Source organism: Sphingobacterium sp. ML3W (genome assembly GCF_000747525.1).
Lineage (GTDB): Bacteria > Bacteroidota > Bacteroidia > Sphingobacteriales > Sphingobacteriaceae > Sphingobacterium.
Window position 1 is genome coordinate 3,457,316 of the sequence record NZ_CP009278.1, and the last position, 57,671, is coordinate 3,514,986.

46 protein-coding genes (2 of these 46 running past the window's edge) are annotated in these 57,671 nt (G+C 36.1%); 17 read left to right on the forward strand and 29 right to left on the reverse strand.

Going from position 1 to position 57,671, the window contains the following annotated elements:
* Together KO02_RS14865 and KO02_RS14870 are read left to right on the forward strand one after the other, a co-directional pair.
* Window positions 1-64, forward strand: the 3' portion of a protein-coding gene (locus KO02_RS14865) for a Crp/Fnr family transcriptional regulator (RefSeq protein ID WP_038699509.1). 518 nt of this gene lie to the left of the window's left edge; the window shows 64 of its 582 coding nt (coding positions 519-582); its start codon lies beyond the left edge, outside the window; it ends in the stop codon at window positions 62-64.
* A gap of 129 nt (window positions 65-193) precedes the next feature.
* Window positions 194-787 carry a YceI family protein gene (locus KO02_RS14870; protein WP_235212266.1) on the forward strand — a complete coding sequence of 198 codons (594 nt, stop codon included), beginning with the start codon at window positions 194-196 and terminating at the stop codon, window positions 785-787.
* Window positions 788-849: 62 nt separating this feature from the next.
* Here KO02_RS14870 and KO02_RS14875 read toward each other — a convergent pair whose 3' ends face one another.
* From KO02_RS14875 to KO02_RS14890, 4 genes are all read right to left on the reverse strand, one after another.
* Window positions 850-1,635, reverse strand: a complete 786-nt coding sequence (locus KO02_RS14875; RefSeq protein WP_038699511.1) for an SDR family oxidoreductase — start codon at window positions 1,633-1,635, stop codon at window positions 850-852.
* 33 nt (window positions 1,636-1,668) lie between these two features.
* Window positions 1,669-3,324, reverse strand: a complete 1,656-nt coding sequence (locus KO02_RS14880; protein WP_051959956.1) for an ABC1 kinase family protein — start codon at window positions 3,322-3,324, stop codon at window positions 1,669-1,671.
* A 110-nt stretch (window positions 3,325-3,434) separates the two neighbouring features.
* Window positions 3,435-4,076, reverse strand: a complete 642-nt coding sequence (locus tag KO02_RS14885; RefSeq protein WP_038699513.1) for a hypothetical protein — start codon at window positions 4,074-4,076, stop codon at window positions 3,435-3,437.
* The gene (locus tag KO02_RS14890) at window positions 4,066-4,569 is read right to left on the reverse strand and encodes an RNA polymerase sigma factor (RefSeq protein WP_038699515.1); all 504 of its coding nucleotides are present in this window, start codon (window positions 4,567-4,569) and stop codon (window positions 4,066-4,068) included. The genes KO02_RS14885 and KO02_RS14890 overlap by 11 nt, the downstream gene beginning before the upstream one ends.
* A gap of 257 nt (window positions 4,570-4,826) precedes the next feature.
* Between KO02_RS14890 and KO02_RS14895 the strand changes: the two genes are divergently transcribed.
* A complete protein-coding gene (locus KO02_RS14895; protein ID WP_038699517.1) occupies window positions 4,827-5,267 on the forward strand; it encodes an acyl-CoA thioesterase in 441 nt (146 codons plus the stop codon).
* Between the two features lie 49 nt (window positions 5,268-5,316).
* On the opposite strand, the gene KO02_RS14900 is transcribed toward KO02_RS14895, so the two are convergent.
* Entirely contained in the window at window positions 5,317-5,760 is a 444-nt protein-coding gene (locus tag KO02_RS14900; RefSeq protein ID WP_038699519.1) for an Hsp20/alpha crystallin family protein, read from the reverse strand.
* A gap of 397 nt (window positions 5,761-6,157) precedes the next feature.
* Here KO02_RS14900 and KO02_RS14905 point away from each other — a divergent pair, with 397 nt between their 5' ends.
* Complete coding sequence (locus KO02_RS14905; protein WP_038699522.1) at window positions 6,158-6,925, forward strand: methyltransferase domain-containing protein; 768 nt, start codon at window positions 6,158-6,160, stop codon at window positions 6,923-6,925.
* A 9-nt stretch (window positions 6,926-6,934) separates the two neighbouring features.
* Here the strand turns inward: KO02_RS14905 and KO02_RS14910 are convergent, their stop codons facing one another.
* A complete protein-coding gene (locus tag KO02_RS14910; RefSeq protein WP_051959957.1) occupies window positions 6,935-7,564 on the reverse strand; it encodes a methyltransferase in 630 nt (209 codons plus the stop codon).
* Between the two features lie 402 nt (window positions 7,565-7,966).
* Window positions 7,967-8,629 (reverse strand): DUF2625 family protein, encoded by a 663-nt coding sequence (locus KO02_RS14915; RefSeq protein ID WP_038699524.1) that lies wholly within the window; start codon window positions 8,627-8,629, stop codon window positions 7,967-7,969.
* Window positions 8,630-9,536: 907 nt separating this feature from the next.
* Here KO02_RS14915 and KO02_RS14920 point away from each other — a divergent pair.
* Window positions 9,537-10,514, forward strand: coding sequence for a hypothetical protein (locus tag KO02_RS14920; RefSeq protein ID WP_038699526.1), 978 nt, complete (start codon window positions 9,537-9,539; stop codon window positions 10,512-10,514).
* Window positions 10,515-10,767: 253 nt separating this feature from the next.
* On the opposite strand, the gene KO02_RS14925 is transcribed toward KO02_RS14920, so the two are convergent.
* The 6 genes from KO02_RS14925 to KO02_RS23625 form a co-directional block, all read right to left on the reverse strand.
* On the reverse strand, window positions 10,768-11,751 hold the full coding sequence (locus tag KO02_RS14925) for a DUF4973 domain-containing protein (protein ID WP_038699528.1): 984 nt from the start codon (window positions 11,749-11,751) through the stop codon (window positions 10,768-10,770).
* Window positions 11,752-11,933: 182 nt separating this feature from the next.
* Complete coding sequence (locus KO02_RS14930; RefSeq protein WP_038699530.1) at window positions 11,934-13,988, reverse strand: RagB/SusD family nutrient uptake outer membrane protein; 2,055 nt, start codon at window positions 13,986-13,988, stop codon at window positions 11,934-11,936.
* An 11-nt stretch (window positions 13,989-13,999) separates the two neighbouring features.
* Window positions 14,000-17,149 carry a SusC/RagA family TonB-linked outer membrane protein gene (locus tag KO02_RS14935; protein WP_235212267.1) on the reverse strand — a complete coding sequence of 1,050 codons (3,150 nt, stop codon included), beginning with the start codon at window positions 17,147-17,149 and terminating at the stop codon, window positions 14,000-14,002.
* 12 nt (window positions 17,150-17,161) lie between these two features.
* Window positions 17,162-18,625, reverse strand: a complete 1,464-nt coding sequence (locus KO02_RS23615; RefSeq protein WP_051959958.1) for an IPT/TIG domain-containing protein — start codon at window positions 18,623-18,625, stop codon at window positions 17,162-17,164.
* Between the two features lie 1,279 nt (window positions 18,626-19,904).
* On the reverse strand, window positions 19,905-21,746 hold the full coding sequence (locus tag KO02_RS14945) for a glycoside hydrolase family 2 protein (protein ID WP_038699534.1): 1,842 nt from the start codon (window positions 21,744-21,746) through the stop codon (window positions 19,905-19,907).
* 283 nt (window positions 21,747-22,029) lie between these two features.
* A complete protein-coding gene (locus tag KO02_RS23625; protein ID WP_144243335.1) occupies window positions 22,030-22,248 on the reverse strand; it encodes a hypothetical protein in 219 nt (72 codons plus the stop codon).
* A 325-nt stretch (window positions 22,249-22,573) separates the two neighbouring features.
* On the opposite strand from KO02_RS23625, the gene KO02_RS14950 reads away from it, so the two are divergent.
* Both KO02_RS14950 and KO02_RS14955 read left to right on the forward strand, forming a co-directional pair.
* The gene (locus KO02_RS14950; protein ID WP_038699536.1) at window positions 22,574-25,717 is read left to right on the forward strand and encodes a two-component regulator propeller domain-containing protein; all 3,144 of its coding nucleotides are present in this window, start codon (window positions 22,574-22,576) and stop codon (window positions 25,715-25,717) included.
* Window positions 25,714-26,493, forward strand: coding sequence for a response regulator (locus KO02_RS14955; protein WP_081918396.1), 780 nt, complete (start codon window positions 25,714-25,716; stop codon window positions 26,491-26,493). The genes KO02_RS14950 and KO02_RS14955 overlap by 4 nt, the downstream gene beginning before the upstream one ends.
* A gap of 136 nt (window positions 26,494-26,629) precedes the next feature.
* On the opposite strand, the gene KO02_RS14960 is transcribed toward KO02_RS14955, so the two are convergent.
* Both KO02_RS14960 and KO02_RS14965 read right to left on the reverse strand, forming a co-directional pair.
* The gene (locus KO02_RS14960) at window positions 26,630-28,099 is read right to left on the reverse strand and encodes a glycoside hydrolase family 76 protein (RefSeq protein WP_038699538.1); all 1,470 of its coding nucleotides are present in this window, start codon (window positions 28,097-28,099) and stop codon (window positions 26,630-26,632) included.
* Window positions 28,100-28,334: 235 nt separating this feature from the next.
* A complete protein-coding gene (locus KO02_RS14965) occupies window positions 28,335-29,702 on the reverse strand; it encodes a sulfatase-like hydrolase/transferase (protein ID WP_038699540.1) in 1,368 nt (455 codons plus the stop codon).
* Between the two features lie 375 nt (window positions 29,703-30,077).
* On the opposite strand from KO02_RS14965, the gene KO02_RS14970 reads away from it, so the two are divergent.
* The 6 genes from KO02_RS14970 to egtB all read left to right on the forward strand — a co-directional run bounded on the left by KO02_RS14970 (window position 30,078) and on the right by egtB (window position 37,984).
* On the forward strand, window positions 30,078-31,283 hold the full coding sequence (locus tag KO02_RS14970; protein WP_038699542.1) for an MFS transporter: 1,206 nt from the start codon (window positions 30,078-30,080) through the stop codon (window positions 31,281-31,283).
* Window positions 31,284-31,520: 237 nt separating this feature from the next.
* Window positions 31,521-31,934 (forward strand): SRPBCC domain-containing protein, encoded by a 414-nt coding sequence (locus KO02_RS14975; protein ID WP_081918397.1) that lies wholly within the window; start codon window positions 31,521-31,523, stop codon window positions 31,932-31,934.
* A gap of 235 nt (window positions 31,935-32,169) precedes the next feature.
* Window positions 32,170-34,506, forward strand: coding sequence for a TonB-dependent receptor (locus tag KO02_RS14980; RefSeq protein WP_038699544.1), 2,337 nt, complete (start codon window positions 32,170-32,172; stop codon window positions 34,504-34,506).
* A 2-nt stretch (window positions 34,507-34,508) separates the two neighbouring features.
* The gene (locus tag KO02_RS14985; protein ID WP_051959960.1) at window positions 34,509-35,660 is read left to right on the forward strand and encodes a PepSY-associated TM helix domain-containing protein; all 1,152 of its coding nucleotides are present in this window, start codon (window positions 34,509-34,511) and stop codon (window positions 35,658-35,660) included.
* A gap of 133 nt (window positions 35,661-35,793) precedes the next feature.
* Window positions 35,794-36,783, forward strand: coding sequence for an L-histidine N(alpha)-methyltransferase (locus KO02_RS14990; protein WP_038702772.1), 990 nt, complete (start codon window positions 35,794-35,796; stop codon window positions 36,781-36,783).
* Between the two features lie 13 nt (window positions 36,784-36,796).
* Complete coding sequence (egtB, locus tag KO02_RS14995; protein ID WP_051959961.1) at window positions 36,797-37,984, forward strand: ergothioneine biosynthesis protein EgtB; 1,188 nt, start codon at window positions 36,797-36,799, stop codon at window positions 37,982-37,984.
* Between the two features lie 30 nt (window positions 37,985-38,014).
* On the opposite strand, the gene KO02_RS15000 is transcribed toward egtB, so the two are convergent.
* The 14 genes from KO02_RS15000 to KO02_RS15060 form a co-directional block, all read right to left on the reverse strand.
* The gene (locus tag KO02_RS15000) at window positions 38,015-38,890 is read right to left on the reverse strand and encodes a glycerophosphodiester phosphodiesterase family protein (protein WP_038699546.1); all 876 of its coding nucleotides are present in this window, start codon (window positions 38,888-38,890) and stop codon (window positions 38,015-38,017) included.
* Window positions 38,891-39,132: 242 nt separating this feature from the next.
* A complete protein-coding gene (locus KO02_RS15005) occupies window positions 39,133-41,373 on the reverse strand; it encodes an alpha-L-fucosidase (protein ID WP_038699548.1) in 2,241 nt (746 codons plus the stop codon).
* Window positions 41,374-41,722: 349 nt separating this feature from the next.
* Complete coding sequence (locus KO02_RS15010; RefSeq protein WP_038699550.1) at window positions 41,723-42,844, reverse strand: acyltransferase family protein; 1,122 nt, start codon at window positions 42,842-42,844, stop codon at window positions 41,723-41,725.
* 5 nt (window positions 42,845-42,849) lie between these two features.
* Window positions 42,850-44,247: a Gfo/Idh/MocA family protein gene (locus KO02_RS15015; protein WP_038699552.1), complete on the reverse strand. Its 1,398-nt coding sequence runs from the start codon at window positions 44,245-44,247 to the stop codon at window positions 42,850-42,852.
* Between the two features lie 27 nt (window positions 44,248-44,274).
* Window positions 44,275-44,742: a DUF5018-related domain-containing protein gene (locus tag KO02_RS15020; protein WP_144243336.1), complete on the reverse strand. Its 468-nt coding sequence runs from the start codon at window positions 44,740-44,742 to the stop codon at window positions 44,275-44,277.
* A gap of 24 nt (window positions 44,743-44,766) precedes the next feature.
* On the reverse strand, window positions 44,767-46,638 hold the full coding sequence (locus tag KO02_RS15025) for a RagB/SusD family nutrient uptake outer membrane protein (RefSeq protein ID WP_038699556.1): 1,872 nt from the start codon (window positions 46,636-46,638) through the stop codon (window positions 44,767-44,769).
* A 12-nt stretch (window positions 46,639-46,650) separates the two neighbouring features.
* Window positions 46,651-50,034 (reverse strand): SusC/RagA family TonB-linked outer membrane protein, encoded by a 3,384-nt coding sequence (locus tag KO02_RS15030; protein ID WP_081918399.1) that lies wholly within the window; start codon window positions 50,032-50,034, stop codon window positions 46,651-46,653.
* A 111-nt stretch (window positions 50,035-50,145) separates the two neighbouring features.
* The gene (locus tag KO02_RS22880; protein WP_051959963.1) at window positions 50,146-51,342 is read right to left on the reverse strand and encodes a FecR family protein; all 1,197 of its coding nucleotides are present in this window, start codon (window positions 51,340-51,342) and stop codon (window positions 50,146-50,148) included.
* A 50-nt stretch (window positions 51,343-51,392) separates the two neighbouring features.
* Window positions 51,393-51,974 (reverse strand): RNA polymerase sigma factor, encoded by a 582-nt coding sequence (locus KO02_RS15040; RefSeq protein ID WP_051959964.1) that lies wholly within the window; start codon window positions 51,972-51,974, stop codon window positions 51,393-51,395.
* A 186-nt stretch (window positions 51,975-52,160) separates the two neighbouring features.
* A complete protein-coding gene (locus KO02_RS23995; protein ID WP_200878555.1) occupies window positions 52,161-52,328 on the reverse strand; it encodes a hypothetical protein in 168 nt (55 codons plus the stop codon).
* Window positions 52,315-52,524 (reverse strand): hypothetical protein, encoded by a 210-nt coding sequence (locus tag KO02_RS15045; protein ID WP_038699558.1) that lies wholly within the window; start codon window positions 52,522-52,524, stop codon window positions 52,315-52,317. The genes KO02_RS23995 and KO02_RS15045 overlap by 14 nt, the downstream gene beginning before the upstream one ends.
* A 213-nt stretch (window positions 52,525-52,737) precedes the next feature.
* A complete protein-coding gene (locus KO02_RS15050; protein ID WP_038699560.1) occupies window positions 52,738-53,379 on the reverse strand; it encodes a DUF6266 family protein in 642 nt (213 codons plus the stop codon).
* Between the two features lie 406 nt (window positions 53,380-53,785).
* Window positions 53,786-54,103 (reverse strand): helix-turn-helix domain-containing protein, encoded by a 318-nt coding sequence (locus tag KO02_RS15055; RefSeq protein ID WP_038699562.1) that lies wholly within the window; start codon window positions 54,101-54,103, stop codon window positions 53,786-53,788.
* 92 nt (window positions 54,104-54,195) lie between these two features.
* Entirely contained in the window at window positions 54,196-55,440 is a 1,245-nt protein-coding gene (locus KO02_RS15060; RefSeq protein ID WP_038699564.1) for a hypothetical protein, read from the reverse strand.
* A gap of 268 nt (window positions 55,441-55,708) precedes the next feature.
* Here KO02_RS15060 and KO02_RS15065 point away from each other — a divergent pair, with 268 nt between their 5' ends.
* The 4 genes from KO02_RS15065 to KO02_RS15080 all read left to right on the forward strand — a co-directional run.
* Window positions 55,709-56,080: a hypothetical protein gene (locus tag KO02_RS15065; protein WP_038699566.1), complete on the forward strand. Its 372-nt coding sequence runs from the start codon at window positions 55,709-55,711 to the stop codon at window positions 56,078-56,080.
* A 167-nt stretch (window positions 56,081-56,247) separates the two neighbouring features.
* A complete protein-coding gene (locus KO02_RS15070) occupies window positions 56,248-56,790 on the forward strand; it encodes a Crp/Fnr family transcriptional regulator (protein WP_038699568.1) in 543 nt (180 codons plus the stop codon).
* A gap of 276 nt (window positions 56,791-57,066) precedes the next feature.
* Window positions 57,067-57,357: a hypothetical protein gene (locus KO02_RS15075; protein WP_038699570.1), complete on the forward strand. Its 291-nt coding sequence runs from the start codon at window positions 57,067-57,069 to the stop codon at window positions 57,355-57,357.
* Between the two features lie 90 nt (window positions 57,358-57,447).
* A protein-coding gene (locus KO02_RS15080; protein WP_038699572.1) for a hypothetical protein crosses the window boundary here: on the forward strand, window positions 57,448-57,671 show its 5' portion. 1 nt of this gene lie beyond the right edge of the window; the window shows 224 of its 225 coding nt (coding positions 1-224); it begins with the start codon at window positions 57,448-57,450; its stop codon straddles the right edge of the window (only 2 of its three bases are visible, at window positions 57,670-57,671).

The window sequence follows — 57,671 nt, forward strand, 5'->3', positions numbered from 1 at the left end:
TATTGGCGTCACCCAAGAATTCTTAAGTAGATTGAAAAGACAAATTCTTAAACCAAATAAATAAACATTTATTGATGTAGGTCAATCTTTAAAAGAAAACGTTTTCAGATTTTTGTAGAAGTAAAATACAACAGCCAGTTTGTTCTTCACATAGCACATTGAATAAGCTTACTGTTAAAACATTAAAAGAAACATGATGAATAATTTTTTTAAAATTGTAGCAGCTGCAGCCTTAATGATTAACGGAGCCGTAGCACAAGTAAAATGGAGTGCAGACCCTGCACATACGAACGCAAGATTTGATGTAAATCATTTAGGTATTAGTTTTGTTGACGGGGAATTTACAAAAGTGTCCGGTTCAATTGATGCTGCAAATAAAGAAGACTTCAATAATGCAAAAATTAACTTCGTAATAGATGTAAACAGTATTAACACACGCATCGAAGCACGTGATAGCCACCTAAAAACTGATGATTTTTTCAACGCTGAAAAATACCCAAAAATGATTTTAAAATCGGTATCATTTAAAAAAGTGAAAACGGGAAAATACATATTAATAGCTGACTTAACCATCAGAGATGTAACGAAAAAAGTTACTTTTGATGTAACTCAAAATAACGGAATTATTACAGATCCTTGGGGAAAAACACGTGCTGGATTCACAGCTAAAACAACCATCAATCGTTTTGACTTCGGCATGAAGTATAACGACAAGTTACCATCAGGAATAGAAGCTGTATCTTCAAATGTAGAGATTACCGTAAATACAGAGCTTGTATTAGACTAATGGAGTAAATACATTATAACAAGATAAAGCCCTTTAGATAATTCTGTAAGGGCTTTATTTTATTAAAAACAGTTCATCATTCCACCATCCAAAGGAATACTTGCCCCTGTTAGATAGTTAGCATAATCTGAACAAATAAATGCTACTAAATAACCGTATTCTTCAGGCTTACCCAATCTGCCCATTGGCACCTGTTTTAAACGTAGAGCCAAGGCCGCCTCATAAGAAATTTGAAGACGGTCCGCATCCAACTGCGTCAATGATTGAATTCTTTCAGTATCAAAAAGACCTGTCAAAACACTATTTACCGTTATATTATGAGATGCAATATCTTTAGCTAGAGATTTGCTCCAACTCATCAGTGCCGTACGGATTGTATTTGACAACACTAAATTAGACACCGGTTCTTTCACTGTCAAGGAAGACACATTAATGATTCGCCCGTAACCTAACTCTTTCATATGAGCCAATGCCAATTCCGTTGTATAACAATGTGTCTTAAATAATAAATCAAAAGCATCTTGGTAGTCATCCAAAGATTGATTAGCAATAGAGCCAGCTTTAGGCCCATTTGTATTATTAACCAAAATATCAACAACATGATGGGCAAAATAATTTGAAATTTTTGTTTTAAATTCCTCAAAATTATCAAAGTCAACGACAAGATATTGGTGCACCGGCCCTTTGCTTCTATCCAATCCAGCCAAAGCCCGCTTCAACTTCACCTCATTTCTAGCCATCAAAGTTACCGAAGCACCATTCAAGGCTAACTGCTGCGAAATAGCATATCCTATGCCACCGGAACTCGCTCCCACTAATGCCTTTTTATTTCCTAAATCTATATCCATAATCAGTTTCTTATATTTTCTAAATCGAGCAAATTAATCATTATTTCTTGCTCGAACCATAGCAGTAAACAGGTAAATAGATAATGCAAAAGAAGTACCTAAGAATACCCAAGCCCAAATCGGGATGCCTAAAAATTTAGGCTCAACATGCGCAATTATCACCATACCTGCTAACATATTTAGAGACAAAACCATAATACCTATAACGATACGATTAATCCCTTTACGGATAATCTGTGTAAACGTCTTAGCACTAATCAAGTGATGATTTAGTGTAAAATTTCCTAACTTAATTTGCCTAAATAAACCTCTGAGGTCATCAGGAAGCTTCTCAATATCACGGGCAAAAGAAAATGCTTTATTTTTCCCCTTTTCAAATAAGTATTTGGGGTCCATCCGCTCACGCATAATGCGATTAGCAAATGGCTTAATACTTTTCATTATATTCAAATGAGGATTGAGCTGCCTACCAATACCTTCCATCAAGGATATACCTCGAATTAACTGATAGATATACTCTGGAAAATACAAACGATTGTCCCCTATAATATTCCATAATTTATCAAGTAAAGATTCTAAACTAATATCACCTAAAGACACGTTCTCAATTAAATCAAAAATCTCATAAAGAGACCTTTCAAACTGAGCACGATCAGGGATATTGCTAACTATAGCAACATCTTCGATGGTATCGGCCAGATGTATGGCATTGGATGAGACAGCAGCCTGAATGAATTCTTCAAGATTTTGCCTATCAATAGCCAGCAGCTTACCCATGTTACCGAAATCAATAAAGGCCAACTTACCGTTTGGAAGAACCATTAAATTCCCAGGATGTGGATCTCCATGAAAGAAACCATGTACAATCACTTGTTCCAAATAAAGATTGATTCCATTATCCACGATTTCTTCCAAATCTAGTCCCATGGCCTTCAGTTTCTCTTTATCTGTCACTTTGACCCCATTCATATACTCCATTGTCAAAACCCGGTCCGAACTTAATTTTGGGTATACTTTCGGAACTGTAATCAGATCATTCCCTTTAAAATTTTTGGCAAAGCGTTCGATATTATGACGTTCATTCAGTAGTGAAATTTCTTGTATCAAAGTTGTCGCAAATGAATCAACAATTAAAGGTAAATTAAGATTTTGTAAGGGTTCACTATAACCAACTAATATGCGCGCGATATCTTTCATCAACGACAGGTCTGTTTTCAAAACCTCATCAACTTGAGGTCGCCGCACCTTTACAACAACATCTTTCCCGTCAGTTAATTTCGCTTTGTACACCTGTGAGATAGAAGCCGCAGCAAAAGGTTCTGATTCGATATGTGAGAAGTGTTCATCAAAATGAATATTCAGCTCCTGCTCGATATAACTTTTAATTTCAACTGTAAACGGATCCACACGATCTTCTAAATACTTAAGTTCTTCCACCAATTCTCTAGGTAGCAATCCTTCACGCGTAGAAGCAGACTGACCAAGCTTAACAAAAGCAGGCCCCAACTCCTCTAGCGCCATACGAATACGTCTATACACAGAAATATTAGCGATATCAACCCCTATCTCTAGTGAAGTTTTATTGGTATTCCATGGTAGTCTAGTCAATATATCACGAAATCCATATTTAGCGAGTACACTAATAATATGAGAACTTCGCTGCAATTTTTTAGCTGAATTCTGCATCATAACCTGTTTCTATTTAGTAATCAAGTTACAAAAACCCTGCTACAAATCGTCTACAGAACAATAATTCTATAGTTTACCAAAAATTAAAACAAAGTGCAATTCCCCTTTTACTACTCCTCTTCAAGAGCATCCATATTATCCTTTATCATTTTCAAATATTTCCCATAATAATAATAACTCATCGTCTCGATACAGATTACTAAAAACACCAGTCCTATAACAAGCCCCAATATTAAGAGCACAATAAAAGAAGGCTCCTGATTCCAGGTTTCTCCAAGATTATAAATCTTATCCAACCATTCTCCTGCGTGCCCAAGAGAGAAAAATATAAAACAAATAAGTATTCCTTGAGGAAACAGTAAATAAGAAGACATCTTATACGTCTCAATTGAAAATTTCAAGTCATAATATAGTTTCAGTAGATTTTCTCGAGAACTCAACAATTCAAATTGTTTAGTACTACGATAGAAATAAAAGAATTTTTTATAATATAATAAACTAGCCAACCCCATCTGAAGTAACAAAAAATAATAGGCGACCTTCGCATACCCAGTAATTTTATATATTTCAATATTAGGGAGTACCAATAAGAAAATGATGGCGCATAACCATGATATAAACTCAATTTTAATATTTTTACGCAGTCTTGCGAGAATATTACCTACTGATTTATAATGATTAAGACTTGAATTAACCTCGAAGCTATTTTCCGATTGATTATTCCATTTTTCTTTAAATTCATCAAAATTCATAACCTTGCCTTTTAATAATCTGTTGCAATTTTTCTTTTGTTCGGTTCAATTTCACGCGAGCATTGACCTCTGAAATACCCAAATTTGTCGCAATATCACGATGGCTCTGTCCTTCCAAAAAAAAGAAAATCAGTGCTTTCTCTACTGAATTAAGGAACTGAACTGCTTGATAAAAATAGCGTAATTGTTCTTCCTTATCTTCCGTACCCAAATCTTCTGTCACATCGATATCACTCGTCAATTCGTGTTGATCCGGTCTTCTTTTCTCTTTCTTTAGATAGATTAAAGCCGTATTAATCGCCACACGGTATAGCCAAGTGGAGAATAGACTCTCTCTTCTGAAAGATGCATAAGAACGCCACAATTGCATAACAATTTCCTGAAATAAATCTTGCTGATCTTCCAAGTTGTCCATATACATACGAGACACCTTAATGATAGCACCTTTATTCCGCTCTATTTGTTCCAAAAATTGTTGCTCGGCTGACTTCACAGTTATTTCTTAATCGTTTGCCCGTAAATAAAATTCAACATACCGAATTAGTTCCTTTTTTTATTAAATGTTACACAAATAAAAAATTAAAATGATTTTATGATGTAAACAACAAAATATAATTTCCATATTTTATTTCAAATCACTCCATAATTTAATAACAACAGGAAATTTCTATTTTCTTTTGCAGTACAGCTTGATTAAGGATTTACAATTTAATTCTCTAAATTAGTTTAATAACCAAAATATAGCGGCATATGAATAAAATATTTTTTAAAGGCCAGGTGCTTTGGGCCCAGATTGACCCTAATAGACATTTACGTCATTCTGCCTATGCAGATTTTTGCGCTCAAGCAAGGAGCAACATGCTAAATGGAATCGGTCTGTCACTGAAACAGTTCGCAGACTACAAGATTGGTCCTATTTTATTTAGAGAAGAATTAATCTACCACCGTGAAATTCTTTTGGATGAAAATATTTATGTTGAAGTAGAACTAACCAAATTCAATATAACAAATAGTCGTTTTTCATTTCGACATAGCGTTTTTAAATCTGATGAAACGAAGAGTGCGACGGTTATTGTTGATGGTGCTTGGTTAGATTTAGAAAAGAGAAAACTAACACGTATCCCCGACGAATGGAACCATTTCATCAATAAAATCCCTAAATCGGAGGATTACGTAGAAATCATAGAATAAAAAAAGCTTCCAGGGATAAAATCCTGGAAGCTTTTCTTGCTAACGTATATTACTTAACTTCTATTAATCTTTTTGCAACAATAGCATCTTCTTTTTTGCCAACTGTTACAATCAGAACACCATCTTCATATACTGCGTCGATCTTACTATGATCTACCGCTTCAGGTAAAGCAAATGACCTAGAAAATGAAGTGTAATTAAACTCTCTTTTACTAAATAGTTTTTCATCACTAACCGATTCTTCCTTTTTCTCAGCAGATATAGTAATGACTTTTTTATCCACGTTAATTTTAAAATCTGACTTCAAAAGACCCGGTGCAGCCAATTCAATTCGGAAAGCCTGTTCCGTCTCAGAAATGTTAACTGCTGGAACACGAGAGATTAAACGATCTGAAATAAAAGAATCGTTAAACAAATTATCAAATACTGTGCTTACAAACGGATTTACAGAATCGGTATTCAAGCTTTTTGTTGGAAATTTAATTAATGCCATTTTTTTCCTCCTTTTAATGTTTATACTTTATTTATTATATCCAATTTACATCTACATTTCAATTCCCATACCAAAATGGAAAACTAAAATATTAGATGACAAAAAGTCTACATAAATTTAATCGAAATGCCATATTGACAGTTTAACTATAAACAAAAACATCAATCAACTGTAAATCAAAATAGTTACAACTACATAAAGTATGTATAAAAACTTAAATATTCATGGCTCACCAATCTCATTTTAATGAATATACTTTTCTTAACAAACAAAAATGCTATTTAATCCTTTTGAATGTATTGAATAAGCAACAATGCTAATCTTATAATTTCTCGTGCTAGTATAGATGCTTGTTTGATTAAAAAGATCACTTACGTTTTAATTTTAATACAACAATATGAATTGGAATCCGGAAATTTATAATCGCTTTAAAGATATACGTTATCAACCTTTTTATGATTTAATCGAACTGATAACAGATGAAAAATCGCAAAATTGTATTGACATTGGATGTGGAACAGGTGAACAAACGTTTATCTTAACTAAAAAGCTTAAAAATTCTCGATTTTTGGGTGTTGACCCATCCGAAGCTATGCTTTCAGAATCCTTACAATTCTCCCACGATAGATTATCTTTCAAACAAGCTAAGACTGAAGAGGTTCTAGATTCCAAAAGAAAATGGGATTTGATATTTAGCAATGCCGCATTACAATGGTCCAATAACCATCATACGTTGTTTCCAAATCTTCTATCACTACTACTCCCCAATGGTCAATTTGCAGTTCAAATGCCAATGCAGACTCTTAATATCTTGAATCAAATTCTATTAATATTAGTACAAGAGGAACCGTTCAAAAGTTATTTAAAGGGATGGAAAAAAGAATCCCCCTTGTTATCAATCGATGAGTATACACAAATAATGTACAATGCTGGATTAATCAATATACAAGTTATTCAAAAAGTATACCCCATCATCGCTCAAAATAAACAAGAGTTATTTGACTTTATATCTGGATCAGCATTAATTCCTTACTTGGATAGATTCCAAGACAATCAAAAAGAAGAATTTATCAATGCATATAAGAAACGTATTGAACAAAAATTTATCAAATTTCCTAATATTTATGCATTCAAAAGACTATTGCTTTATGGAAGAAAACCTTAAAAACTTTAATTATCGCTTTTCCAGATTAATGAATATTTCTTTTCCTTCACGTGGTCCTATACTATTAAAACACTTCTGCATTCTTTTAATATCAAAATAAGCTGAAAAAAGAGATTGATAAGTTTGCAAATCACCGCCAAAAGGAGGACCAATTCTATTCAATATTTCATCAAAAAGCACTCCTATTAGTCTACCGCCTGGCTTTAGTAAAGAAGATACTTTCTCTACATATTCCTGACGTCTGTTTGGTACTATGGCACAGAAGAAAGTTTGCTCAATCAACAAATCATATTGTCCTTGATGCTTAAAAAAATCAGCACAGATAATTTGCACAAAAGGATTTCCTTTAAATTTCTCATTCAACTGCTCTATAGCATTTGGAGCGATATCAATCAGTGTTATATTAGTGAATTTATTTTCTAATAAATAGACTGCTTCATAAGCATTTCCACAGCCAGCTATTAAAATAGCAGCATTCCGATTAGAATATTCACGCATATAAGCCGTAATCGGTGGAGAAGCACATCCAAGATCCCAACCGATAAGATTGTTTTTCCACCTCAAATCCCAATAGTGTTGATCCAAAATCTGATCCTTTTCCTTTTTTATTGAAAGATGTTTTTCTTTTCTCTTCTCCATTACAAAACAATTTCTAATCAAAATTAATAACATCACTTCCTCATAAAAAAACGTGATATCACTATTTTTAATAAAACAAAGACATTATTTTGTCATTTATTAAAATAAATGACAAAATATTTTTGCTTAGTGTATAATTAACACTATATTTGTATCATCATAATTTAGGTTTATAATTGGTTAAAAAGGTTTTCATTCTCCCCGTTTGAAAACCTTTTGTTTTTACTAAAAAACCATCCTATAACATTAATATTCAGCAACTTAAAACGAAACATCACTAAGTGAGAATTTAATATCCTACTATATTTTAAAAAATATACGATCTGTGAACTAACCCTAGCTATCCAAATAATGTTAAGTGAAAGTTCTAATTTTTTTTTCTAAAACTTTCACATTGTAAAATTAAGAGTCTAATGCTTTCAAAGCTGATAGAATCTGTTCTTGCACAGAAACAACTTTTTTACTAGCAGCACTCTTTATTAGCTCATCTTGACTTATACCGCTCAACATTAAGGAATAGACCTGATTACCATCAATAGCAGTAACATCTTCTTTCCAAGTATCCCATTTGTATGCTTTATAAAAGAGCGACAAATCACCATTAAAAGCCCAATTAATAAATTCAGAATAACCGCATTCCAAACTTTCCCAACGTAAGGTATTTGGTGCAAAATAATATATTTTACCAATTTCGTCCCCTAACTCTCCTGCGTTAATAGCAAAATACCCTCCAATAACATCCTCCGCAACTAGTAAAAAACCGCCCTTTTCTCCTTCATTTATATAGCTTTTCCCCTTATTCCATTCCATCATACCCCTATTCAACTTCATAGAACCTGAACCTAAGATACGCAACCAACCATCATCAACAAGAATTCCTCCAGTTTCAAAAACGATAGCTCCTACAGGAGATTTAGTCGAAATTTGTAATCTTAGCAATTCTTCATCTGCTCGTTTAGGACTCCTAGGTAAAACTTGAACAGTATTCTTCGAATTCATCATCAATTTTTTGACCGCAGCCCAGCCCAATGCCTCTTTATTAATTAATTCCTTTAACGTTTTCATCACATACTCTCTTTAAAAAATCCATATAGTAATTATAAAAATTTATAATCACAAATAAACTCAGAATTATACCAGCCATATTTGCACATAGCTTTGTTCGACTTACTATAAACAACGATAATATCAAGAAATAGACGAAATATATTCGAATATTTTGATAGTTAACTCTGTTATTTATTTGCACGACTACAAACCAAATTTGGTAGTTCACGAACAATAATCAAAAAATTGTTATCCACAGCAGGCTAATAAACCTATCCACAAAATTACTGAAGACACTTCATTACAAAGAAATAAAAAAGAAATGAATAACAGGAAAGAAAGAACCTTCAATTCGTGATATTTCACTTTTTCCTTTAACCAATAGTATTAAATTAATGTTTACACTATTCATTTATACAATAGTAGAAAATATATTAAAAAAAAGCTTGACTTAGTGTGAAAATAACACTATATTTGTTGCATCATAATTTAGGTTTATAATTGGTTATAAAGGTTTTCATTCTCCCCGTTTGAAAACCTTTTGTTTTTCCTCCAAACCGCATATTAATCTCAATAAATATTTAAACATCCTATTGGTATCTTGCTAACAAAAATGCTAACTTTCAATATATGGAGATTGTCCGAACAAATTTATACTACAACATGCCACTTCAGATTTATGGAGAGATGCTTTAATAGTATTCAATACCTCCCATCTATCCATACATAGTATAATTCTAAAATGACAATAGAGTAAGTTCGGAAATCATAAAATATTATTTGTAATTTTATATATACTTAATTTTCGATGTATACATTTCCAATAAATGATAACGACTTTTACTATCTAGTAAATAAGTAAAAAGATGAACATCATTTACATTCATTTTGATAGAAATAAAAACTAACCATAAATAGCAATATTATGAAAATTCAAAAAATAGTATTAAAACTATCACTTTCGTTATGTTTTATACTGTCAACAGAACTTGCAACTGCACAATTTGGTGGCTTGCTTAATAAAGTCGGAAAAGTAGTATCAAGTAAGGGCACACAAGCGCTAGGTTTGGACAAATTACTTAAAGAGCCTGAAGCCATATCCACAAATTTTGAAGATGTAGATAGAAATGGTGAACAAATGCCCAGCTTTCAACAAGAGGCAACCTATAAACCATTACAGGATCTACCCCGGAATGGCAATGATGGTTTTATCTTGCAAGCTGGTCATTTCGAGATGACAAACAAAAGCTACTGCTTAAAAGCTGGAACTCATGCACCCTCGTCAGGGGATGGCTATATGTATGCACCCTCGTTAGGTAAGAAAAAAGAAGTTGTTACTACCATACTTAAAAGTGCCGAAAATCATCCAGAAGTAAAACAAAATGATATCCAGATGCTTTTATGGACAATAATAGCTAAAACAAAATTTATCGACTACGCAGGGCCAGTTAAAGCAACAGCATTGACACTACTAACCCCAAAACAGTTACTCCAACTCGAAGGAGGTGCACTAGGAGTTTTACCTTTTGATGCAATGGCCGCAGCTAAAGAGCAACTGCCAGAATCCATACAAGCTATTTTTGAGGCTGAAAATAACATCCGTAATCTCGTATCTTCAGGAAACTATTCTTACGAAGAGTTCGAAAAATATGCGATTCTAGCTGGAATGGCAACACCTAGAGCAGATACTCCAAGTGGAATTTGGACTTTACATCCCGATGGCTACTACATGCGCTATTTCCCTAGCGGTTATAGCATTACAAGGATACAGATCTATGTACCCGAAGAATTAATAAAAGAAGGTGAAAAATTAATCTATGATGCTACGGATGATATCTCATGTCCTGCCAATAACGGCTCACAGCGATTAGCACAGACAAATGAACCAATTATTAATAGATAATGATTTACACTGCCAATTCTGAAAAACATGATTTAAAAGTAAATATTTTTTGATCAAAAAAGGCACATACAAATTTTAGAAGGCTACTACTCGTAAAACACAACGAGATAGTAGCCTTCTAAAAATAAAAGAACTATTACAATTCGCAATCAACTTCGTTAAACAAAAAATGCGAAGCTTTTACACTCCGCATTTCCCTACAAACTAAATCACCAAACTAGTTTTTCTTTGACCGCGTACGGTTTTTCTTCCTTTACCATTCGATAGATTGATCTTCGTCTGGAATCTCCGTATTCAACCGCCGTTGTAAAATCAATGAGCCAGAAACCTTATATGTAATATCAACATTAGGAACCATAGTGTAATCGGTAAATTGATAGTCGATGTTATTGATGGCTATATACCGATGCAAAAGGTAAGGACGTACAGCGTCCATCTGCTCTGAAATCGTATAACTCGCGTCTTTATTAGCTTTAAACTTTATATTAGCATTATCAGCCCTTAAGCTAACTCCACCAGTTTCGTTAAAAGTTGCATAAATTTTATATTGACCACGATCCTGTCGCTCTTCATCTATGTTTCCTGCATAAAAGAAAATGGTATTTTCATCAACCACATAACTCCGAATTTCACTTTTAACAATAGGAGTTTCATTTTCATAGCCTTCCATACTAGTTCTTAGTGCAGTGCCACTGTATGTACCCGAATAATTATTAAAAGGAAAAATACGCAATAGTGCTTTACGGTAATGTTTTCGTGGATTCACTTTGTATCCATTGGAAACATCATCCAAAATGGTTAATGGAAGCACCCACTTATCAACCATATCAATATTTTTGAGCGTGAAATCGATAGGCATTAAAGCAGTATTTTCGCCCGACTTAATATCTACTGTAGGGGAAATGGAAAAATATTGACTATTGAGCTCTCTATAATAAAAATCTTCCCTGTTTTGAAAGCGCTCATAATTCAAAATATTCAATGTATCAGCATCTACAGCAACATTAATGGTCATGTTTTTATCATTTAAAGTAGATCCACTAACGATTAATGGCAGCATGAAAGTAGTTTTTTGATCTCCCTTATAACGAACATAGATATTAGATACTCCTTCATTTGTCAAAGGAGCCTTAAACGAAACAAAATTTTCAAATTGTTCATCTTTCCATTCATCATTGCATCCACTAAATACAAGCAGCAATAAGAACAGAAAGAGTTGTATATATGTTTTTTTCATTGGACTATTATTATGAGTTTAAATTTTAAATGGCATAAATAAGTTTGTTAACCTCTCTTTTTATTTTATAGGCATCCATCTTATTTTCAGTTTTATAAATGTCTACCGGGCATATATGGTCGTAATCAGCTAACCCTTGAAATTCTTACTTCTATTAGTTCATGCAGCTTTAAATGAAATATTTAATCATTATATGTCCATCCTGGATTTTGTGTCAGTCGTTTATTACGTTTAAGTTCACTATGACTAATCGGCCAGAACCACATCTTATCCGCAAAACTCGTTTTAAGTGTCCATACGGCCACAGGTCTATGAAAGAGATCCCTCTCCTTAGAATTCATCAATACATTACAGCCGTAAATAGGCAACGCCTCCTCTATAGGAGCATCCATCCACCTACGTAGGTCATAATAGCGCTGTCCTTCTCCCATTAATTCTATAAAACGTTCCCGCTTCAATGTTTTTCTTAATTCACTCTTGTTGCTATATACCTGAGATGGATAATCGGGTACACCACCTCTAATTCGAATCGGATGAATACCTCGTTGTATTTGACTTATATCGCGGCTGAGAGCATAATCCCCACCTCGCCATGATGGAATAGTATAAGAGCCATCAAGTTCGTTTAGCGCCTCTGCATATGCCAATAAAATATCTGCATAGCGAATAGCAGGTTCAGCTTTTGAAATTACACGTGAGTCACTACCACCTTCATAAGTATCACTTGGGTGAACAAATTTTTTCACTCCAAAACCTGTACGTAGCCAATATGCATTGGAAGAGTTGAATCCATTACCTTTCGTATCATCGCGATAATAAAATACCTGTTGATTACGATTACGTTCTAAAGTCTCATTCAGCAACGTCCAAAAGCTACCATTATAAGCAACAGAAGCGTAAAATCTAGGTTCCCTATTTGCGTATTGTAACGAAACCCCTTCTCTCAAAGGCTTATACTTCCCAGCGTTGTAATCTTCTTCCGACACATAGCCACTTAGACGGTTAGATCCATTTCCACGTCCAATCTCACTATCTTTACCGGGCGCGTCTTTCCCATCATTCATATAATATGCATCAACGAGCTTCTGGGTAAGTCCATGCGTATTCCAACCCGTTGCAGAACGAGGCAACTGGTGGATGACCATAGAAGCTATACTTTCACCATCCTGATTATTACCTCTTGTAAAAATTAGCTCAGGATTCCCCGAAGCTTGCAACGTACCGTCAAACACTTGTGCATATGATTTGGCTGGATCGATATTTGCCCAACCTTCTGGCCAATTTTTTTCTGAAAAATTATTGTCTTTCGGCGATATAACTGTTGCATCCTCACCTGTCTCTTGTAGCGGAACCCAATACAGTCTATATACTCCTAGTTCAATTACATCCCTTGCTGCGGCAGCAGCCTTTGCCCATTTTTCTCCTTGATAATCGGCTGAAAGTAATTTTTTACCGGTATCATCAACCAATCTTGCAGCAAAACTTGATGTGTTTCCATTTGCGAGCGGACTTGCTGCGTAAAGCAATACTTTGGCACGTGTGGCCAATGCCGCCCCACAACTAGGACGAGCAGACCCATCTTGACCACGATTCATTCCCAGTTTTTCCATTTCTTTCGCTGCTAGCAACATCTCATCCGCAATAAATGTTGCACACTCCTCATATGTATTTCGTGCAGTAGCGATATCCTCATAACTTTCAGTATAATCGATTCCCTCATCTGGCAATAATGGAATGGGCCCGTATTTCCGTAATAGTAACCAATAAAGATAAGCCCTTCCAAAGCGCGCTTGCCCTCGGTAATCTTCAATTTCAACAGGAGTCATTTCTGTATTCATATAGACATTATGAATAAAAGTAGTCGCATTACGAATCCCTCTGTAACATTGTGTCCAAGTACCCTGTTTGTCATTCTCGCCATAAAGGCCCATTTTGAACATATTGTATGACAGTTCATTCTTTGAAGGATCAAAATCCTTATCTCGATCGCCATAATACATATCATCGGCAAAATTATGCGGAGTAAGTCCTTTACTGGCCACATCGACATTCTCACCTTTTAATTCCCCAAAAACATGCGCTAACCACTCTTCGGTATACACTTTGCTTTTAAACACTTTTTCAATCGTAATCCGATCCTTAAAATATTGATCAGATTCTAGATAATTTTTTTTACAGGAGGAAATAAAACTTGTGCTAAACACAAGAAATAACAGGAAATATATCTTCTTTTCCATTTCTTTTCAATTTATAGATTAACACTTAAGCCTAATGTAAATGATTTGGGAAGCGGGTAGTCTTCTCCTCTAGGGCTAGCAAGTTCAGGATCCCAAAGCTTAAATTTTGACCATGTCAGTAAATTACTACCAACAAGAAAAATACGGATGTTATTGGTCTTTATCCGATTGGCCAAAGATTTTGGAATGGAATAACCGATATCCAAAGTTTTCAGACGCAAGTATTGGCCATTTCTAAGCCAATAAGTAGACTCCCTAAAGTTATTAGGATTATCCCCATAACTTAAACGGGGATAAGAAGCATTAGGGTTTTCAGTAGCTGGATCTCCTGAAATATCCGCAGAAATCCAACGGTTATCACCCATCACGCCTTTCATGACTTGCCCCCACTCGCCTTCACTAAATGCATGTACAGTCTTTCCATAGGTTGAAAAAGTAGATTTCCCTGCTCCTTGAAAATGCACATTAAGATCAATTCCTTTCCAACTAACGGAAGCACCAATACCATAAATCAAATTCGGTCGTCTGGTAGCACCAATGGGCACTCGATCACCATCATCAATCACACCATCACCATTGATATCTTTATATTTCAAATCTCCAGGTTGATAATTTCCGAAATTTTGTTTCGGACTATTCCGGATATCATCATAATCCTTAAAAAGACCCAAAGCGACTAATCCTTTGGCCTGATCAACGCGAAAACCACGCTCATTCTGATAACCATACACATTGTTCTCTTCATCCCTTTCCAAAATAACATTTTTACTATACGTGATGTTACTTCTTGCGGTAAGACTGACTTCTCCAATATTTTGCTTATACTCAAATCGTCCATCGAAACCTCTTGATCGCACTGCCCCAACATTGGCTCTTGGCGTACTTTCAAGCCCAACAATCGCCGGTAAAAATCTTCGCTCCATATAAATACCCGTTCGCTCTTCATTGAAAAAATCAAGATTCGCAATAATCTTATCATTAAAAAGAGCAATATCAAAACCTAGATTTTGTTTTGTTGCCATCTCCCAGGTTACATACGGTGATGCTACTTGTGCATATTTCATTCCTTGATAGTACCGATCGAAACCATAGTCAGCCCACTGATAACCTCCATCAGGTATTTTGTTACCATTGCCATCTAACGCAAAACTCCCATCAGCGTTCCTCCGCCAGATCTCCTCAATGGTATATAAGTATGGAAATCGTTCTTGACTATCTCCAACTTTCAACTGATCATTTCCCACTTTACCCCAAGAATACCGTATCTTAAACATATTGATCCAATCCAAATTCTCTTTGATGAAGGGTTCTTCTGCGACATTCCAGGCAGCTGAGAGTGCCGGAAAAAAACCATATTGCTGTCCAATAGCAAAATTTTCAGAACCGGTGTAGCCAAAATTAAAATCAGTAATATATCTATTTTTCCAATTATAGGTCACCCGACCAGCCAAAGCTTGATTTCTTCTGGATATCCCATTTTTGATATCATCACCAATGTTTACCGTTCTTACCAAAGCATCACGTGTAAACCGAATTACCCCACCTACATTATGATTACCAAAACTACGATCATAATTGAACATTAAATCTAAAAACTCACGTCTTTCACCTTCAGCACCACTCATTTGGAACATTTCACTGGGATCGGAAACATGTGTAAAAACTAGATCCCCATTTTCATCTCGAGCACGTTCAGCACGCCATTGCTCAGGCCATTTACGACGAGATATATTACTTTTATTGTTAGTATCGAATCCGACAATCCCTCTAGCTCGAAGCCCTTTGGTAATAAAGTCGAAATTCTGTTCTATGGATACATTTGTCTGTATACTATTTGTCCAATTCTCGTTAAAGCCTGTTTGTGTTGCTACAACCCATGGGTTCGTTTGATTTCCTTCACCGATAGCAGGTACATACCCATTGGAATACATTACTGGCGTTCGTATGGGCGAATATCCGAAAAGTACGCCCCAAAAATCATTATCTCCCAATCCCGGACTGTTTCGTTTATCTAAGGATCCTGCAACACCAACTTTAGCCACCGTAGTTTTTGTGATATTAAAATCTGTATTCAAACGGTAGTTCCAACGTTTGTAATTTGCATTGGTATTGTAATCATTACGCAACGTTTCATCAATCTTATACATCCCACCTTCTTCCACATAGCTCCCTGAAGCAAAGTAACGAGCTGTAGGTCCACCACCACTCATATTGAGATTCGCTCTATAGGTCATTGCACCGTCTTTCAGCAACAAGTCCTGCCAATCCACATTAGGGTATAAATCTGGATCCAACCCTAATCGCAAAATTTCTAATTCCTCAGGTTGATAGATAGGTGCCTGATTTCGCGTAATGCGCGATTCGTTTAAGAGATTAGCGTACGTTACACCATCTTCAAATTGAGGGGTGATGGTACGGGTATTATAAATCGTTTCATCTTTAAAATTGATGTTAATTTTACCCTCCTTACCCCGCTTAGTAGTAATCAAAATGACTCCATTAGCTCCTCTAGAACCATAAATTGCTGTTACCGCAGCATCTTTCAAGACAGAGAAAGACTCAATATCTTCAATATTAATATCATTGATGTTACGTTCAATATTATCGACCAAAACCAATGCACCTGTACCACCACCAAAAGTTGAAATACCCCGAATCCAGAATTCAGAAATATTTTTACCCGGCTGTCCAGATTGCATCATGGCCATAACACCTGGTACATTTCCTGCCAATGCATTGGATAAACTAGAAGTTGGATTAGATTTCAGGTTATTGACATCTACACTACTGACAGCTCCTGTAGATGTCAATTGTTTTTGCGTCCCAGTCCCTGTTATCACCACTTCGTCCAGAACGCTCGTCTCCGATTTTTGTAATGCCAAACTAACTGCGAACACATCTTTAATCAATACCTCTTGCTTATTATAACCGATATAAGAAAATGTTAACCGCTTATATCTTTCAAGTTTAATTTTATATTTACCATGGCTATCCGTAACGGTACCTAAACCTGGTGAATCTGTTACATAAATACTAACCCCTACTAAGGGTTGCTTTTGGGCGTCAGTTACGACACCGGTTACTTCGACTATCTCTTGAGCCAACAGACTAGAGGTAAAGCCGAGCAGTAACATGCATGTTATTAAGAATTTTTTCATCATGAAAATCACTGATTATTCGTTAATACTTTGATCCATTTCTTCAAGTGCTATTTTACGTATACGACGATTCGATTGATCTCCAATGTAAAATGCACCTTCGGTCTCATTGTATGCGATCCCAGAGGGTCTATCAAACCGAGCCTCCTGCCTCAAATCGCCATCTACGTAACCATGTGGATTAGCATTAATACTCGAGCTACCTCTACCAGCAAAAGTCGTCACACTACCATCTGGTTTTAAGATACGAACCGCATGATTTTCCTGCTCTGTAAAATAGAAATCATATACATCCGTTTTACCATCAGCTTCGTAGGCTGGGTTTTTCACAAAAACACCCTGATAAGGGTTATTTAGGCGAGCAGAGGAGCCAACTGCATCTTCATAGCCGGCACTTTTAAGCTGACCACAGACCAGATAGGGTTGATTAAATTGTTTCTTCTCCCAATTGTAGTCAACACGAAGGATGTAATGCTGATTAATGACTACAATATATGCGTAGTTACCAGTGGGGTGTATCAATATCTTATACTCCCAATTCGGATCATGCACCACGAACAACTGTTGATAATCTTTAACTCCAAGTCCCTCATTAAAATATTTATTCAGATCGAAACGAAAAAATTGACCCTTCTCGTAACTATTAAAATACATCTCCCCATTGATGGGGTGAACAGAGGCACCATTACACTGCCTATAGGTGGTCAGCACCTCTCTATCCTGCCATTGTCGATCACGCGACAACCTGTATGTAGCCCTATCATTTTCGCCTCCACGATCTTCAGCTATAATCATATGCTTACTATCAATTGTAAAATCAATGCTACGGGGTCTATCAAAATCAGAACGTTTTTTGGTAACCGTGCTATCCTCAAAATTTATTAAATAAAGACCATTATTATTATCAAATGTCATCCAGAGATGCTTTGGATTGAGTGGGTCGAATTTCATAAATGAAGGTTCCCAGAATCCACTCGCCATTTTACTTTGGTCTACATCTTTAAATTTACCGTCTCTCCAGGGCTCGTCACCTCGAGCATTTCGATATCCAATAACAGTAGATACTACCATCTTGCGCTGGTAGTCAAAAGGTTTCTCGGATTTACCAATAACCTGTTTATCTGAATCGCCTACACGCACTTCAATATCGCCATTAAATGCCTGTCTTGGAACCAAGCAATATAATGATTCTCCCAGTACGTTAATTACTTTCGCCTGCTTACCACCTATAAGCACTTTTACATTCTTGGCATCGTTACCAAAATTTTGTCCATATATTACAAGGCGTTGCCCCATACCTCCTGATTTAGGACTAAAATCGGATACTACGACGGGTTTAGATGGATTAAAGGCTACCGGCTCCACGACACTCTTATTCTCCTCTTTACAGCCCCCCATTCCAAAACTAAATGCAATAAAAATCCATAGCATACTGCTTACGAACCAACTATTGCTTTTTATAAACTGTTTAGTTATCATAAATATAATTTGGTTAAAATTTATACTTCTATTTTAATGTATTGCCTCACCTATACTTCAATATTTTTCAAGCAATAATATTGAGATTGGAAATATATAATCGATTAATCTGATTAATTCAATATGGATAGAAATTCCTAAAAGGTGAGTTTCTACTGGACGATAGGTTTAAGGTGGTGTAGTTAGCAATTTTAATTCATATTCCTTAAAACGTACATATGGCCCTATCGACAAAGCACTTTTCAACGAAGCGTTTAATATTAATATCTGCATAATTGATTTAAAATATTACAGCTAAATGGAATTAGCATGTAGAGTTAAAAAAAAACCTGATTACGGCTTCAATTTCTTTATAATTTGTTATTTTTATATTTTCCTTTCGATAATTTGCGCCTTTTTTTAAGACAACATAAGCGTATTCACGAATATCTTTCCTTCAGATTTATAGGCTAGTTTTCTAAAAATAGCGCAAATGAAATCGTCTAAATTGTCATCTTGCTACCTAAAAATAGCAGACGACTTAAAGTAAAATATCTAATGTATCTCAGAAGGTTTAATTCTACAATTGATTAATCAAATTTAATAAATGCGAAAAACATGGCACTATCAATTCATCTCAATAGTCTGCTTATTAATATCATACATCACATAAATGACAACTTGAATATGATATCAAACTCCTTTAAACAATACGAAGTTTACTTTCAGAGGAGTTTGTATCAAAATAACAGTAGGTAGGAGAATGCTATTTTCATTTAAATCAAAAAATCATCCATTTTCATATTTTTGATAAATATGAAAATGGATGATTTAACTTCTTAATTTTATATTAAAGCTGTTCCCCCTTATACAATCTAAACTTTAATATGCTTCTTTACATGATGAATCATCTTCTGATTATTATTTTACTGATTTAAAGAAAGGCGATGATTGGGATAGATACGTACTATTTATACCTTCACAACAAGAGCCTTGTGAACCAAAAAAATAATAGTACCCTCTGCGTTTATGAATCATAACAGCTTCAAAATCTCCAGCGGCTACTTTAAATTTTCTTCCTAAATCAGGTACTTTTAACCCATCATTGGTCAATGGAACCCCATAAGTTCCTTGTGTATCGGCATCACTAAAACTTCCCCATAAAAGAAATAAATTGGATTCATATGGTCATAAAAAAGGGCCTTTCCGTACACAGGTATACGCAAGGCCCCCAAACCAACCTATCTAATTTTTATTGTCAGCACTTTTCGGACAATGCTATTAAAATACTGAACTCAGATTACTTTAATTGAAATTGATACAAAGGTTGATGCAGCGAATTCAATTCCTGTTCAGACATTTTAATCACTTTTCTATCATAGGTCATCAATCCGTTGGTTTCAACCTCAACGTCTGTTGTCTGTGTATATACAGCTGCCGAAAGACCCATAGGAATCAGTCGATTTAAATCATGAATCAATCTCTTATAACGATCGAACAATTCAACCTTATTCTTAAAACTTTGGTATCCCCAATTATCCTTCTGTTGCCAAGAATGCCCATCTACTGGTAGTCCCAAACCTCCAAATTCTCCTAATGCTAAAACCTGATTGGCCCCAAACAATGAAGGATCTGGCATTGCTGCATCTGGGTAATTATGAATATCTAATATATGCCCCGTCTCCATAAAATTACCACCACTGGCACTATTTACTAATCGAGAAGGGTCATTCGCAATTGTCCATTCTGTAATTTCCTTGGTTTTGAATTGTCCCCATGCTTCATTGAATGGCACCCACATCACGATACTCGGAAAATTGTGTAGCACTTCCATAATCGCCTTCCACTCTTTCCTATAATATCCTTCAGATATGGCAGAACGATCCTTATCGCGAATACCTCCTGATATTTTCCCTGGTTGCATATCCCAATTATTACCTCCTAAATCACCACTTGGCATGTCCTGCCACACCAACATACCTATACTATCGCAGTGACGGTACCATCGAGCTGGTTCCACTTTGATGTGCTTCCTGATCATATTGAACCCCATTTCCTTGGTCTTGATAACATCAAACTTCAAAGCTTCATCTGAGGGAGCTGTATGTAACCCATCAGGCCACCATCCTTGATCCAACGGACCATATTGAAAGGTAAACTTATTATTCAACATCAATCGTTGAATACCATCTTTATCCTTTTCCATCGATATTTTACGCATAGCAAAATAGCTTTTCGCCTGATCGATAACCTTCCCTTTTCGCAGCAACTGAATTTCTAAATCATACAACTTTGGATTAGAAGGTGACCAAGGTTCAGCCTGAGGTATAGCGATATTAAATGCATGATTAGGTTCGCCAGATTGCTCCTGAAGAACTCGAGTTCCGTCTAAAGCTCTTACCATGACTTGATCCCCCGGTTGACTCGCTGCTATTGTAGCTTCAAAGGTTAAATTTCCAGCATCCAGTTGCGGTGTATGTTTAGTACTTACAATATGACTTTGCGGAACACTCTCTAACCATACCGTTTGCCATATACCTGTTACCGGAGTATACCAAATCCCATTGGGATGATTTACTTGCTTCCCTCGTGGTTGTGGCCCATCATCTGTAGGATCCCAGACTCGGATAGCTATATCTTGCTTAGCTCCTTTTTTAAGAAAGGACGAGATATCCATAGTAAATGGATCAAATCCTCCTTCATGCCGCCCGACTAATTTATTATTGATAAAAACATCACATTGCCAATCAACAGCACCAAAATGCAATAAAACATTATTTTTTTGAACGGCTTTATCTAATGTAATCGTATTATTATACCAAAGTGCTTTGTCCTTACCAATTTCTTTACCTACACCAGATAAAGCCGATTCAACAGCAAAAGGAACCAATATATTGCCCTCCCACTGCGTTGGAATATCAGTAGTAGTGGCAGTTGTAATGGCATATTTCCATAGCCCATTCAAATTTTGCCAATTATTAGCACGAACCAATTGTGGTCTCGGATATTCTGGATGTGGTTTATGTGCATTTACTTGTTCACCCCAAGAAGTCAAAATATGCGAACCCGCAGGTTTCCAATCCTGAGCAAAATTCACTTGTACGGCTAACATTAAGCTCGCAAATAATACAGTTCTCTTCATTATAAAAAACATTTAATCTTTATCAATTTCATTATTTTACGGCAGGGAAAGCCGTTATTATTAATCGTGTACCCTCCATCAAAATTAACTCAACTTCCTCTCTTGGCCTCTCGGATTTTACTAAACTTACTAGCAGTAAACCAGTCAATCCATGCTCGTCAATTTTCTACCCTGATATTCTTTTTACTTTTACAAATATTAAAATTGACTCTGCATGAGATTCAAACTGGAATCCATCATTAGGCGTTGCTTTTTTTTTACCAATTTTAATTTTTCAAATCATTCAACTGATCTTGTAAAAGAACATCATTACATTCACTAAAAGGAAGTATTTCAAAAGAGGGTCATTTTGTGGGATAAACAGACTCTTGACATTTAAAATCGTCGATCCTCCATCCTTTTGGACATAATCTTCCTTTATTTTTAAGGCATAGGTCAATGGTCTCCTAATGATACTGATTGCGTTTTTATTAGCATTCCATTGTTTAATCTGTATAGCCAAAAACCGATATATTTAGGTTACCTTGTTATTATTGATTATATCAAATATAAGATATAACGAAGTAACCTTACTTTCGAATTTTCTCAATTATATGCGTATTCGTATCAATTCGGTGCGCTACTTAAATCTCATTAAATTAAGAGATCCTATACTTCAAAACAATCTTAAAACAACAATTTGACAGAAATAGTTGCATATAAAAGGTATGATTTACTTTTTTCTTTTTATCTTCAACTCAACAAGAGCTAAAATCCTAAATTTTCAAAATATTGATAAACGAAATAGTTTCATTATGTAGCTGTTTTGTATCAATAACCAATTAGACATGATAAAAATAAAATTGTTGCTTCTTTCCTTGGCTTACTTTCTGCTTTCATTTAGTATTCATGCCCAACCTTATTATTTCAATCATTATCAAATAAATGAAGGACTATCCAACAATGCAGTCATCTGCAGTATGCAAGATAGTTATGGATTTCTGTGGTTTGGAACAAAGGACGGCTTGAATCGTTTTGATGGAAATACATTCAAAAAATTTACACATTCGCAACATGTTCCAAATAGCTTAGGAAGTAATTCCATTATATCATTAAAAGAAGACAGTCAGAAACAAATGTGGATTGGTACTGATCAAGGAATATATTCTTACGACCCACTACATGAAAAATTCACAATATTAGACGAGAAATTTCGAAGTACAGAAGTTCCAGTCATTACAACAGATTTAAAACATCAATTATGGTTCATCTCTAATGGAATGCTTTATGTACACAATTTGATGAATAAAACCACAAAGCAAATAACCAAATCCAATTTATATATCACAGCTTTGTGTAGTACGAAATCAGGAAAGCTATATTTTGGGACTCCAGAAGGGATCATCTATCAAGTTAGCAACGAAAACCAACTCTCCATTTTTATTGATTTCACAACGGATTTTGAAAAAAAAGATTGGTTTAGTATTGAGAAAATTGTAGAAACTAAAAGCGGAGATTTACTCATTGGAACTTCAAAAGCAGGTGTCTTTTCTTACGATTTAAATAATCGTAATTTATCACCTATACTAGGGCAAAAACAATTGAAACAATTTTTATATGTCAGAGATATTGTCCAACCAAACGACCAAGAGTATTGGTTTGCGACCGAATCTGGTTTATTTATTTATCAAATTTCCAGCAAGACATTCGTCAATCTACGTAAAGAACAACATAACCCTTGGGGTATTTCGGACGATGCTATTTACAATATATTACAAGACAGAGATAACGGAATATGGTTAGGTACCTATTTCGGTGGACTCAATTATTATCATGCCCATAATAGCATAATAGAAAAAATATTACCTGGCGACCATGTTGACAATTTAAAAGGATCAGTTGTTCGGGGTATAAAAAAAGATAAAGAGGGTCACATTTGGATTGGTACTGAAAACGGAGGGGTAGCAAAGTGGAATATTTCCAACAATAAAATACAAAACTTCACGAGCCAAAATAGCTCCCTTGCTAATAATAATGTGCATGGACTACTCGCCATTCATGATCAATTGTTAGTCGGGGCTTTTGTAAATGGACTTGATATATTCAATCTTAATCAGTTGCAGGTAACCCATCATCTAGATCAAAACAATTCAGAGCTACAAAGCAATTTCATATTTCATCTATATCAAACAAAAAATGGAAATATACTTGCTGCATCCACACGTGGTCTCTATCGATTTGACCTCGATGCAAAAAAGTTCTTTCTGATCAAAAATGTCCCTACCCATATTTTCTACACCAGCATTCTAGAAGATTTCAAAGGTAACTTATGGATTGGAACCTGGCGAGATGGATTATTTTGCTACAACCCCAATACACAACACTTTAAGCACTATACGCACCAATCAAATAATATAAAGGCCCTTCCAAATAATCGTATCAATAGTCTATTTGAAGATTCAAAAAAACAACTTTGGATTGCCACTGAAGGTGGAATGGTAAAGAAAGACCCAGATAAAGACGAGTTTGAAAGTTTTAATATGGACGATGGCATGCCAAGTAATGTAGTCCTGTCATTTTTAGAAGATAAACAACATAATATGTGGGTGGCAACTTCAAAAGGGCTTGTCCGCTATCATCAAAAAGATCGTAAAATAAGGATTTTCAATATGGAATCTGGTCTACCAACACTACAATTCAATTATAATTCTTCATTTGATGACGACAATGGTAATTTCTATTTTGGAACTATCAATGGTTTAATTCGATTTAAACCAGAAAGATTAAATCAAATAAATTACAATTCTGCCACCCCAATCTTTATCACAAACATGACTGTTAATAATCGTGAGATTAGTCAAACAGACGATTCCCCTATTTTAAAGGAATCAATTCTATTTACTGAAAACATACAACTCAAACATGATGAATCGTCATTTAGTCTAGATTTTGCGGCTCTGCACTTTCAAGCGCCCCAATCAATAAATTATAGTTATAAAATGGAGGGAATGGATGAAAAATGGAACCCAATTAACGGTACCCCCCGAGTATACTTCACTAAACTAGCACCAGGAAAATACACATTCATGGTTAAGGCTAATGATCCAAACGGTGTCCCGATTCAACAACTCAAAACTCTAAAAATAGAAATTTTGCCACCTATCTGGGCAAGTATACCTGCATTTTTCATCTATGTTCTTATCACCATCGGATTGATTGCATTCATTATCCATCATTTCAATGAAAGAATTAAGCAACGTAACCGACAACATATCTTAACAACACAAAATATAAGAGATCAAGAACTATATCGCTCCAAGATTAATTTTTATACTGATGTGGCTCATGAAATCCGAACACCCTTAACACTAATTAAGGCACCTTTGGAAAAATTAATGGACAAAGTCGACCGAAGTCCAACAATAGACAAGTTGCTCAATACAATGGAAAACAACACCAACAAACTGATTGAGCTTAGCAATCAGTTATTGGACTTCAGAAAAGTCGAGGCAGAGGGATTCAAATTAAACTTTGCTTCCCACAATGTGAGTCTAATTTTAGAAGAGATTATCCAAAACTTCATAGAAACATTAAATGCACAGAATCGTATATTAATCAAATCAATTCATGTAGATATCATAGCATTAATTGATTTAGATGCTTTCGAAAAAATTTGCTACAACCTCATTAATAATGCGCTTAAATATTCTGATAAGCATATAGAAATCAGCTTAATAAGTGATGAAAAAAACATAATGATCATGAGCGTAAAAAATGATGGATTACTCATTCCTATAATAGATCGAGAACATATCTTTGAACCATTCAATCGTCTAAAAAGAAATAAAAATATTTCAGGAAGTGGATTAGGATTAGCCCTCACAAAATCATTGACTTTAAAACATCAAGGTTCATTAGTTTACAAAACCGATGAAACTTCATTCAACATATTTGTATTAACGTTACCTTTAAATCAAAGCTTAACATCATGATGAAAAATGCAAAAGCCAGTATACTATTAGTAGATGATCACCAAGAATTACTTGAATTTATAGCAGATGACCTCTGCGAAGACTACGAAATACAAGTAAGTAGCAATGGTGTAGAAGCTATGAAATTATTGTCTTCCGATAATTTCGACCTCATTATAAGCGATATTATGATGCCAGAAATGGATGGTTATGAATTATGTCAGCATATAAAAGAAAATATCATGACTTCTCATATTCCTGTGATTTTGTTAACGGCCAAAAACAGTATAGAATCTAAAATTCAAGGTTTAGAATTTGGTGCTGATGCCTATATAGAAAAACCATTTTCACCAGCTTTTTTACGAGCACAAATAGCAAGCCTCCTGAAGAACAGACTCAAGGTTAAAACCTTTTTTGTTAATAACCCCCTTTCACAAATTCAAAGTATTGGACAAAGCCAAAATGATCAAGAATTTCTATCAAAATTAGACGAAATTATTCAAAATCACTTGGACGATCCTGAATTCAATGTTGACCGTATGGCCGATATATTATGCATGAGTAGACCTACATTATATCGAAAAATAAATGTCGTATCAAGCCTATCACCCAATGAACTCATTAACTTAACCCGACTAAGGAAAGCAGCAGAACTCTTAATACAAAGAAAATATAAAATTTATGAAATATCACACTTACTCGGGTATAGTTCGGCGACTCATTTTTCCAGAAATTTTCAAAAACAATTCGGATTGAGTCCATCCGAATTTTTAGAACAACAGAGACAACATTCTTAAAAGAAAAAATACCCCATGATTATGGGGTATTTTATAAAATGACTATTTGCAATAGCATCCTTCATCTTTGTTTGTGTTAAAAATCTGTCAAATGCCCATGTATCCTCTAATTTTTCAGATTTCCAATATTATAGCCTTATTTGGATTTGCTCAATTCATATTGTGACAAGATTGCGTATTGACTTGCATAAGTAAACATAAACATACCTTCCAGATTATTTTTTTCTTTATCATTATCCCAACCCTTTAGTAAATCAGTAGGTAAAAAACCATCTCTTAAGAATTTTGAATACCCATAATCTAGATTTTTTTGAAAAGACTCCAAATAAATTCCTGTATCCTTATTGAGTGGATAGGAATTAAAAAAACCACGAAGTAAGATGCCATTAAACCAATTATTAAAACCACTGGATTCGTAACTATAATAACCCGGTACTTGTTTTCCTATTTTAGCGAAGTAGTCGAAACTAGCATGGGATAATAATTTGGCATCTTCAAGATAATTTTTCAATTTCGTTACCCGATAGAGATCTGCGGCTCCAGATAACATCGTACCACTATTATAAGAAAAAGAAGGTCCTACAGCTGATTTCAGAAATGTATTTGCACGATATTTTATACCTTTTACAGTTTCATAAGCAATTGAACAATCAGGTGAACAATCCCCCATCATGTCCGTATATACGCCCTGATTATTTAAAAGATAACGTTTTTGCCAATCGTATACCTTCTGTGCAAATTTCAAGTAATAATCACTCTTCTTTACTTTAGATACACGACGTGTTTTTTTATCTTTAACATCGATATAATGATGCTCAATTTTATCATTTTTACCTTTATAGATTTCATGTAACCACACTAATGGGCTCACCATTGGGCCATTGCTACACGCATGCTTGGTCACATAACCTGGTCCCCAAGGAATACCCCCATGCTCCAAACCCTTTTCATCTAATGTTGTATCCCATCCATCCAACACATAGTCCGTCAAATACTCTGCCTGCTCAAGAAACGAAGAATCATCTGTTAAGTGGTACGCATCCAATAATTCACGCACAAGCCACATTTGGTCATCGTACACATTCAATATCCCAGTCACATTTGCCTTTCCCTTTTCGTTCACGCGGTCTACCGCATACACTGTCCACTCTTTTTCTTGAGTAAATGAAATCAACTTAAAAGTTCCCAAGTAATAAGCAGCATTTTCAAACAAGCTCTTCAAAAGCACCACATTGCGGTTATAATGCTGATTATACAATGTAGCATTACCATTATCTTTTTGGGACTTCAAGCCCGTTAATATCGCATTTACAGCTTCAATAGCTGCAGTATACATCCACACACTTCCTCTTTCCTGCGATAATTTCTTTGTATCGGGGTTGTAGAATCTCCCCATAGCCATCCCATCGCCCTTAAAATAGGTGTCGACAGACTTATCGACGAGTTGAATAGCACGCAATAAGTTCTGATTTTCTAATTCGGATGAACGAATTGGATTCTCCTCATGGAGCGGATTTGCAACAGCATTCGTTAATGTACCATATTGCACAAGCAGCGCTGACACAGCAACTACAAAAATGCTTTTCAGCTTTCTTGAAAATTTCATATGAAGTTTAGATTTATATTAAATCCCCTGAGACCAGGGCGTTTAGTTTAAACTAAGATAAGGATATCCATTTAATATTTATCTTATAATAAAAAAATAACTGATAAACACAATCAATTTAAGTGTAAAATGCATGAATAGGTCCAATATTCTTCTACCAGCGACATTACATCCTCCTTTATTTAAGCTAAAAAAACACAAAAAGGATTGGTTTTATCAAAAAGTCTGAAAATAATCATTCTTTCTCATCAAATGATTCGAACACCTTTTTAAGCTCAACAAACTTTTCTGGGTATTCATGAATCAAATTACTTCTTTCACTTGGGTCCCAAGCAATATTGAATAACTCTTCTATCGTTTGTTCATTTTTACCTGAAATAAGATTTGTACGTTGTGTAATGACTCGATACTTCCAATCGCCCACCTTAACCGCCTCGGGCTTGCCATAATTAACCAAAAATATCGGTCTATGTTTATAATTTAAATCCGCTTCTTTACCTTCCAATAACGTGCAAATCGATTGTCCATCCAGCTTTTTATTTGGTAGCGCAGCCCCAGTCCAAGAAGCAATGGTAGGTAAAATATCCAAGTTACTAATTGAAGAACGAATGACTTTCCCCTCGAGAATGATTCCTTTACCGTAAACAATAAATGGAACACGTGCACCGCCTTCATAGGTCAAAGCTTTAGACCCTCTAAATACCCCAGCAGTACCAACATGCCAATTTTTTGTTGCCTGATCATCTGCCATACGTGATGGGTATTCAATCCAAGGTCCATTATCACTAGAAAACATCAAAATGGTATTTTTATCCATTCCCTTTGCTTCCAATGCATGCCATAGTTGTGCTATATATTGATCTAATTCATATAGAACGGCACCTAAAGGTCCTGCATTTTGTACTGAAGTATAGGGATTCTTCTTGTTTGAGAATGCAATCGGTAGATGTGGAAAGTTATGGGCATAATACAAAAAGAAAGGCCTATCCTTTTTGTGCCTATCGATAAATCCAAGAGCCTCACGATGATAGTGCTGGCTTAAATCCGAATCATCAGGCGCAAATACTTCAGGAGTACGGTTTCTAAAAAGTTTGATAATGGTGTCAGTCTTTACATAAGGAGCACGATAATCATGACTATAAAGCATACCATAAAAAAAATCAAAGCCTTGTACATTAGGTAATGATTCTGGTTTATCACCAAGATGCCATTTTCCTACTAACGCAGTCTCATATCCCCTATTCTTCAACATTTCAGCGATGGTTACCTCATCATCAGGTAGACCCAATTCCGATCCGGGACCTATGGGTTGGGGCAGGTTATAACGAGAAGCATATCGACCTGTCAACAATGAGGCTCTTGAAGGAGTACATGATGGAGTCGAAACCACATAATTTGTAGCGCGTACGCCCTTACCTGCTATAGAATCTAGAAAAGGAGTTGAAATATTTGGACTTCCATAAGATCCCAAATCCGAATAGCCCATGTCGTCCGTCAATATAAAAATAATATTTGGCGGTTGTTTTTGAGCTTGCAAGCTGGTATAAAAACTTATAGCAAATAAGACTAATAGGCCGCGGGGCAAAAGCAGAAAAATGTTCATAACGATTAAACTTCAAGTGTAATTTCTCAACCTACCAAATCCTATATAAATACAAAAAATAAGCAAGGACAGTTTATAATTTTACGAATATAATTAATATAAGGATGACTGTTCAATATAGGTCCGATTAAAGTACGAAAACGATTTCGAGTAATAACGATCATCACTTTTAAGGTTAGGTAATGACCTCCCAAAATTCCAAGACTGCAAATAAACGGTTATCATCTTAACTGAATTTTATACCTTTGCACATCTGTTCATTTAATTTAGGTCAAGTGTCTCATGCATCCTTGCTATCCTTTCATTTATATTTTAGCAAGTAGATATTACATATAAACATATTCGCTTAACCCATTTTAGCACTACACATATTACATGTACAATAATACTATAAATTCACGCCGATCAATTGCTCCCACACTAATTGCTTTTGCTTTAGTTCCCATTTCAGGTTTAGCAACAGACATCTACTTACCCTCTATGCCGCAAATGGCACAAGAATTGGGATTAGCAGAAAGTAAGATACAACTGACGTTATCCCTATTTCTAATTAGTTATGGAGTTGCACAATTCTTTACTGGTGCTCTTGTTGACGCTTGGGGACGATATCGAATCACATTGATCTCTCTGTTTCTCTTCACCATCAGCTTCTGGATTACCGCAACAACCGATAATATATTGATTATCTATGCAATGCGTATAATACAAGGGATATTATCTGCCTTTGTTGTCGTATCTAAGCGTGCATATTTTGTCGATGTCTATGAAGGTGAAGAACGAAAACGTTATCTCAGTGCCATTACCATTGTGTGGTCACTAGCGCCCATAATAGCTCCATTTATCGGGGGGTATTTGCAGGCAAAATTTGGTTGGCGCTCAAATTTCATGTTACTTGCGGGGTATAGTACAATACTTTTCTTTTTGGAACTCATATTTTCAGGAGAAACAATCCGTCAGAAAAACCCACTTAGACTGGAATATTTAGTTACCGAATTCAAAACCATGTTGCAAACCAAAGATTTTACTTTTGGTGTACTCATGTGTGGTATTAGCTACGGACTCGTTATGTTCTATAACTTAAGTGGTCCTTTTTTTATCGAACATGACCTTGGCTATAGTTCCATTACAACAGGATATATTTCATTACTTATGGGATTAGCCTGGATGTCAGGCGGATTTATCGGTCGTGCATTAATAAAGAAATCCTTACTTCCGAAACTGCAATTTGCCAACTACCTACAGATTGGTTTCATTGTTTTAATGATTGTAATATCTCCATATATCACCAATCTTTTCACATTAGCCTTATTTGCATTCCTTATTCATGTAACAGCCGGGTTTATATTCAACAACTATTTTGGTTACTGCCTGGGTAGATTCCCTTCATCTGCAGGAATAGCAGGAGGTTTAGCTGGTGGTATTACCTATTTAGTGACCTCAGCACTTAGTTACATCGTGGTAAGTTTAGTCAATCCACAAACACAAACCGAAATAGGAATAGGATATGCAATATTTGCGATATTAGGTTTTATTACACTAATTGTAATTAAGATGAAAAAAGCATATAAGCAATGGACATAAATAGATAGCTAGAACATTTACGCAAACCAGTCTAAAAGCCTCTAAAATAATTAGAGGCTTTTTTTATATCGATTTTTGGTCCTTATTTAACACAGTCCGAATAATCGAAAAACCATACATCTTTACTCTAATCAACAAAACATTTTAAAAAACAATTATGAAAATAATGCGTTTTGTTTCAAGGGTATAGTAGTTGTTTTTACACTTATATTTAGACAAATCAATTAAATATCAATCATGATTACATCTTCGGTTTTAATTCGGAAAAATACAGCTATCGTATGGGAAGCTATTACAAATAATGAACTGTTCAAAAATTGGTATTTTGAAATTCCAGATTTTGAACTTGTCCTAGGTGCAACATTCCATTTCTATGAACCAGGAGCTAAACGTCAATTTCTACATGTCTGTACTATTCTTGAAATAATTCCTTTTAAAAGATTTTCACACACATGGACGCATCCCGACTACAGTAAAGGGACTACAAAGGTTACCTGGTTACTAACAGAAAAAGATGAATTTACCACTGTTACCTTACAACACTCCGGTATTGAAAACCTCAGCGATGGAGGTCCAGATTTTGCTCCAGAAAACTATCAATTGGGATGGGATAAGATACTATTCAATCTCCATAAATTTATCGAGCAATGAAACAATCGGCTATCGGCTAATTGCAGCTCCCTTATTTTACAAATCCATATCATCTTATTAAAATCATTTTGTATTCTAATATAGAACAAAAAGAATTGCAGGAAAGTAACGTTTAAAAAAGAAGTATATGCCTAATACTTCAATAAAAAATAAAAAAATATTTTGCTAAAATAAAATAGATCGTATATTTGCCTATTGTTTAGAACAAATCTAAATTAATATAAGAATAATACAGATGCCTATTTCATTACAATCCATTGACAAGAAATGGAAATTATTGTCTATTATACTATCGCTTCAAGTATTCATTTGCCATGCACAGCAAGGAGTACGGGTCAAGTCAGAGAAAGGCCTACCAATCGCTGGAGCTACAGTCCGTTTCAATCAAGACCTATTGGGAAGTACAGACACTAGCGGTATTTTATTATTAAATATTGACTCCATCAATAATCAAAAAATAAGCCTTTCTGCTATCGGATTTCGTGAAGAAACATTCAAATTCTCAAATCATCCAGATAATCAGCTTCAAGATATCGTCATGTTTACGAGCACACGCGTGTTGGATGAAATTGTCGTTACCGCTGGGCGCAAACCCGAAAGTATTTCGACTATACCTTCTTCTATTACTATATTGAATCAACAAGATATTCAGGCTCAAACCAATATCACAAACAACTTGGCGACAGTACTGGGTAACGCTATCCCAGGTTTAGGAACCTCAACCAACAAAGCCACAAACTCAGGTCAAACACTTCGTGGACGTGCCGTTTTAGTATTGATAGATGGTATTCCCCAATCGACACCACTCATGAACGGCGCTCGAGACTTACGTACTATTGATCCGAATGTTATTGAACGTATCGAAGTTATCAAAGGAGCAACTTCAATTTATGGAAATGGGTCTGGAGGAGGTATAATCAACTATATCACCAAAAAAAACAATGATGAAAAAAAAGTAAGCGGACAAACTGTTGTGGGTACATCTATTAATCCTTTTGATCCGCAAGAAACTGTGGGATATAAATTATCACAGCAACTTTCTGGCAATTTAAACAAATGGAGCTACACCGCCTCAGGGTCTGTAGACTATACCGGATTACAAAAAGACTCCAAAGGCATACCTCTCGGACAGACAGATGGTCTTTCTAATTCCTACCAGTACAATGCATTTGTAAAGCTTGGTTATAAAATTGATTCTAGTAGTACGCTGACAGGATTTTACAATTATTATGGCAGCACACAACGTGCAAAATATATCAGTAAAAATGGTGTATATGGAGCATCCCCTACAATTGGTATAAAAGGAGAAGAACCTGGGAAACCCGCAGGCACACCTTATAACCATAATGCCATGTTGACCTATTCAAAAAATAATCTCTTTCGTTCTACACAATTGGATATGACGGCATATTTAAATTCATTCAGCTCCATGAACAGATATGTCGCTACGGGTACAGCTTGGTATGGCCCAGGCCAGACCATGATCAATTCGGATAAAAAAGGATTACGGTTAAATCTGAATACACCTTTTCAACTTTTGACAATTCCGACAGAATTAACTTATGGCTTGGATTTATTGAAAGATGTTACCTATCAAAACTTAACAGACGGCCGTGTTTATATACCTAAAATGAATATGGTTAACTTTGCACCTTATGTGCAAATAAAAGCCGATCTTATTGAAAACCTAATTTTCAAAGGTGGACTTCGCTATGAAAATGCTACCGTTAAGGTCAACGATTATCATACTATAGCTACAGGTCCGGGCGGTGAAGGTAGCATAATGGTGAGTGGAGGCAGTATTCCATATAAGGCTACCATGTTTAATGCTGGGTTGCGCTATACAAAATATGATTATTTCAATCCTTTCATCAGCTTTTCACAGGGATTTGCCATCAATGAATTAGGACGTATACTACGTAGAGCCAAAGAAAATACACTTGGAAATCTAGAAACAGATCCCATCATAACCAATAATTATGAAGCCGGATTTTCAAGCCGTTTCAGCATATTCAATATTTCAGCATCGTACTATATCAGTACCTCAGATCTAGGTGTCAATTTAGTTGATGTAGGTGGTTTCCTTATGCCACAACGCGAACCAGAAGAAGTAGCAGGTTATGAAATCACATTGGATGCAAAACTTAGTCAAAAGATAAGCATAGGTGGTAGTTACGCATACGTTGAAGGTGAAGCTAAAATGGATGACGGCAGCAAATTGTATCTTAATGGATCTAGGATTGCACCACCAAAGGCAACAGGATTTTTCAGTTACAGACCCAATCAACAATTAAATTTGCAATTATTTTGGGTACATACAGGATCGCGCGATCGATTCATGCGCAATGATAAAGGAAAATACAATAATAGTGAAGGTCCTATAAAAAATGTTGATATCTTCAATTTATCAGGAAACTACAGGTTTAATAAATATTGGAATATAGGTCTTGGAATTGAAAACCTCTTCAATACATCATATTATCCGACAGTAAGTCAATATCGCGCATTAGATGCAGAGTATGTAAAGGGAAGCGGTACAGTAACTTCTCTAAACTTACATTACCAATTTTAACAATGATTAAGAAAAGTATTTTATGGTTACATAAATGGCTAGGTCTTTTTACAGGCATAGTCGTTTTTATTGTCAGCTTATCCGGCTGCCTCTATGTATTCCATGATGAACTCAAGTTAATGATTTATCCGCAAAAATACTATTTACAAGATGGCTTATTAAATCATAGCGAACCATTACCTCTTACCCAACTTATTGAATACGCTCAAAAAGCACTACCTAAACAGGAACAAATCAGTCGGGCAGACCTATACCTTTCTCCCAACCGAACTTGGGTATTTCGAGCTGTAAAAACCAATGAACATGCCTTCGGCCATAATCAATATTTCATTTACCATAAACGGATATTCATAAACCCTTATTCGGGTAAAGTGCAGTATGTAGAAAACTCTAAAACGGAATTTTTTCAACTTATACTGCAATTACATATGAACCTATTACTAGGAAAACAAATAGGACATTGGGTAGTTGGTATTTCAGTAGTACTATTCATTATTATATTGCTGTCCGGCATTGTCCTATGGTGGCCGAAGAAATGGAAATTAAAAAAAGTAAAAAGACAAGTTTGGTTTAATTTCAAAGTAAAGTGGAAGCGATTGAATTATGACTTACATCAAATCCTTGGCTTTTATAGTTTGTCTTTTGCTCTATTATTAGCATGCACAGGTATTGCATTCACATTTCCTTCCTTTAAAGAATTTTATATAAAAACATTCAATACGATTAGTTTCTCTCAAAAAATTAATCTTGATAAAAACTTTGATAAAGTACCGCAAAATCAAAGTAAAACGCTAGACAATGCTCTCATTTACACCCTAGCTAAACATCCGAATGCAGAAATGATGTCGATTCGACTACGGAAAAATATTGCAGCCCCCCAAGATGTTCAAGTACGATTTGTTGAAGATCAAACGGGGCAATTCATCTGGTATTACTTTAACCAATCAACTGGCCAAATTCAAAAGATAAATCAATCTAAAAATGCTCCATTAGGTGATAAAATTGGAGCAATGAACTATGACCTACATGTTGGAAGTTATGGAGGTCTAACAACCAAAATCTTAACATTTCTTATGGGATTAATATGTGCTTCACTTCCAGTCACTGGAATGATCATTTGGATCAACAAAATGAAAAAGAAGAAGCGACAATAAGCTATTTTATCAATAGCTTTATTACATAAGCATCATAGTTCATGCAAACAACTCTTACATTTTATATGTTATATCTCTAAATGGTTAATAATATTCCAACTTGAAATATACATAATAAAAAAATATGGGAGAAATGAACATTAACCCACATCATAAATATCATCAAAATAATATATCCAAAACAGTTGATAGATTTCGCCAAGATATCTTACTAGATTTAGGAAGTAACCCGAAGAAGTTATCCTCCAAATACTTCTATGATAAGATTGGAGATGAGCTATTTCAAAAAATCATGAACATGGAGAGTTATTATCTCACCAACTGTGAACTTGATATCTTCAAAACTAAAACGGCCCAAATTGCTGATTTTATCAGACCAAATAATGAACCTTTTGACCTTATTGAGTTGGGTGCAGGCGATGCAATGAAATCTTCTTATTTACTCCAATATTTAGTAGACCAAGGTGCTACTTTTAGTTTTATGCCTATTGATATTTCAGGCAATATCCTTTCCGTTCTAAAAAACAAACTCAACGACAGTATTCCAAATCTCGAAATCATTTGCTTAAAGGGTGAATATTTTGAAATGATCGATCAGGCAACAACATTATCGTCAAGACGAAAAGTAGTGCTATTTTTAGGTAGTAATATCGGCAATATGGAGTATGAACAAGCACTTCAATTCTGTTCAGAACTAAAAGATAAATTAAGTGCTGGCGATTATCTATTGATAGGATTTGATTTAAAAAAACATCCCAAAACCATATTACAAGCTTATGATGACCGTACTGGCATTACAGCAAGTTTCAATCTCAACCTTCTAAAGCGCATCAATCAAGAACTCGATGCTGATTTCGACATCAGCCAATTTGAACATTACCAAACCTACGACCCTAGCACTGGTGCTTGTAGAAGCTACCTCATCAGTCTTATTAACCAGCAAGTTACTATTGGAGAGTACCAGATACCCTTCTACGAGAATGAAGCAATATTCATGGAAATATCCCAAAAATTTTCACCAGAAGATATCCATGACCTTGCTCGGGAATCGGGATTTGTTACAGTTACAGAATTATATGATACGAAGAAATGGTTTATGGATGCCATTTGGAAGGTCTCATAAATAAAAAAACAATATGAAAACAGATTCAAACATAGCAAGTTATTTTGCTGAACTAGAAACCCGATATCTGGCCATTAGACAGCATTCAACTCACATCTGTACACCTCTAGCAATTGAAGATTATGTAGTGCAGCCTATCGTAGATGTAAGTCCTCCAAAATGGCACTTAGGGCATACTACATGGTTTTTTGAGACTTTCCTACTAACGCCTCATCTCCCTAACTACCAAGTTTTTGACTCGCAATACACCTATGTATTCAACAGCTATTATGAAACAGTGGGTGCACGTGTTATCAGAACTGACCGTGGAAATCTCAGTCGCCCCTCCGTTGAAGATATCTACCGCTATAGATCATATGTAGATGAACATATGCGCGTTTTTTTCCAACAAAGACTTCATGCTACAGCATCTGTCGCTGCATTACTTGAACTAGGGCTTAACCATGAACAACAACACCAAGAGTTGTTAGTTACAGATATCAAATATATTTTAGGACACAATCCTCTTTTCCCGCCCTACACAAAAGAAATTCTTCCTGTATCTCCAACACCGTTACCTATTGAAATGATTCCCTTTCCGGCTGGTCTATATGAAATCGGATTTGAAGGAGATGGGTTCAGCTTTGACAATGAGCTAGGAAAGCATAAAGTTTACCTCCAAGAGTTCGAAATTGGCAACCGCCTTGTTAGCAATGGTGAGTATCTTCAATTTATGGAAGATGGCGGATATCTAGATTTTCGACATTGGCATGCTGAAGGATGGGACTGGGTAAAAGAAAATCAAGTCAAATCACCATTATATTGGCATAAGATTGATAATCAGTGGATGTATTATACGCTGTCTGGATTACATGAGCTTGATCTTGATGCTACCCTTAATCATATCAACTTTTTCGAAGCTTCGGCTTATGCAAATTGGAAAGGCATGCGTCTACCTACTGAAGCAGAGTGGGAAATCGCATCCGATAAAATTGATTGGGGCACGCGTTGGGAATGGACAGGAAGTGCGTACCTTCCCTATCCCGGATTTAAAAAAGAACCTGGAGCAGTGGGAGAATACAATGGTAAGTTTATGGTAAATCAAATGGTTTTAAGAGGCGCTTCAGATGCAACATCGCCAGGACATAGTAGAAAAACATATCGTAATTTCTTTCATGCCCAACATCAATGGCAGTATACAGGTATCAGATTGGCACGTTAAACTTCAAAATCAAAGATGTATACCAAGGCATTAGTTAATAGATTTACTAGCTTCAATAGGGAGATCTGTTTCCAAAATCGAAGCACCGTCTGCAAAAATTGCGCTATACTTTAAAGCTCGCTCCTCTCTTGTGGCCAATTTATCATATGTTGGAGCAGAAGAAATCATACACATAACACCTTTTTTATTCAAAAAACGATATAAAGATTTATTGCTTTCTTTTATTTCTGGTCCTATATATACAATCATTCTGTCGTATGGTAACCCCGATTGATCATACTTCATTAAAGCTTCCCAATCTTTGAGATGTACAGACATAAATTGATCTTTATTTTGCTTTAAATAAAAACTAGCCTGCTCTACATTGTGTACCGTTACCCATACCCAGCCATAAGCATTATATTTTTTCATAATACTTGCTGTTTTCTCTAGAGACAAGTCTTTCTTATCAAGATTTAAGATTGTTTTACCTTTCGCCCATTGAATAACCTCTGCTAAGGTATTGATACCATACTCAGTTACATTTCCTTTGTGATCGCGTAACTTCAATTTTTTAAGCTCAGACCATGAATAGTCCGCCACATTTCCAGTTCCATTAGTACAACGATCCAATGTTGCGTCATGGAGCAATATCGCTACACTGTCCTTCGTATAGCGAGGATCTATTTCAAAAATAGCTTGAGTTTGTTTCAAAACCGCTTCAAAAGCAGGTATTGAGTTTTCTGGCAAACCATCTTCAATTGTTCCACGGTGTCCACTTATAATTTTCTTTCCTGGAGCATATTTAAAATAATTATGCATTTCTTCGATTGATTCGAATGCCAGCGTGTGCATATTCTGAGCAAAAGCTTTACTATTTAAAAGCAAACAGCTACAAATTCCTATCGTATAAAATAGATATTTCATAAATATAATTTGTTCTAAAACTAGCCATTCTATCTTATTAAATCATCAATTTAAAGTTTAAATATTGTTAAATAATTCAAAAAAAATGAAGTGATTTTAGAGTCGAAACAGATCTAATAAAACAAAGCGCCTAATACAAATCTAGTGTCAGGCGCTCTGTTTTCATAAAATCCACTTTCAATCATCTGTATTGACATTCAAGCAAAAACTGATATTTATTGGTTTTTAAAATAGAAATTCCATTATTCTACAAAATCCAATTCAGCAATCGTAAGCAGGTTTCCACCACCAGTTATTTCAGTAGACTCAACACGGATATAACGTGCAAGTATCTGTTTTGCAAATTGATGCGTACGCTTCGTTGGATCATTAATGAGATTTCCAAATTCAAATCGTTCCACTTCATCCCAATTCTTTCCGTCATTACTTATTTTCACCACACCTTTCGCCATCATCCCTTTACCGTGCTCTTTTTGTGGTGTGTAACTAAATGCCGTTAAATTATACTGCTGTCCAAGATCAATTGAAATATGTTGAGCTGCTCCGTTATCCTCTGATTGCCAATAGGTTTTTGAATCAGCATCAAAAGCCATACTCGCGCTATGATTAGCCACTTCGTTACTAAAATCTAAAATTTTCCATTGTTTTTTCGCAATACCCATTGTTTCTTCAGCAAGCGCACCTACCAATTTATCAACACTTATTGCTACAGCTTTTACTTGTCCGCCTTTTACCGCGATTGGTTGCGAATATACGGGTGATTGTGCAGTAGGTTGACTACCATCCAACGTGTAGTGTATTTGAAACTTGCTATTTAGATTTTTAAGGATATCCTCTCCATGCGGTTTCCATCCAAATTCACTTTTCAAAGGAACAATTGTAACCATTCCATCAATACTACGGTTAAATGCTAATTGTGGAGGTCTTCCCGGCGCGTAATGTGCGGAGACATTACCAATCACTGGAGTTGCCCGACTCTCCAATACTCGAATACGGAATTTATTTGATGTCACTTCAGGAAAACGTAGAATACGTTTAAAACCGATATTAGTAGCATGCGCTATTTCTTTCCACTGACCATCAATCCAGGCATCTAGTGCATGCTTTTCAACACGTTCGCCATGCGTGCTTACTGCTTCTTGAATAACAAAACGATTTATTTTAACCGGTTGTGGAGTTGTGTAAATCAGTTCCGGATTTTTATCCGATAGCATACTAAACGATTCGAGGTTGTCGTCCAATGTTTCTTTGCTTCCTTTTGCTCCTCGCAATAGATTTTGGCCATAAGTTTCCTTAATACGGTTTCCTACTTCATGGAGTACCTTAACATCCTCAGGTGAAAATTTCCCGTCCCTATTTGGCGGAATATTCAACAGAAAAGTAGAATTACCTCCAACAGATCGTTCATAAATATCAAAAACATCATCTGTACTTCTCACTTTCTGATGCGTATCATCTCTATAGAACCATCCTTCTCTAATCGAAGTATTGGTTTCAGCCTGCTGGTAATGTAGATATTTCGCTTTTAGAATCTGTTCGCGACTTCCCAAATCCGCTAAAGTCAAATCTGGAAAATTCACTAAATCCGCAGGATTATCTTGATACGGAATCACATTCCACTCTGTACTTCTAGTCCCTCCAGATTCGTTCCCGCACCATCTGATATCTTCTTTTCCAAAAATTACTGCCTCTGGTGCCAGTTTTTTAATCAGTTCACGCCAAGCATCGTAATTATATTTTTGCCCACCTTTTGTTTTGGGATGTGCACCATCAAACCATACTTCATGAACCGGGCCATATTCCGTCAGCAATTCAAACAGCTGATTTAAGAAATATTCGTTATAATCGTCTACTTTAAAATTGAATTTTGCTTTATTTTTAAAAGGTCTCCCAGCTACTTCACGAGGAATAGTACGTTGCGTATATTCACTTAGATTACCATAGAGTCCATCGGCACTTTCAATCTGGAAAAGGTCTGCAGGTGACAGATAGACACCCAGTTTTAAGCCATACTTTTTACAGGAAGCTGTTAAGTCTTTCAAGATATCACCTTTTCCATCCCTAAATCCGGTAGACATAATACCATGATTCGTATATCTACTCTGCCAAAGCACAAAGCCATCGTGATGCTTCACCGTGATGATTACTTTTTTCATCCCCGCAGCCTTCATAGCCTCACACCATTGATCGGTATCCAGGTTTTTAAGGTCAAAGATTTTAGGATCCTCCATACCATTTCCCCATTCCAATTTGGTAAATGTATTGGGTCCTATATGGATAAAAGCTATAAATTCATTTTTCAAAGCCTGATATTGATTTGCCGTAGGCACAACGTGGACGGCTTTTCTTAATATATCCTCGGGACTATCTGTACTCTTTATTTCGTACGTATTCTTAACGGGCATTTTCTTACTATTCACTTGCGCATATCCATACATGGAAACAATTCCTAACATGGAGGTCAACAGGATAGATTTATTCATATTTTAAAATGATTTTATTAAATGGTTTCTAACTTAGAAAAATGTAGCGTACGTGATTCTATCTGCAATTTAATCGCTACACTGGAGAAAAACAAAAATTATTTAAAGGCCATGTTATTTCGTTACACAGTTTCATTTATAAGAAAGTTCAGCGCAATACTAATCTGTTGATTGATAACTGGAAAAAACTGTTTATATCAAAAAAATATTTTCGCGTCAGATAAAAGAGATAATTTCGGTGGTAAATTACGATTTCCACAATCAGCGCTAATACTAAATAACATGATAAACAAAAATAAAATTCAAAAGAGCCTCTTTTTTGAGGTAAGAGAATAATTAAAATACCAAACTATATTTTCACAAGAACCTTCGCTTTATATAGTGCTAATAGCATTAGAAATATAAGCGTAAAATTACCTATTGTTAAAATCAACTCTTGATATTGAGGTAGCATACTCTCCAGACCATAAGTCAGGGAATGCGCCACTGATCTAAAGCTGAGCATTTCACCTAAAAAATAAGCGACGATGGAATTCAGACCATAAATCTTAAGCCATTGAAAAGGTCTGACTATTTTCTTTAAATCGATGATATAGTAAAACAACCCCATCAGCAGAAAACAGATCCCGCCAGAGAAAAGTGTCATACTACTCGTCCATATCTTTTTTATAATCGGCATTTGTATACTCCACAATAATCCCAGTCCGATAAAAATAACGCCTAACAATACTAACTGACGAAACACCCTACTTGGATTAACCTTTACCCCATCTTTCATCAGCTTTCCGGCCAGACAACCCATCATCACAGTGACTGAAAAAGTTAAACTACTCCACAACCAAGTATAGTTATAATGCTGAGAGAAAACTACTTGCCCATCTCCCCAATATGCCCCATCCATAAATCTACCCAACAGCATTCGGTCCAAGCGGATTGCAAAATTATCCTGTTCCGAAAAATTGCCATCCAACATAAATGGTACTGCATATACAACCAGTAAGAAAATTGCCATCATAACGATTTTCCGGATGCCTAGATTAAAGTATAGGACAGCTGTCACCGCATAACCCATGGCGATTGCTTGTAATGTATTGGAATACAATTTAAATTGTTGCCAATCCCAAGACAAAAGATTTCCTTGCATGACCATTCCCAATAACCATAAAATCAAGAACCGTCTTAAAATATGGCGGTAAATCGGTCCCCCTGCTCCCCCTTTCTTATTATCCAATGAAAAAGGAATTGTTACACCAGTCATAAACAAAAACAGGGGCATAATCAGGTCCCACAACCGGAAACCAGCCCATATTTCATGATCAAATTGATACAAAAAGCCATGATAAAACTCATTATCCCAGACCTGGCCAATTGCGACCAATATAGGTTGCAAACCAACAAGTAAAAATAGGTCGAATCCGCGGAGTATATCCAAGGATTCCAATCTATTTGTTTTATTAGATAAGTTGTTCATCTAGCTTATTTAAAAGATGTAGTACCACCTCCATTCAATGTAAGTTCCATTTTTAGGTTGATTTTCCATTTCCCCCTTGTAAAATCAGGAACATCTATTGAGTTAGACCGATTTTTTACCGATTTTTCGCTTAATGGAGCTATTACACTCCATAATGCAGCGTCATAAACATCCTGATCCAAGGGCAATCCATTTCTTAAACAATCAATCAATCGCCAGTCCATCATCATATCCATTCCACCATGTCCGCCTATTTTTTTAGCCATTTCACCAACCTTCTGAACAATTTCAGGTCTGTATTGTTCTTCCAATCGTTTCATTTCTTCAGGGGATAACCAATCATGACCAAAAGCGATTCGTTCTGGTTCAGGCCATTTTTGTGCTACACCTTTTGTCCCTGAAATCTGATGGATTCTAGAATAAGGTCTTGGACTTGATACATCATGTTCCAGTACAATTGTTCTACCTTGATGGGTTTTGATTGTAGTTACGTTCATATTTCCTCGGTAACTATGTTTAGCAAAAGGTTCATAAAAAGCATCTTTAGCAGCTAGCGATTTAGCCATAGACCCCATGCTAAAATCCTTTGAGGACATAGATGTCAAATACTCCATTTTATCCCCCCTATTGATATCCATAATCTGACAGATAGGCCCTAAACCATGTGTCGGATACAGATTGCCATTCTTAAAATTCTCCTTTAATCGCCACATATCATAATAGCTATTCTTAGCAAAATTTTCGTTTAACAAATCATGTATATAAGCTCCTTCACCGTGGATTATTTCACCAAACATACCTTGTCTCGCCATATTCAAAGTCATGAGTTCAAAAAAATCATAACAACAATTTTCCAGCATCATACAGTGTTTCTGATACTTTTCAGATGTCTCTACCAAAGCCCAACATTCATCTACCGTAGTCGCAGCTGGCACTTCAATAGCGACATGTTTACCGGCCTTCATGGCATATAGAGCAATTTTAGTATGCAAATCCCAAGGTGTACAAATATAGATTAGGTCAATATCATTTCGATCACAAAGTTCTTTCCAGGCCTCTTCTTTATCAGCATATATTGCAGGTTTTTTACTCCCCTTTACAGCATGAGCCGATTTTTCCGCATAATTTCTTCTAATATCACAGATGGCATTAATTTCCACCCCTTGAATATGGTCTATACGGTAAACAGCAGATGCACCCCGATTTCCCACTCCGATAAATCCGACACGAACTACGTCCAGTTTTGGAGCAGCATATCCACACATATTGAACGACGATCTATTATTATTTATCGCACTACTAGCTAATGTCAAATCAACAGGATTTGCCATTAACTTATTTCCGATTATTCCTAAGCTCGACAGCCCCGCTAAGCGAATAAAATTTCTACGAGAAGTTTCCATTATTTTTTTTAAAAAGTTTACCTTAAATTATTTATTAAATGAAACCACCTTGATGATCCAAGTTTTGGTATTTCCGTTTGCAGCAATAACCTGATACTGCCAATCCTTTGTTAAATCAATAGGATCACCTAATTTAGGTGCATCGCCTACAGCTATAACTTTTGCAGCGGTCGATATATCCATGTACATCCACAAATAATTCTGTACAATTTTATTTCGAATTTCGTTAGTAAAAGTACCCGATGCTTGCGGTACATCAATAGTCAATTCGATTGTATTCGTATTTTCAACGACATTCTTCTGCACATTCAATCGCTGATAAGCGATTACTGGTTTATCATTCAGTATTTTATCGCTTTCGTATCGATATTCGACATAAACATTATCAATATTGTTCAAATCCCAATTTTCATACTCGGGCAAATCCTTTTTAAGACAGCTATTCATGATCAGCATGATGACGGCTGCTAGTCCTATTATGTGTATTTTTTTCATTTTAATTATCATTAGCCATTATTATTACCAGCCTGGATTTTGAATTCCAAAATTTGGATTTCGATCCAAATATGATTGTGCTATCGGGAACAAATATCTTCTTGAAGAATCAAATTCGCGGACATTATTGGATGAAAAGAAAGCACCAGAAACCACTGAATAGTGTTTTCTATCTTTACTGACATCCATAACTTGTGGAAGTGTCGTCAATTCAGGTATAGTGCCTCCAGAAGGTACTCCATGGTTTGCATTTCCACCATATCTTCCCCATCTTAACAAACTCCAGTAATAATCATTTTCTAACACCAGATCCACTCTCCTTTCCCTTTTATAATCTGTCCAAGCCGTAGCCAAATCCGACATTTTAGCTGGCGGAAGCTGACCATGAGTAACACGTGTCTGATTCAACAACTCAATTGCCTTAGGTAAATTTTGTTGTAAAAGATAAGCTTCAGCCATATTCAGATATACACGACCTAAACGGGTAGTCACATAATGGTAATCTGTCGGAACTCCAGCATAAATTCTTGGGTTCACATTATTGTACACCCCTTTTCGCCAATACATATTCGTCAACGAAGTATTATAAGCATGTCCATTCAATTTTAACCAACGTCCCGAATTACCTTTCACATCCGTTGTCAATGTCTCGCCATAAAAAACAGCTGAAGAGTCACTCAATATACTTGCATTCCAGCGTGCATCCCTTGCAGCATTTGTCAAGCTCCATATCGTTTCAGTCTGACCCGATTTGATTGAACCACGTTTTACTTCCGACTCACCATTCGCTTTTGGAATAAGTGTAGGAGCGATAGAAGCCTGTTCATCCACTGCTTTTTTATATTGAGAAGTCTCGTTCCAACGCACAGCTTTCTGTGGATCTTGTTGATCAATCACCAAATAATCATCCGTAAAATCCATTGATGGACCATGGTCACCCCAGGCCTCAAAAATACGGATGGGGGATTTCAACAATGGCGAGCCACCCGATAATTTAATATTATCATTATTCAGATTTGGTATCATAACTTGCATGGGAGTACTCGCACAGCTGGTGTTAATCGCTTTACGATAAACTGCAAAAATAGTTTCATTTGAGTTTGGATCACTGTCATTAAACATAGCTCCATAATCAGCCTGCAACTGATAACCACCTGATTTCACCAATTCACCATATTCGATTACTTTCGAAAGCAAAGGGTTGCTGGGCGCTACTGTTAGTGTTTGTGGATACCCCTCATAGGCTAGTGCCTGTAGGCAAACCTCTGTCAACATGGCTGCCGCTACATATTTATTAGCTCGACCACTTACTTTATCTGCTGGAAGCCCTTCGACTGCCTCTTCCAAATCTTTAATGATATAAGCATAAGATTCTGTCGGACTTTTGGTGGCAGACAATAACAATTCATCTTCAGGATTCAAAACTTTATCTATCCATACAATGCGCCCTATCCTTCTCGCCACATGATAATAGGACATTGCTCTCAAAAATTTAGCTTCCGCTATCAGCTCTATTTTATCCTCTTCACTTATACCTGCAGAAGCTCCAACATTTTGGATGATTAAATTGCACCTACGTACACTAGCCCAATTGTTAAAACCCATATCTGATGTGCGATCCAATCTTTCATTAAACACATTGGCCGCACCATTATAGGTCCCATCCATACTAATGAGGTTCATTGTCCAAGCATCTGTAGCAGGTCCGCTATTAAAATTCTCCATGATACTATAAGTGCTGAAAATAAAAGTTTCAGCATTCGCTCGGTTTGTCCACACAACCTCTTCCCCAATTTTATCATATGGCTGGGTATCCAGCACGTCCTTACAGGAACTTAGCGATAAAGCTATTAAGAGCAAAGTGGACGATATATAGGTGATTTTATTATTTTTCATATACATTAAATTTTAAAACCCAACATTTACGCCAATAGAAACCGTACGTTGAATGGGATAATTTGCATTATTTTGATCCGATTCCGGATCCACAAAAAATTTCTTTGTATTCGAGATGGTCAATAGATTGGTACCGCTGGCAAAAACTCGAAATTGTTTAAATTTTGTATTTTTCAAAACATGTGCTTTCAAATCGTAACCCAATTGAAAATATTTCAAACGAACGAATCGAGAAGGTAAAATCCAAAAATCGCTATTTACAAAATTATTATTTCCATTTACACCAGTTGATGAAACTTGTCTAGGGTATAAAGCATCCGTATTGTCGGTTCTCCAATAATCTTGCTGAAATCCATAGATAAGCATATTGTCGGGATTACTTCCCTGCATGATACTTCCTAAATATCGATCCCTATTCCCCGACCCCATGATCACTGCAGAAAGTGACCAAGCTTTATATCCTAAGTCAATGGTAGTTCCATAGTTGATACGTGGGAAGGTAGCATCTCCGATACGGATCTGATCACTGCCATCAATCTTACCATCACCATTAAAATCTTGATAACGTAAATCACCAGCAATAGCATTGATGGAACTTATCCTTCTAGCCCCATACAATAAATCTTCATTATTCTGATAAAATCCTTGATTGATATAACCTGTTTCAAGACCCCAATTTGCCGCTCCCGATTGTCTTGTATACGGATTTTTGAGCGCAGCATCATCTTCTCCTGGATTACGCTCCCATAATTGATCAAAGTAGGTAAAGTTCACCCCTACCTTATAAGAAAAATCACCTTTTTTATCATTCCATGTTAAATTAAACTCAGCACCATGTCTTCGCATAGCCCCTGGGTCAAAATTAATCGGAGGGAGTCCTATACCCAAAGTAGCAGCATAACGCGTATCGGCGACAACATATCCAGTAGTACGTTTGTAAAAATAATCAAATGAACCACTCAATCGGTTATTCATCGAACTAAAATCCAACCCAATATTTCGCTCGCGGATACTATACCAAGAAAACATCGTGCTCGGCAAACTACCTGGTTCAGACGTGCCTTGCACAGGTCGACCATCTACTACCCATGCATTTGCATTAATCGAATACCCTGGTACATATGTAAATGGACTAATACCTTCAGCACTACCAACAAGCCCATATGAACCTCTAATTTTCAAATAATTTAAGATATTACGTTCTTTTAGATTATTAAAAAACTTTTCTTCCGACACCGCATAACCTCCAGATAAGGCATAAAAAGTTCCCCATTGTTTTTGTTTCGGAAAGAGATCCAGTCCATCATAGCGAAGAGAGGCATCCAAGAAATACTTAGCATCGTAGTTGTATGAAAATCGTCCTACATACCCTGCTCTTCCACTTTCAGATTCCGAACCATTTGCCAATTGGTCGACAGTTGGCCCAGCCACAAATTGATCGAACAAAATTTGATATTGTTGACGTGTGGCTGTTAATGAGCTTCCCATATCTTTAGCTTGTTCATATACCCCAGTAAAATCCACACCATGCTTTCCAAATTGTCTATTATACAGCAAATAAGCTTGAAGTAACAAAGTACTACCATCGCCACGCTGTGCCATTAGATTGGGCGGATTTCCCAATAAAGGAGTTTTACTGCCGTTGGCATAAGATGGAGCAGTCAAATTCCAAGACTTATCTTTTGAATTCCACATATTATAGTTACCATTCGCTTTCAAAGTAAGTCCCTCCAAAAAAGGAGCAGTATACTCAAAAGAGAGAACACTATTAAATATTCTAGAATTCGATTTGTAATATCCCGATTGATTAGACAATTCTATTGCTGGGTTATCAGTTGTATTTGCCGACGGTAATCCAAACTCATTGTAGGCAAGTTGTGAAGACCTCTTTTGTTGAATATGTTGATAAAATGCACCATAAGAAGAGGCTGTAGACGAATTTGGTATCACATTATCTTCAATAAAACCATCCAATCCAGCTGTCACCTTAAGATTCACCTCTTTAAAATTACTCACGGTATTCAAACGGTAAGTCATGCGTTTATTGTGGTTATTATCCGTACGTAAATTACTGTTCTGGTTATAGTAAGATCCAGAAGCATAGTAAGTCAATTTCTCTGTCCCTGAGGTCATCGAGAGGTCATGTCGCTGTTCTGTCGCATGGTCTTTTAGACCCACCTTTTGCCAATCTGTATTCGGATATTCAAAGGGCTTTTCTTGTGTACGATAATATTCCAATATATTATCAGGGGTAGGGATTTGTAAACCCTCAAATCTGTACAGTTCATTAATCGCTTTCAGATTTTCATAAGAGCTCAGCTTTTTAGGAAAAATGGTAGGCTGCGAAAGCGTCTGATTGAATGTATAATTGATGTCCATCTGACCATTACGTCCTTTCTTTGTTGTCACCAAAATGACACCATTTCCACCTTGAGCACCATATAGGGCTGTAGCAGCAGCATCTTTCAAGACAGAGTAACTTTCGATATCACCTGGATTGATATTGACAAAGTCATTAGCAGTTCGTATCACATTGTCAATCACATAAAGTGGTGTACCTGCACCACGAATAGATACATTACTCTTTGCACCCGGGGCTCCCGAATTACTGGTCACAATCACGCCCTGCATACGACCCGCAATACCATCATTTATTGACTGTACGGGCATCTTGGCTACATTATCAATATCCAACGTACTGACAGAACTATTGATTTTTTTCCGACTGCTACGACCATATCCCACTACAACCACTTCATCCAATGCAGCAACATCACGAATCATTGTTATCAACATATCGTTTTGCCCAGCTTGTACCACTTGCATAAAATAACCAACATATGAAAATTGGATTGTTGCATTAGGTTTACAATCCGTTAGTGTGAAATGACCATTATTATCCGAAGTCGTCCCATTTAAAGTTCCATTCTCAAGCACAGAAACACCAACAATGGGCTCGCCCTCTTCGTTTACAATCTTCCCTTTCACCGTCCATTTCTGCGTTTGCATTTCTTTCTGCGGGAACAAGTATATCATACCGTCTGTTATTTTGTAACCTATGGCCCGCTTCTTTTTCAATACATTAAGCGCATCTTCTAAATCCATATTACTAAAATCGGCATCGACATTACCGAGCGATTCAATAAAATCAACATTATAAAAGATATCATGATTTGATTGTTTCTTGATCTGTTCCAGTATTTTTGCAAGGGGAGCATTTTTTACTTTCAGCGTTATTTTTTGAGAAAATGCCGCTCCATAGGAGACTAAAGTACCCAAAAGGGTCATTGTGACGATTAATTTCATAATCAATAAGTCATATATAATCGTTTTATGCTTGATTTTTAGACAATAGAGTACATCATACAATTTCTTGTATAGAATTTTAAAATTCATACTTTTGTAAGGTTAGGTTAATAAGATTAGTTTTTTTAGATTCCTGACATCATCGGATGTGCTGGTACCACATCCGATTCGTTTGTTAACTTGGGTTTTCTTTTATCATGATCATTTTTTAAAGGTTAACTGGTTATTTATTAGTTTTATCTGTAGATTACCGACTTCGTTTAATAAGTCGAGAACTTGTACGATGGTATAATCCTGCGGTATAGTCCCCTGAAAGCGTAAATTGGGTACTGTTTCCCAATCCACTTCCACATTATACCAGCGGGTCAGATCTTTTAACATTACTTTTAGCGGTGTATTGTTATAGACAAACTTTCCTTTGGTCCACCCCAATATCTCAGCATGGTCCGTTATTGTTTTCTGATTTATTTCTTTTTGATCTTTTGGTATATCCAATTGGTCGCCAGGCTTCAAAAAACGCTCTGCCTCTATTTGATTATCGCGAATTACTTTAACAGATACCTTACCTTCAAACAGGGCCGTAGAAGATACATCTTCATCTCCATAATTCCGGACATTGAATTTAGTTCCGAATACTTGAATCAATTGATCCGGAGTTTTAACATAAAAAGCTTTATTATTTACATGTGCCACTTCAAAATACCCTTCCCCCACGAGTTCTGTCTGTCTTTTATCGGTATTAAAAAGAAGTGGAAATTTAAATTCAGACATCGAATTGACCAAAGCAGAGCTACCGTCAGCCAATATCACTTGAACATGCTTTCCTTTAGGTACATCAAGTTGGACCCACTCCATAATATCCGACTGGCTATTATTGTTGTAAACCTGAATTTTATCTACTGATATTTGCACTACACGAGCCCGACTATTTTCAAATAACAACTTCCGTCCATTGATTAGAGTGTCCAGAACAACCTCTTGTCCATTTGCAAATTTCAGCTTAGGTTGTACAGTCAGCGTACTTACCAGTTCGGTAACAGTTTTCTTAGTCGTATCAGAATTTAAGATGAACACATAATAGGATAAGGAAACTGCCAATAATAAACAAGCAGCTGCATAAGGCATCCATCTAATAAATCTTCTAGCAAATCTTTTTGAGGAATCACGTCCTACATATTGGGCAAGATGCTGATCTGTCTTCAAAAAAGCATGTCGCATTTTAAGTTGAAAATCAAGATTATCACTTAATTCTTCAGACCAGTTCTCTTCTATTAGATTTTTTAGACTATCTTCATAATCGACCTCGTCAAAATAAGTGAACAAAAGTTCTAACTCTTGTTCATCACATTCTTTTCGCAAATACTTTGCGAATAGCTGATTTAATTCTTGTTCACGCAATGGTTTATTGGTATTGATTGTAAGTAATACGAATCGTAAAGAAAAACCAACTACTTAAAAATGTGAAAAAATAAAAATAATAAATAAATCTCTGATTTCCAGTTGTTTTTAATAATTCGAGTTGCTTTTACAATATGATTATTCACTGTTGCAATAGAGATATTAAGCATTTTTGACACCTCTTCATAACTTCTCCCTTCCAATTTACAGAGCACATATACATGTCTACATTTTTCTGGTACCATCTCTAATATTTGATCTAAATAAGCTTGAGTTTCTTTCAGATCAAGAGCAGTTTCAATATCGTTACTGGAGGTTTTAAGATAAAAACTTTTAAATGTATCCAATTTAATCCGATCAGCAGATATTTGGCGGAAATGGTCATATATTAGATTTTTGGCTATCATATAGATATAGGCTTTAAAAGATTTATCAGGGTCTAAATTCTCACGTTGGCCCCAAATTCTGACAAATACATCCTGAAAAATTTCTTGACTCAATTCATGAGATTTTATCATTTTAAAAATAGCTGTATAGATCAAGGGGCGATAGTAATGGTACAAGGATTCAAAAGCTGATTTACTTCCAGTAATTAACTCTTTAACCTTAATCCTTTCCTCTTCTCGTTCCATTTTAATTGGTTATTTTAATAGTCAGACATAAAACTGAATTTCAAAAATATAACTAAATTTAGAAAAACAAAATTATTACCTGGTTTTGTTATGTAAAACAATCAAACAGTTCAGGTAAATAAGGGAGCTAATTCAAGTGATCATGATTTAGCTCCCCAACCGGTTCATATTAATGCTTCAATAATATTAATTTTTACGTCCTACTCGACCCAACAATCGACTCGTTAGGAAGCTCACTATTGTACCTATAGCAGCCATCACTACGGTCTGTAGGACATCCCCTAAAGAAACCGACGCCCAGATGGAGCATAACGTACCACCCAAAGTACCAATGCGGATATCATTCATTTTCATCCGGCACCTCCATTTCTTTCTTTAGCACGATCTCTTGTTTTACTGAAACTTCATCAGCTCGTGCATCAACCGATTGACGGTTATCATTCGACACAGGAGGTTCCTCCCGATTTGCGCTATCATCAAGACTCTCCTCTTTATCCAACACCGTCTCCACTACGCCCAATCCTAAGGCAATATATTTCAGGATATTCAAGGCTTTCCCGGCAATTTTACCGGCGCCAACAAGACCACTTGCAACACCCGACTTATTTTTTTTAGTATCTTTTTCATTTGTATAAAAGTTATTTGGTTAGAGAACTAGATAGATATGAGCATAGATTTTAAAATCATCCTATCCAATTGTGAATAGTTAGGGAAGCAAGCCAATGCTCACCTCCCTAAAAACTCATTGACACTAACTTTTCGTTTATGCCAATACCAATTCGCCCAGATAATAACTCAACGACGTTTTTACCCCATCACGATGCCCAGTAAAGATCCAACCCTCCAGCGTATCGCCAGCATAACTAAGGGGCAAAGATAACGACAGCATCGCATCTACCCGAGTAGCTGACTCCAGAATACTGAAGAAATTTTTGGTCCTATTATACATCAACAGTACCACCGAATCGTCATCAAAAGCATTGAATTTATTCGTGTCGGGGGTCCAAGTCAATTCCAATTCACCAGGCGCATTCTCATACCAAGAAACGCCCATTAAATTGGATAAACCACCTTTTGAAATCACCACTTTCGCATAATCTATTGCCAATGCAGGGTACGTACCCGATATACCCGAATTGAGCAAAGCCTGTAAGGCCTTGTTATAACCCGTTGCTTTTCCCAATGATTTGTCCGAGTACCCCAAGTTGAGCAAATCTTTGATTGGAGATAAAAATGCTACTGCCAAAGCAAATTTAGCACGTTGTGCAATCTGACCATCCGTAGCCTTTTTTCCTGTTATTTTTGGTAGTGAACGAACGTAATCTACACTTCGCCATGAGCTTCCTACGATGCTGCCCACTTTACCGGAGTACGCCCCGACTATACCTTTTAAAAATTTTGCCATTTCTTTAATTTTCAATTGTTTATAAATAGACCTGCATGCCGGTCATTACTGATATCGAGAACTAAAGTAGGGGCAAAATCAAAGTAAAAAGAACAATGATAGGACATGATAGTAGATGATAGTCGTGCCTATCACCTACTATCATAATGATTAGAATAATGACCAAAATCGATGCAATAAAAAAGGTCGAACCATGCACGATGGTTCGACCTTATTTCAAGATTGTTCCGTATCTGTGGGTAGACAGATACGGGTAGACAAAGGGGCTTTATCGGCCGTTATTCGACACGTTGTCGAAGCCCAGTCGAAGCGCTCCCGAACAAGTGTCGAACAAGTCCCGAACAAGTGTCGAAGCGGCCACGAACAACAGTCGAACAAACCTCGAACAGCTTGTCCCGAAAAAGGACTATATCCGTCCCCTCCGCTTCCCTTCTGCCAATTGCTGGACCAGATCCTCTTTAAAAAAATAATGGCGTTTTCCTTTTCTTCGCGGTACCAACTCCCCTTGCCTTACCCAGCGGTAGTACGTTGCGGTCGAAATATTCAAAATCTCAACCACTTGGTTGATATCCATCAACCCAGAAATCTGCGAAAGATCGTCTTCGATTATCGCATGTTGCTGCAGTTGCACAGGCAAAGATGGCTCTTCCTTAGGTGCAGATTTTTCCAATAAACTGATAATGGTTTCCAGTTGTTGGCAGATTCGTTTTATTAAACTTAACATAAAATTTACTGTTAAAGCCCGGCACCGAATCCATGGGTTTCAAGATCAAGATTGCACCACCTCGCACCCCAATACCTAAGCGGTCATTCATTTCAACTATCACTTACAAAATCTGAATGAAAGGTATCGTACAATCTCGCAACATCCATTTTTAGCAAGTTATCATACTCCCAAAAATTATCATATCTTTCCTTTAATCGACCTGTTTTCAACAGCTTGGTCATACGTTCATTACCCAGTTTATCATCTATGATCGCTCTAAAAAAAGCAACCATAACGACATCTTTTTTACCACTCCCGTGCACCCCCGGTTTCAAATTCTTTTCACAATACAACATATTGACAAAAGCATCCTTAGAAATTTTTACCATCCACGGATTTTCCATCAATTGATTTGCAACCACAGTAGGTAATAACCATTTACTTCCATCAGCATAAATAGCGAAATAAGCATTTTCTACCCTTTCCATGATCATCAGTTCGAATACAAATTTTAGAATTTCAGTAGATGAAACCCGATGCAGGTTCCTTTCATAGATGTAGTTCAACAGTACATGTACCTTACGGCTTTCAATCCAAAGTATCGGTAGTGATTTTTCTTCAGAGATGACCATCCCTTCTTCCAATAGCTTGACCCTGTCGCTCAACAGTGCAACCACATGGGTCAAGGCTTCTTTTTCGATCAGCAATTGTTTGGATAAGTGCCCTTTTTCCTTCATTTCAACAGACAGGTTTTCATTGCATTTTTTCAACTCTTCCTTACTGCTAGACAGTGCTCTATTCTGCGACAACAATTCGGTTTTTATATCCACCAATTTGCGATTAACATTTACCAAAGAACTGTTATTAACTTTCAACAATTGATTTTCCTCCAACAACCTCTTCTCTTCACCAAAAGAGAACAACGACAGCTTTGGATGAAAAAACAGGTAGATACAATAAAGAAATATGGGGATGATAAAAAACCAGAAATCGGCCTTAAAATAGGCCATAGAAAAAAGTGAGGTGCTGGTTCTCCCTACTATAACGGTATACAATAAAATCAAATGAAATACCCAAATGACAAATACAGTAGCTAGCAAGAATAAGATCAACTTGACAGTTGTGGGTAGTTGTTGAAACCTTGAACCAAAATTAAAGGCATGCATTACTCGAGCTATATAATACAAGTAAAGTACCAACAAGGGCATGGTGAGCAAAATAGTCAACCAAATTATGGGTCTCTCCACTCGGGGCATCAGATTGTCCCAAGCACTTCCCAAATTAATTAAAAGTGCATAGAATACAACTCCAGTAGCATACCAGACATGTTTGGAGTTCAATTTAATTGTAAGCATAGATTTTTAACAAATTGTTTTATAAAAAGCAACAATTATAGCAAAATTAAAAATAGATGCAACCATTTTTTTTAATAATAAAAACTAAAAAATGTTTTTTACTAAAAAACAAACAAAAACCTTAATTAAGGTTAAAATACGGGCTATTATTATAATGATAAGCAAATGTTCACAAATGTGAACATTTGGGATATTCATAGCAAATGTCCCTTGACAGCATCAAAAAATGTGTATTTATTTGCATTTCATTAAATCTGAACTTACAAACATGAAAAATTCTTTCAACAACGCAGGTGTTGCGACTTTTCACCATTATCTATTTTTATTGCACATCACCGATCGCCAGGTAGTCATCGATCTGGTACGTGCCGATCTAGGGCAGTTCCTACTCGATTATTTCGACATGAGTCCCAGCCAACAAGCATTTATTATGACTATGACAAATGATTTTAAAGAAACCACAGGTGCAGGTATTGCCGAAACATGGGAATCTGGACAAGCCGTCCAATTTCAGAAAGATACGCCAGCACCAGGAGAGGATGTCAAGGACCTGGTCGTTATTGACCCCAGTTCACTGTTCAATACCACTTCTTCACGAATCCCCATTTCCATCCATATTCGATATCGTTCAGCTCAGTAAACCAATTAAGGAAAATTGCACCGATCACAATCCTTCCTTGTATTCCCAAAAAAATCAATTACTGGAGTATAAGCAATAATTCGAAGTAATGGGAATGGCCCACCTCTGACCGGACACCCAGGTTCGGTCAGTATTGAGACATTTCACATCACCCAATAAACCAAAATATGAGAAAAACCAAAGAAGAAATAATGGATATCATTTTTAAGGACATCTATTCCAATTGGAAAACAGATATCCCTGAACTGGCCTATGCATTTGAAGAAGTACAATTCATCAAAGGAGAACAATTGACCAACAATTGGGGAGATCTATATTTCCTGACTGAAGGTATGATGGGTAAATATGACAAGACCTGTCCAGTACGCTACGCCCTACCGGGCGAACCCTTATTAATCCCTAACAGCCGACATAACTTTCAGTTTCGAGCGGCAAGCGATACTAAAGCCTATGTCATGAGTAGACAAGCGTTGCACGCCATGAATCAAAGCAATAGTAAGTTCTTCGAATTTTATACCTACCTAATCGATAAACAGCAGCAACACATCGATTATAGGCAACAATTACTTTGCATAGCCAATTTTGATAAATATGAATTTGTATTAAAAAAATACCCATACATCAGAACGCATATCAAACATAAAGAACTAGCACTTTTTATGGGAGTCAGTGTTGAATATTTAAGACAATTATATAGAAATTCTTTTTGATAAAAAACATTACAACATGATTTCCAAGACATTAATCTCCACTTAAACACTAGAAAGGAGCATTTTTAAGAAAATGGCGATTTTATGCTCAAACATTTGTGCATAAAATCGCAATTCATTGGTGTCAAAATCGCAAATAACACCAAAAAGTTCTGTTCACCTTTGAAATATCAGATCGGTCATCGCATGATATGCCCGAAACAAAAAGAAGAAAATAGCACGTAACGAGTACCGTTATCAAGCGGATTTCCGATCTGATTTAAACAAGAGGTAAACATGGAACAACAAGATACAAACCAAAAAGGATTTGCTGAGCGGCAGCCAAATTGCACAAGCCAAGACAGCTTGCATGCAAGCTTCTGGCCATCAGCATTACGCTGCAAGGAGGCCGATCAGCTTGCGCTGGGTAGCAAGATCCTATTGGGAAGCTGCTGTTGTGCCGGTCCGGTGCGCGATGCACAGGGACGCCGCCACGTACCTTTCCCCGCGTCTGCGGTACAGACAATTAGAAAAAACAAAAAAGTCGCGGGCGGATGGTGTACCAGTTGGTTCGCCACTGCAATTTAACGTGCAAATAATTATGATAACATGCAATGTGTATAGAGATACGCATTGAAATAACACCAATAAATTTCACTTTATTTATACTTGTCAATTATGGCACTATTTAATTTTACGGGCACAGACCCATCGCAACCTTCACATTATAGCTTAGCAACAACTACTCCTACATGCCCTCCACCTACACAGCAAATGTGTACACTTCAGGCCATGAACGATGGTGCTAACAATCCAGTTATTACTGATGCTCTGAAAAATGAAATCATCAATTCATTACAGAATGAGATAAATGGATTAAATGTGAGTTTAAAATCGAGATA

Bases quoted from the DNA above. Each gene is read 5' to 3' on its own strand.
- KO02_RS14885 (WP_038699513.1), bottom strand. From the start codon at position 4,076: ATGAATTTTGATGAATTTAAAGAAAAATGGAATAATCAATCGGAAAAT.
- KO02_RS14980 (WP_038699544.1), top strand. From the start codon at position 32,170: ATGCCTATTTCATTACAATCCATTGACAAGAAATGGAAATTATTGTCT.
- KO02_RS14975 (WP_081918397.1), top strand. From the start codon at position 31,521: ATGATTACATCTTCGGTTTTAATTCGGAAAAATACAGCTATCGTATGG.
- KO02_RS14985 (WP_051959960.1), top strand. From the start codon at position 34,509: ATGATTAAGAAAAGTATTTTATGGTTACATAAATGGCTAGGTCTTTTT.
- KO02_RS14875 (WP_038699511.1), bottom strand. From the start codon at position 1,635: ATGGATATAGATTTAGGAAATAAAAAGGCATTAGTGGGAGCGAGTTCC.
- KO02_RS23615 (WP_051959958.1), bottom strand. From the start codon at position 18,625: ATGATAACTAAACAGTTTATAAAAAGCAATAGTTGGTTCGTAAGCAGT.
- KO02_RS14900 (WP_038699519.1), bottom strand. From the start codon at position 5,760: ATGGCATTAATTAAATTTCCAACAAAAAGCTTGAATACCGATTCTGTA.
- KO02_RS15075 (WP_038699570.1), top strand. From the start codon at position 57,067: ATGGAACAACAAGATACAAACCAAAAAGGATTTGCTGAGCGGCAGCCA.
- KO02_RS15025 (WP_038699556.1), bottom strand. From the start codon at position 46,638: ATGAAAAATAATAAAATCACCTATATATCGTCCACTTTGCTCTTAATA.
- KO02_RS14880 (WP_051959956.1), bottom strand. From the start codon at position 3,324: ATGATGCAGAATTCAGCTAAAAAATTGCAGCGAAGTTCTCATATTATT.
- KO02_RS15065 (WP_038699566.1), top strand. From the start codon at position 55,709: ATGAAAAATTCTTTCAACAACGCAGGTGTTGCGACTTTTCACCATTAT.
- KO02_RS14925 (WP_038699528.1), bottom strand. From the start codon at position 11,751: ATGAAAAAAACATATATACAACTCTTTCTGTTCTTATTGCTGCTTGTA.
- KO02_RS15005 (WP_038699548.1), bottom strand. From the start codon at position 41,373: ATGAATAAATCTATCCTGTTGACCTCCATGTTAGGAATTGTTTCCATG.
- KO02_RS15020 (WP_144243336.1), bottom strand. From the start codon at position 44,742: ATGAAAAAAATACACATAATAGGACTAGCAGCCGTCATCATGCTGATC.
- KO02_RS14915 (WP_038699524.1), bottom strand. From the start codon at position 8,629: ATGAAAACGTTAAAGGAATTAATTAATAAAGAGGCATTGGGCTGGGCT.
- KO02_RS15055 (WP_038699562.1), bottom strand. From the start codon at position 54,103: ATGTTAAGTTTAATAAAACGAATCTGCCAACAACTGGAAACCATTATC.
- KO02_RS15050 (WP_038699560.1), bottom strand. From the start codon at position 53,379: ATGGCAAAATTTTTAAAAGGTATAGTCGGGGCGTACTCCGGTAAAGTG.
- KO02_RS14955 (WP_081918396.1), top strand. From the start codon at position 25,714: ATGATGAAAAATGCAAAAGCCAGTATACTATTAGTAGATGATCACCAA.
- KO02_RS15000 (WP_038699546.1), bottom strand. From the start codon at position 38,890: ATGAAATATCTATTTTATACGATAGGAATTTGTAGCTGTTTGCTTTTA.
- KO02_RS14905 (WP_038699522.1), top strand. From the start codon at position 6,158: ATGAATTGGAATCCGGAAATTTATAATCGCTTTAAAGATATACGTTAT.
- KO02_RS14970 (WP_038699542.1), top strand. From the start codon at position 30,078: ATGTACAATAATACTATAAATTCACGCCGATCAATTGCTCCCACACTA.
- KO02_RS14930 (WP_038699530.1), bottom strand. From the start codon at position 13,988: ATGGAAAAGAAGATATATTTCCTGTTATTTCTTGTGTTTAGCACAAGT.
- KO02_RS15060 (WP_038699564.1), bottom strand. From the start codon at position 55,440: ATGCTTACAATTAAATTGAACTCCAAACATGTCTGGTATGCTACTGGA.
- KO02_RS14895 (WP_038699517.1), top strand. From the start codon at position 4,827: ATGAATAAAATATTTTTTAAAGGCCAGGTGCTTTGGGCCCAGATTGAC.
- KO02_RS15010 (WP_038699550.1), bottom strand. From the start codon at position 42,844: ATGAACAACTTATCTAATAAAACAAATAGATTGGAATCCTTGGATATA.
- egtB (WP_051959961.1), top strand. From the start codon at position 36,797: ATGAAAACAGATTCAAACATAGCAAGTTATTTTGCTGAACTAGAAACC.
- KO02_RS14910 (WP_051959957.1), bottom strand. From the start codon at position 7,564: ATGGAGAAGAGAAAAGAAAAACATCTTTCAATAAAAAAGGAAAAGGAT.
- KO02_RS14950 (WP_038699536.1), top strand. From the start codon at position 22,574: ATGATAAAAATAAAATTGTTGCTTCTTTCCTTGGCTTACTTTCTGCTT.
- KO02_RS15040 (WP_051959964.1), bottom strand. From the start codon at position 51,974: ATGGAACGAGAAGAGGAAAGGATTAAGGTTAAAGAGTTAATTACTGGA.
- KO02_RS14920 (WP_038699526.1), top strand. From the start codon at position 9,537: ATGAAAATTCAAAAAATAGTATTAAAACTATCACTTTCGTTATGTTTT.
- KO02_RS15070 (WP_038699568.1), top strand. From the start codon at position 56,248: ATGAGAAAAACCAAAGAAGAAATAATGGATATCATTTTTAAGGACATC.
- KO02_RS14945 (WP_038699534.1), bottom strand. From the start codon at position 21,746: ATGAAGAGAACTGTATTATTTGCGAGCTTAATGTTAGCCGTACAAGTG.
- KO02_RS14870 (WP_235212266.1), top strand. From the start codon at position 194: ATGATGAATAATTTTTTTAAAATTGTAGCAGCTGCAGCCTTAATGATT.
- KO02_RS15030 (WP_081918399.1), bottom strand. From the start codon at position 50,034: ATGAATTTTAAAATTCTATACAAGAAATTGTATGATGTACTCTATTGT.
- KO02_RS14960 (WP_038699538.1), bottom strand. From the start codon at position 28,099: ATGAAATTTTCAAGAAAGCTGAAAAGCATTTTTGTAGTTGCTGTGTCA.
- KO02_RS14965 (WP_038699540.1), bottom strand. From the start codon at position 29,702: ATGAACATTTTTCTGCTTTTGCCCCGCGGCCTATTAGTCTTATTTGCT.
- KO02_RS15015 (WP_038699552.1), bottom strand. From the start codon at position 44,247: ATGGAAACTTCTCGTAGAAATTTTATTCGCTTAGCGGGGCTGTCGAGC.
- KO02_RS14990 (WP_038702772.1), top strand. From the start codon at position 35,794: ATGAACATTAACCCACATCATAAATATCATCAAAATAATATATCCAAA.
- KO02_RS14935 (WP_235212267.1), bottom strand. From the start codon at position 17,149: ATGATGAAAAAATTCTTAATAACATGCATGTTACTGCTCGGCTTTACC.
- KO02_RS23995 (WP_200878555.1), bottom strand. From the start codon at position 52,328: ATGAAAATGAATGATATCCGCATTGGTACTTTGGGTGGTACGTTATGC.